Genomic DNA, 57,671 nt, shown 5'->3' with positions numbered 1-57,671 from the left:
AAAGCCTGTGCTTCAGCAAGATGGTTCCATCGATTTTCTTGAGAAAACAGGTAACGCTGAAGCGGTATTTACCCTTCCAGCGCCTGAAATGATGGATTCGAATATTAATGAGGGGAAAGGCGAAGGAACATATTCTAAACAATTGCGCTATCTCCTTGAAGAAAATACGAACGGGACTTATAACCTCGTTCTAGACATTGATAAAGAGTGGTTGGCTTCAAGTGATCGGAAATATCCGATTTACGTTGATCCTTCTGTTTCCATTGATGCTTTAGGCGATGCATATATCTCGAGTAAAGCACCAACGACAAACTTTAATGAAAAATGGGATCCCGTTCAAGGCGAATATGTGTTACAGACAGGATACTACGATAGTACATCCGGGACGAACTATGCGTTCATCAAATTTAGTGTAGCAAACGAGCTCAAAGGAGCTGTCATTGACTCAGCTTCTCTTCAAGCCTACGTTACGCATGCTTATTATGCGACACAGAAAAATGGACTGTGGGTCGATGAAGCCAACAGTAAATGGGCAATCAATGAAGTCAACTGGAACAATAAGCCATCCTCGACTAAAATTTCTTCGACTTTAGTCGGTCGAGATGAATGGGCGAAGCTTGATGTTAAGTCCACCCTTCAAGCTTGGGTATCCGAGGAACGACCAAACACGGGCTTCAAGCTGCACACGAACGGTAACGGGCAAACATACTGGAAGAAGATTACCGCTTCGGAAAGTGCGAACAAGCCGAAATTAGTCATCGCCTATCACTATGATCAAATGCCAACACCGACGATGTCTGCTCAGTTGGACAATGCGACTGCGAAAACAGGTTCTGTGAACGTCAACTGGAAATCTGTATTTGGTGCTTCTTCATACAAACTCCAAATGTTTGACGGGTACCGTTATGAGACGGTTTATACGGGGAGTGCACTGAATTGGACATCGAAAGATAAGAAGATGTTCCCGAAAGCACCTTTCTCTTCTTCTTCACGATACAAGCTGGATGGAACTGGAACAGAGTTACCGGTCGATCCTTCCGCATTTTATTCCGCAAACTTAGGTAGTTCAACGACTACAAAGACGTACAAATTCCGAGTTGTACCGGTTTATCCGACGGGCGACGGCCCAACGTCTACAATTATTTCAAAAGAGATTCCTGTCCCAGCTGGAGAACCAGATTTACCAACGGTAACTACAGGAACGTACAGTGAAGCAGACACAATCAATAAAGGTCGTGGCTGGTTAAACGTCAAATGGAACAAAGTAGCCAACGCGACAGGTTATAAAGTTCGGATTTGGAACGGTTCCGTGTATAAAAACTATACTGTAGGAAAAGATACGACTTCGATCAGTACGAAGGGCAAAAAAATCTGGCCGACAGATGATCAGATTAAAGCGGGAGTTACAGATCTGTATGACGTGAACTTTGATGATACTGTAAGCATCGCGAAAGGTGCTGAACTTCCAATTGATCCTAGTGCCACGTATGGTAATAGTTCAAAGCGCTATAGTGTTCGTGTCATCGCAACGTCAGCTGCGGGTGATTCTCCTTCATCAGACGTTAACTACGGATACATGAAACTATATGCGCCGAAAAATCTAAGCATCACAGCAAACGACGATAATCTTGTTCAAAATAAAACGAGTTTGACAATGAAATGGTCGCCATCAATCGGTGCAAATTACTACGAGGTGCAATTAAATAATGGGACGTCGGTTGAAAAATACAAAGTCAAAGGGACAACGTCCTTTACGACGCCTAAAGCAACATATGAGTTAGGTAAAACGTATACAGCTAATGTAGTAGCCTATTTCGATGATGACGACACAGCATATGAGTCTGAAGAGGGTAAGGTAACAGGACAGCGTGGTCTAAGTGATAAATCAACCACAAGCACACTACAACCTGCACTTCGAGATGAACTACTTGGTCTTGAAGAATACTTCACTTACGATGAAGATGATTTTGGAAACGCAAATTCCTATGTAAATATTACAAGCGGGAACCAGATTTTACAGTTTACAGATGAAACACTTTATACGCGTAACTTAGAATACTCGTTTAACCGTAGCTACAATTCGCGATCTACAAAAGTTTCAGCTTTAGGAAAAGGTTGGACTTTCATGGGGAACGAGTCATTGAAAGAATTAAGTAATGGCGATGTGAGTTATGAGGATGAAGATGGTACAGTTCATCTATTCAAAAAGAATTCAACGGGTGGTTACCTTTCTCCTAAAGGATTGTATGAAGATATAAAAAAAACTGACAACTCATTTGTAATGATAGATAAAGATAAATTTGTTCAAACATTTAAGTTTGATTCCACAAAAAATATCTATCGTATCACTTCGTATACAGATGCTTTTAAAAACCAAATTGACTTTAAACGAAATGAATTAGGTCAAATTATTGAAGTTTCAGAAGCAAATAGAGATGCGAGTCAAGAAAAAATAGTAATTTCTTATACTGGTGATTTTATCAGTAAAGTTCAATATGGTGATCATTGGACTACATTCTCTTATTCAGGAAACAACTTAGTTAAAACAATTGTTGGTAGTCAAAAAACAACACGTACGATTACAGAAATGTTTGAATTTGATACAAATGGAGTTATGAAAAAGTATATTGACGGTAAAGGAAATGAGACTGCTTTTAATATCGAAGGAAATAAACTAACGATTTTTGATAAGCAAAGTGCAAACGCAGAATTATCCGTTACAAAGACATATGATTTTAATTCTAACGAAAATGAATATACTGTATTAGATTCTAATGACAATGAAAAAATCTATAAACGGGATGCAGCTAATAATTCTTATGCAGTTTCGGAAGTATTGGAACCTGAAGATAATGGAACAAGTACGTTCAAGTACGATAATCAACTAAATATGGTAGAGTTTAAAGATTCAAACGGTGAATCTGAAATTAACGAGTTTGACTCAAATGGAAATCTATTATCCTCGCAGAGTAACGAAGGAGTCACAACTTATACCTATAACTCAAGTAATCAACTATTGAGTTCGATAAATTCTGTGGGAGAGAAGACTACAAATACGTATGAAGGTCCGCTGTTAATGAGCTCTCAAACAAAAGATGAAATTACTAGCTATCTTTACGATAGTTATGGTCGAGTTATCAAAACAACGTACCCAAATGACACATTTGAGAAATATGACTATTTCGATGATGAAAGACGATTAGTTCTTACAGATAAAAAAGGAAATGTAACTTCTGAGACGTATTCAATCTATGATCAAAAAATTAAAGAAGTTGATAGTGACAATCATTCTACAACTTACAGTTATGATCCGATTCATTTGACTACTATTTCTACAGTTACAGATGGAAATGGTAATACTACGAAATATGAATATGATGATAATAAAAATTTAAAGTCATTGACAGATGGATTAGGACGTAATAAATCTTACGTGTACAATGAAAATGATCAAGTGACGAAAGCATCTATGCCAACGATGACTTTTGAATACCAATACGATCAAAATGGTGAATTGAGCCAATCCAAATTACCGTCTGGTATCACTAGAAACTATACGTACGATAACAATAATTTGCTAAGTCAATATGAAAACGGGGACGAAAGTATTTCTTATCAATATGATGAGAATGAAAATCCTATTTCAATTGAAAGAAACGGAAGTCCTTTTAAACAGTTTGAGTATGCCGCTGAAACTAATTTATTAAGCAAGTATCAAACTGGCGTATTCAATGAAAAATACACCTATGATGCACAACAACGCTTGTTGAATCAAATGACTGGTTACAATGACGAGTTTGTTCTCAATAGAATTAATGAATATAAAGAGAATAGCGATGAGGTTGGTAACGTAAGCTATTTATTAGGAACCACGTTGATTCATAAATATCAACACGATTTAGATGTGGTAAATAATAAAAATACAATCACATTGAATGGTGATTTACTCAAACAAGTAGCTCAAAACAACGATTCAAACTTCTTAAGCAGTTTGAACTACATTGGTAAAAGTGGTACTCCTTATAATATCGGCTACACGTATACTAAAAATGGAAACATTTCAACTGAGAGTGTGAACGGTAGCACAACAGCATTTGAATATAATAACAATAACCAGTTAATTAAAGAAACGTTACCAGGTAGTTCTGTTAACACGTATGAATACGACAAAGTAGGTAATGTGACAACTTTAACACGTAACAGTAAAAAAATGACGTTTAGTTACAATGCTGCAAATCAAATCGCTACTAAAAATGGTATTCCATTTAAGTTTGATTTAGATGGAAACTTGATTCAAGATGACAAATACAAATACACTTATAATCAGCAACAGCGATTGACAAAGGTTGAGTCTCTCTCTGATAATAAACTCGTTGCATCTTACACATACGATGAAAATGGAATGAGATTAACTAAAATTGTTGGAGAAACATCTTATCAATATTTTTATAGTGATGAAGTATTAAGTATGGAAATTGTTAAAGATAAAAATGGTGTTAAACAGTATCGTTACTATGAATGGAATGCAGGAACCCCACTAGGAATGATTACTAAAACTAAAAACGCTGCTGGTGCGTTTGAAACAAAATCTTATCAATACATTACGAATCAGCGTGGAGATGTCTTAAGCATTCGTGACGAAAATGATAAGGTTGTAGGATCGTATGAGTATGATGCATACGGAAATGAGTTACGTACTGAAGGTACATTGGCTACGGAGAATCCTATTCGCTATGCAGGTTACTACTATGATGTAGAAACAAGCAACTATTATCTACAAGCGCGTTATTACTCTCCAGAAAATACTACTTTCTTAGCATTAGATACACACCCAGGTGAAGATGAAAAGCCATTAACTCAAAATGGATATAACTATGCGAATGGTAATCCAGTTATGAATATTGATCCTAATGGAGAATTGAGTATACGTACACGAGAAGTAAAACGTGCTGTTAACGCTGCTATTGCGCTAATTCCTGTTTTACGTCCCATAAGAATTGCTTTGTCAAATAAAAATACTAGAAAATTAAATAAAGAGCTTAAGAATGGTGTTCAAAAAGTGTTGAAAAGTACAACTGATGATGCGTTATCAAGTCTCCATATTAAAAAGAAGACTCGAAATCTTATTCGAGCAGCAATTATTAACAGTGTTCTTGCGGCAATCGATTTCTCAATTGGAGATATAGTGGTAATAATCTTAAAACGATTTTTGAAAACTCATAAAAAGAAAGGGAAAAAATATTATTTCTTCGGTAAAAAGGGAAAATATGAATACATTAAATTTTATTGAGGAGAACATTTATGAGTGATTTTTTTTACTATGCTAGCCTGCTCATAACTGCTATTTCGGTCATTATATTTTTACTGAATCCTACTGCTTATGATAAGATACTTCGAAAAGTATTAATAAGTATAGCTGTTCTTTTGATGATTGGAGTAGTCATTAACTTATTTGTTGAAAAAGACGTATCTATGTCATTGTTAGCAAAAACTATTTCACTTATTTTTATGAGTATTTTAGTCGTAGTGTATAATGGTATCGAGAAAAGTTTGACTAAGTCTATTACTTGGGGAATTTTATTTATGGCAATTGTCATAATCAATGGAATGCTTTAAATAATTTTCTGGAAGAAATGTTGGAACTGAAATCTTTAAAATAACTAAAAATGGTTGATGATCTATTGTAGATCGTCAACCATTTTGTATTTTATTTTAAGTGGTATACAACATGTGGATTTAGATGATTTTGAAATATTGGCTAAACTTCAAAACTAAAACATATTGATGGAGGAAATATATATTATGACTGGGTATAGCTATGAACAACCCGTTTTATTAGATACAATTGCACAAATCTTTGATTATTGATAGGTTACAACAATAATCCATAGTTAAAAAATAATAAAAATCAAAAAATGATATAGTACTTTACTTTAAAAATAACAACTTCATTATTATGATCTGTATCATAGATTCTGTAACAATATACGTTACTTAGTTTCTCGTAGTATACTTTTTTTCTTTTTTGTTTCGCTCACTGCCTGATTGATAAAAAGATCTTCAGAAGATGATGAAAAATGGAGTATCATCTGGATATTCATTAATTTCATGAGTAGATTTGGCAATATATAGATTTTTTAAATAATGTTTTCTAATTCGAGTCGATATATATTTTTCTGGAACAGGTAAAGAATCGAAGGTAGATCCATTATTAGATAAGCCAGGACTTAAATATTTAAGCGTCTCGAATTCATTCAAGTAAGAGTTATTCCTAATTTTAAGGCATCCCTTTTTTAATCAACGAATTCAATTCCGAACAGTTGATATTTCACCGTATGAAACTGTATTTGACTTTTTCGATTTATTGTACTTCATTTCAAAATAGTAATGCTTATTATTTTTTTGATTCGTAATTGAGTAGGAATAAATTTTGGAAGGCTTGCTATAATTGGGTTTTGACGCACCATCTTGATAACCGACTTTAGAGTAGTCTGTGTATGTGACACTCTCATGCGGGCCAACACCTTTTCCGGTCATGATGGAATCTAATTGGTTTTTAGTCATTCCCTTTTTTATTTTTTTGCTATCATACACTTTGTGCGTATTTTCGTTTGATAAAGTTGACCAAGTTTTTTCTACTAAATGTAAGTCTTTACTATTTTCTTTTGATTTAAATACGAGTACCATTCTTCCGCTTGTAAATTCACCAGGATCAGATGATTTTTTATCTTCCGGATATAAATAAAAAGAATAATTCAAGTAGCGAAGCTTTCCGTTTTTATAAAACTCGTTTGAACTCCACATACTCTCCCTACACAAAACATTAATTTTCACTTCATCTTCTGTGCTATCACAAATTTTATTTTCAGCCTCTTTCCCATAAATAATTGTTGCAGAATCATTTATTGTAGCATTAAGTTTTAGCTTATTAAAAACTTCATATTGTTTGTTATTTTGCGATTTTGCGATTCCCACATCAGTAGGGCAAATAGGTATTATAGTAGCTGTTGTTAAAATCAAAGATGATAGAAGTGTTTTCATATTTTTTTTCAAATTCATCCCTCCTTTATCAAAAGGTAATCTATAAAACGATAAATTGACCTATTTTACTTAAGAATCAAATAAGAATTTGGATATTGAAACTAGCAAGAAAATAAGGCGAAAGATTACACTTGAGTAATCCTCCGCCTTATCAATATCTTAAATATCTTTCATCAAGTTAATTGAGATAATGTATTTACTTTATTTCTTCTTCAAGATATCTGTCACAACTTCATTCAGCTTCTTTTTAAAGACCGGTCCGAAGCTCTCCGCATACGAGTTCGTTATATGGCTGACGTCACGATAGATGACGACATTCCCGATGACGGGACGGAACTCGCCGTTGACGCGGAAGTAGTCCGTCAAGTCGAGTTTGTAGAGCGACTTGTTCGTTTTCTCGAAGTTTTTCCAGTACGCTTCATCACGTTGGTTGACTTCGTCGTTCATCTTTTTCGTCGTCTCTTCAATACTCGTCGTCTCGAGCGATTCGAGGACGTTGAAGCTGTAACGCGGATTGTCTCGGAGCGCGAGACCGTCAATGCCGTATTCATCTTTAACGTACTGCATCTGATCGACCATCTGTTGATGAATCTTATCTTTCGTCGCATCCGCTGCCGTGACATGCGAGATGATCAGATCGACATCGGCATCTTTCAAATACTCGAGGACATTTTTATTCCAGATACCTTTTAGTACGTTATCATCGTAGCCGGTCGAGAAACGGGTTCCGGAACGGGTGATATTCAAGATCCGATACTTCTCACCTTTTGCTGCTTCCTGAATGGCTCCGAACCATTGCTCCGAGTGTGAGCTACCGACAAGAGCGATCGTCGCGATATAGTCTTTCGTTTCACCGTACTCCCCGACTTTGACATCACTTTTGCTCAGTCCCTGGTTAGTACCATCAGTGTGGACGAGCGGCAGGTCATCAAAGGCAGTAGCGTAGGACGGGAACGGATCGTTCTTTGGTATTTCTTTAGAAACTTTGACGGCCATTGCTCCCGGATAATCGTTTGCGCTAACGCCGTTTTTCAGTTCCTGCTCTTCAAAGTATTTAAGTCCAAAGAGTGAGCCAATCAACAGGACATTGATGCTCATCATGATGCCGAGCTTCTTGAAAGCCGACCGGTCGACTTTTGCACTGCGGATCGGTTTTTCGATGTACTCCGTCATCAGATACGATAACAAGATCGACGACAGGATAATGACCGTTCCCATGAGGAGACCCGGTGTTTGTTGGACATTGTAGCGGTAAAACTCAAGCAGAACCCAGTGCCACAGGTAAATCCCGAATGCGATTCCTCCGAGTTTGACCATCGGCTTTGATCCGAGGAAACGTTTGATACCGAACGTCGTATCGCGTGTTCCTGACAAGACGATGAACAGGGCACACGTCATTGGCCATAAAGCGATGTAGCCCGGGAACATTTGCGAGACGTTAAAGAGAATACCTGTCAGGACAAGACCAATAAGGCCGAGCCATCCCATTAAAGTGGCCATCCATTTCGGAACATGGATTGAAGATAGATTGATGCAGAGCAGACTACCTAAAGCAAACTCCCAGACCCGTGTCATCGTGATGAAGTAGGCCCACGGTTGATTGACTTCGGTTAAATAGATAGAGTAGCTTAACGACGTAACGAACAATACCCCTAAAATCGTATTGATCATCGGTTTGACATTTTTGATCGCATATTTTTTGACCATCCATAAGATGAACGAGAACAGGACAAACCAAATCATGTAGAACTGCCCTTGAATCGATAAAGCCCAAAAATGTTCAACCGGTGACTTCATCTGGCTCGCATCCAAGTAATCGGTACTTGAAATCGCGAGCTGCCAGTTTTGGTAGAAGAACATCGAGGCGACGACTTCACGAATCGTCTTCTCTAAGATCGATTGCGGCAATAAAAATGAACTGAGTACCAGCACGACGGCCAAAATGAACAAGACCGACGGCAATAATCGTTTAATCAATTTCGTGACGTACGGCAGGAAACGGAATTCACCGGTCCGGTTAATTGTCGAGATAATCGACGTCGTGATCAGGAAACCGGAGATGACGAAGAACACATCGACGCCGCCAGACACACGGTTGAACCAGATATGATACACTGCGACGAGTAAGGCGGCAACGACACGTAGCCCTTCGATTTCCGGCCGAAACTGACTTTTGGTATTGATAAGTTTTTGAGGACGACTTTCTTGCTGATTCATTTGACATTAGCTCCTATACTTTTCTCTTCTGTCTCTTTTCTTAAAAATACCCTATTCAATAAATCAACAATGGAAGTGATTCTTATCTTAAAGTTAAGAATTTTCTATTGCTAATCTTTGAAAGATAGCATAAGTTAAGAATTCATATTCTATAGTATACCAACTTCATTCATAAAGCTTTATTAAAAAGTTACAATGTTAGCTTCATTTAATTTTTAGACTTTATATCAGAATATTGAATGTTTTATGCTATCGCTCGGGTCTCTTATAGTGCTTTCTAGGGCTTATCTACATCTTTTTTCACTTCTACCTATACTAACGTAATTTAAAAAGCACTAGAATTCTTTTAGTATCAAAGAATTCTAGTGCTTTTTAGTATGTGAGCAACATCTGTTACTTAGTAGTCAGGTTGAGATTCGTACAGGTGCATGTATCGAACATATCCCTTGTCGTCATAAATTACTTCCAAAGCATGACTTTTCTTCAAAATATACAGACTGATTCGCTTTATTTTATGTTGTTCTAAGGTTTTAGATCCTTGTGTTAATTTAGAAGGCATTCCATCCTCGTATTTGAACACTTTTTTAGGTTTACCAAACACACTGACTATCTGCTTTTCTGTTACGTCCGTTCTCTTTTCCATGCTCAATGATAGTAAAATTTCATCAACAGTTTTCTTTTGACGATAAGTTCCATATAGCCACTTCTCTTTAAAAACCCCATTTGTATAAAGTTCGTTGTAATAATAAATTTTACCATTTGACCCTTTAACTTTTGAATATACATCATAGATTTTATAAGGTGCATTCAAAAAACTACCTCGTAGATTCAAAGTATTCTTTTGGCTAGTTAACCACTGTGTGTTAGATGGTCGAGGATCTTTTTTTACTGTGATGCTTAAAGTCGCTGTGAAATCTTCGAAAGTAGCTTTGATGGTAGCTTTTCCTGGTGACTTGGCGATTAACTTTCCTTTGGAGAAATAGACAACTTGCGAGTTATCAGTACGCCAAGTGATAGGAGAAGTAACTGTAGAGATAGAGCCATTTTTTGAAGTAACAATAATTGATGGTGTTAGTTCATTTCGTTCAGTCACTGAGCTGAGTTTTGAGTTGATTTTCATATTCACAGTACGCTTATTTAAATTTTTAGTATCGTATATCCGAACAGAATCACCTAAAATCAGAATTTTTGAGGAGTTTTCATTAAAAGCAATTGTTCCTCGTGCCATGTTAGAGAAAATTCTTTTTGAAGTTTCAGTGTCATATAGACTTCCGTCCTCGGTTCCTAAAAATAATCCACTCTCATCTAAATCAATCTTTTGATATGTTCTCAAAGGAGAAATTATGGCTTGTTCAAAGTTTTCCTTGTAACGATAAACACGGCTACCCACAGTATTATAAATTAACTCATTTGATAAAGTTAAATCATAAGAAATTATTTGTTCCGAAGGTAAAATTTCTGTTATTGTTTGTCCTTGATGATCAATAACTCGAATAGAAGAACTGTTTCCGATTGTAATATACTCACTAGAGACCTTTAATATGCCATTTGTATTTATTCCACGCATAAAAGACACACTGTCTGTTTTAACATCATAGAAAATTAAATTATCGTTTGTGGCAATGACTAGAGTCGAGGTGTTCGGCAAAAATTTTGCCTGGATACTGTATCCGAATTCAAAGCTCATACCGTTATAGTTAACGCGATATAACTCAGTTACTGCTTCCCCGAACTTATCGTGGATGGATATGGTCGAATCATCGGTGTCTTTTTGGACAGTCCATGCTTGGTCCGTACTAACATCCAACAATTGATCATAGGTATCATCAATCCTTAGCAAGGTTCCAGTATTCAAGTCATACAATTTTGTTCCGTCGTAATCCGAATAATAGAGTGTATTACCGCGAATCACATAACTGTCATAGATACTTTCATTGATCTGACTTACATTAGGAAGACTCACACTTGCTGAAACGGGTGAGCTAAAAAAGAAAAATAGTAGTACAAATCCAACTATACATTTTTTCAAGTTCTCCTCATCACCTTTCTATTTTTAGATTAGAAAAAATTATATATGCTGTTTAATTTTAGGTTAAAGAGTGTGCTTTTAGTTCTTGTTTTTATCGATTCTCGTAAATAAGATTTTAAATAAAGATAAAAATAAGTATTATTTCGTTTTAAAAATTAAAAATACTTAGGTAAATCAAGGGGAAGATATTGCTACTTTTTTACAAATGAAAGACAGCGAATTATTAATAGAATTGAAGAAACAGAATACGCCTTGCTACTAAACGCATCGACATTTTTCGACAAAAGAAATGTTTTTGTCATATTAAAAATTAGCTTGAATTTACAGAATAATCTGCTATATTCGAACTATCACCAGGAAGACATTGTCATATAGTGGTTCTCGAAGGAAAGGAGCATGTTTTATGTACCGATTCGGAGAGTGGTTACGACGTGAACGTCTAGAGCATGGTTGGAGTCAGGTGGAGTTGTCTGAAAAGACATATGGTGAGGTTTCGCAGGCGGCGATCAGCGCTTATGAACGAAATCGTTCGCTCCCTTCTATCTTAGATGTCCAGATCCTTGCGACAGCCTGTGATCAGACGTTGGGATCCATCCCTTGGGATGAATTCGACTTAAGGATTGAGAAGAAACGAAACTGGTCGAGCTTGAAGCAGGAACGCTTCGACTTAGCAGAACTCCCGCTTGCGGATTCCGTCCGCACATTTGACGGTAAGACGTATCAACTTCATGGCAGGATCGCCATCGAGTGCGATAGTCAAGAGACACAAGAGATCTCGCAAATCTATTACCGAATTCGGACCGTTGTCGGCAACAATCAAGTCATCGCGAAACGGAAGCATCCGACTGATGAATTGATTCATGTCTCACGTAAAAGACTAGTTTACCAGTAAACCATCTATATATAAGTATCTACTTAATGAAATAACATTATGCATGACAAGAGAAATTGATGACCGTAGCAGCATATCGCTAAGGACAGTCCCTCCAATCACATACTGGCGTGTCCCTCATCTGTGACCGAATGAGCGGGATATACGCAGAAATGGTTCGGCGAGAGTCGCCTAAAACTCGCCCACAGGTCACGTATTCGTTGAGGGTCAGCGAAAAACCCTAGACAGATGTCCGGTACCGGACATTAGAGTTTGTGGGAGAACGTGCTCTAAACCCACCGCCTTACTCGACTTCGACTGTCCTTAAGGATGTGTTGCTGCACATCAACCTCAAGGAAGGAGTGTACGCCATGCCGACACGTGAACAGAAGCAGAATAAGACTTTTGCCGAGAAGTTACTCCGAATCCAAGGAAAAGATTATGAGGAGTGGCTCGATGCCCAGCATCAGTTCGTCATTCAGGAGAACCAGGAACTGATCTTAGAAGCACTCGACTCAAAACTGAACTTCACATCACCTGCATCCGCGTCACGGGATTGAGAGGAGGAAAACAGATGGGATTGAATGAGACAGGACTCAGCTTACTCCAGTTCTTTCAAGGACTAGCCGTCATCGCGGCAGCCATTGCTTTCGTTGTTGCTGGTTTCTACTTCATCTTCGGTGGGGATCGCGGACGATCGAAGGCAGTCAATTGGCTCGTCGGCGGTGCCATCGGTCTAATCATCATCATGGGTGCCGTCACGCTAGCGGAGATGGTCAACGACAATATCAAATTCTAATCTAACAAGCAATCAAACAGATCGTCATTCCAAATAGGATGGCTTTTTTTATTGCCCTTTGTTAGGTTGTCTTGCTTTAAAGGAGGGAAATCTATGCTCTTTGTCCGCTTCACCGACGTACCGAAAGAAGCCTTACCGAACTATGAGCGTCTCCCGTACGAGGAGGCGCTTTTACTATCGACGCAAGTGCATCAAGATGCACAACAAGCGAAAGAACGGTTTGCGAGCGAGTTCCGAATCTTTGATGATGCCGACCAGCTCGTCTACAAAGGAACGTTCCAGTTTGGTGATCCGACCTATCCGAATCTTTATTTGCAGCTGAAAGAAAGGATCCCACGCATCCGAATCCGGAAGGAGGATGCGACGAAGAAGATCCTGTTGCTCGAAAACTTGGAACGTTTGACACCGGAATCCTATAAGACGATGACGACTGTAGCGACTCAGCAACATCCGGATACGACACACGTCTCCCGCTTACGTCGAGGACAACGTCGTCTCGTCTATGGCGTCAGTGGTGTGAGTCTTTTACTACTCGGTGCGCTATCCATCGTTCAACTGACACAGCCCGACTCACCAAACAATGTCCGTGCAGCATCGTCAGGGGATTGGCAACCACTTTATGAAGAAGCATTAAATGGCAAGACCGATCCACTCATGCAACGTCTGGAAAAACAAAAGTCATTGAGCAACGAACAACAACAGTTTCTCGTCACGCAGTATGTCGAAAAGCAAGATTACGATCAGGCCGTTGCTGTGACGAACGATCCGATTGACGTCGAGACGATCATCATGCAGTCGAAGCAATTCGCTACAGACCGTCAAGAGACATTGCAAGCCTTCCAAGCAGTCCACCCGACCGATGAAGGTGCCTTCGATCTCGCCATCCTAGAGAAAGACTATAAACGTGCGGTCTCCATCCCGGACGTCGAGATGACGACCGCGCGCAAGGAGGCGAAGACACGTGCCTACATCGCGTTGAAAGATGTAACGAAGGCACAAGAAAGCGTCAAGATGATCCAAGACGAACAATTGAAACAGCAAGTGGGAACACTTGTCGAACTGGATGAAGAGATTCAAGCACTTGAAGATCAAAAACGACAGTTATCGGAGAAAACGGACAAGAAAGAACTCGAGAAGCTCAATGAGTCGCTCGAAGCAAAGCAAAGACAAGCTTCTTCTCTTCTTTAATGAAAGTGTGGTGACTGAAATAATGATGAACTTCTCACTTCGTTCCCTCGCAACCTCCGCTTGGCTGTGGCGATGTCTTGCCTTTTTGATCGCTTTACCAATTGTATTGTTCTTAGTACTCAATGTCGCGTTTCAGTTCCTGCAGCAGACAATCCAAAATCTCTTTCAGGACGGGAAGTTGACGACTGGTTCCCCGCTTCAATACGATCCGAATTGGTGGACGACCCTGGCTTGGTCGACCTCCCTCGCTTTCGTTTTGTTCGGTGTCTGCTTCCTACTGGGAGTGTTTCTCTTATTGAAGTATTGGCTCAATTTCCGTGATCTCAAGGCAGCACAGAAAGGAAGTGCCCGCTTCACGACGTTCCAAGAGCTGAAACAGCAGTATCGGGACGTTCCAGACCGTAAAGAGACGTACACCGGAACCGGTGGCGTCCCGGTCGGACGTTATCACGATCGCCTCTATATCGATGACAGTGCTGTCAACAACCTCGTCATCGGGACGACCCGGTCCGGGAAAGGTGAGACGTTCGTCTTCTCGACAATCGATCTCTACAGCCGTGCCGAACGCCAAGCGAGCCTGATCATCAATGATCCAAAAGGCGAACTGTTCGCCGCCTCCAAAGAAACACTCGAGGCGCGCGGGTATCAGGTCGAGGTGCTAAACCTGATGAACCCGTCCCAATCGATGTCCTATAACCTGTTGCAACTGACGATCGATGCCTATCTGGATGAGAATTATTCGCTCGCCCAACAATATGCGCGATCGGTCGCCTACATGCTTTACCATGATCCGAAAGCGAAGGATCCATTTTGGAGCAATTCCTCGACGGACCTCTGTACCGCCTTGATTCTTGGACTTTGTGAACAGGGGAAACACGAACCGGAGAAAATCACGATGTATAACGTCGCCCTGATGCTGTCCGATCTCGGATCTCGGATAGTCACGGATGACATGGGACAGGAACAATCGGCGCTCGACGCCTTCTTCGCGTCGTTCCCAGAGAATCATCCGGCACGCATGCAGTATGCGACGCTTCATTTCTCCGGTGGCCAGACGCGCGCCAGTATCCTGGCGAACACGAATGCCAAGCTCGGGATCTTCACCCTTGATGCGACGGCACGATTGACGGCACAAAACTCACTCGACATGAAACTGATCGGCTTCAACCGTTGGATCCGCGGACGTGCGCTTCCCTTGTCACGACTCACATTCTACTTCCCGAGTGGGAAACAGCTTGCCTTAACGACGGACGACGACGGGAGTTTCGTGCTGCATCATGAAGAAACGCTCGATGTCGGATCTACCATCACAGTGGAAAGTGAAGGGCAAAAGTACACCGTGGCACTATCGGGTTGGAAGGACGAGGCGGATGGGATCTTCGACTGGACGACCGATGCCCCGATCGACATCCGGGAGATTCGCCAGCACCCGCGTCCGGTCGCCGTCTTCCTAATTGTCCCGGACTATGATCCGACACTGAACGTCATCGCCTCGCTCTATGTCAAACAAGTCTACACCTCACTAGCTCGCGTCGCCTCACAAGCGACAAGCGGACGGTGTGAACGACAGGTCATCTTTCTCCTCGACGAATTTGGGAACATGCCAGCCATCGAAGGAATGGCGAACATCATCACCGTCTGTCTCGGTCGGAATATTCGTTTCAACCTCGTCATCCAGTCTTACGCCCAACTCGAGAATCTGTACGGTGAGGATTGGAAGACAATCGACGGGAACTGCGGGAATACGCACTATCTGCTGACGGCAGACGAGTCGACGGCGGAATTGATCTCGAAGAAGCTCGGCGAACAGACAATCGTCACGAAGTCGCGTTCCGGACAGACGTTCTCGCTTTCGAAGTCGAAGACGGAAAGCGTCGATGGCCGCCGCTTGCTGACGGCAACAGAAGTGATGGGACTGAAGGAAGGCGAGATGCTGATCATCCGCGTCATCAAGCGACAGGATAAACAAAAGAGACGGATCCAGTCCTACCCGCTCTTCCTGACCGGACGGACAGCGATGAAATACCGCTATGAATACTTAGCGGATGACTTTAATACAGAACGTTCCATCAATGATCTCGTGATTCCATGCGCACATGCCCATCTCGACCTGAATACACTCCAAATCCCGTTCCAACTCGGTACCTCAGTTGCATTGAAGAACATTCAGACGGATGAGGAGACATCTGATGCAACAGAATGGCGTGTCTGTGATGTCCTGCAACCAAAAATCCTACGCTCAATCTTCGAGACGACGGAATACGATACCCTATCTATCACGGCGTTCGAACAAGGAATCACAGACAAAACGATTCCCGTAACTGACAACCAGCGTCACTTTTTGAAGACGATCATCAGCAAACGACTCGAGAAACTTCGTCATGGCGTCTAAGGAGGGCATCATATGACAGAACTGACACGCACCGAACGCGTCCAGCGCGAACTCCGGGTCATCGCGACCATCATCAAGGAGAACAAGAAGCGCCTCCGTCGTGGTGAAGTATTGAATATCCAAACCCAAGATGGCTTTTTAGTCGTATTTGAGGAAGAAGACCCAGACTCAGGCGACCGAAAAACTGTTACGCTTATAGACACATTCGATTTTCGGGTCCACGTCAGCAATGATGACCTGACAGGTCCGGAACAAGTGTCATCATAGGAAAAGGGGTGGAGGCATGCAAACGAAACGAGTACTCTCCGGACTATTGATTTCCTCTGCGTTACTTTTAGTCGGTTGTAGTGAAAAGAGTGAAACGCAGTCTTTCGAACAAGTATCTGTAAAAGAAATAGATCAGTTGAAAGACAGTAATAAAAATGAGTTTATACTTGTCGATAGCGACAGCAAAGCAGAATTTGAGTCTTATGTAGATAAAGTGAAAGAAGTCGCCGAAAAGGAGGAAGTACAAGTAAAATTGTTTAATCCTTTTCAACCTAACGGGAAAGACTTAGAAGATCGTGCAACAGATGAACATGGAGAATTAAAGGGTGGTCGTCTGTACAAACTACAGGATGGTAAAGTAGTGAGTTCTCTTGATCTCACTACGTTAAGTGGCAAAACGCTCGAAGATGAAGTAACCTCTTTCATTGATTAAAAGTAGATAGAGAAGGGAGAACCATCATGGCTAATGGAGACGTATCATCCAAACTTGAAGAATTTCAAGACCTATTGAGCATCAGTGATTTAGTAAGCGATGCACTTCGTTCTGTCGGTTGGCTTTTCGTTAGAGGTCTCTCCTTCATTATCGATGGTCTTGAACAAATTACGAACGATATTCTTCTCTTAAAAACATTCTTTAATAATCCTCAAGTGGTTGAATTCGTTCAGACGATTCAGCCATTTTTATATGTTATTTTAGCTGGTAGCTTTTTATTTACCGGTTACTTGATGATTTTCCAGAAAAAATTTGATCGAGAAGGCTTTTTAATCAATCTGTTCATCACGCTGTTAGTTTTAGGGTTACTATCTCCTACGATGATAAAAACAAGTGAATTTACGGACACTGCCATTACAAGCTTCAATCAAGGTGGCATGTATGAAAATCAGGATCATACTTTATCGCAATCAGTACTTCAAAAAAATGTACATGATTTAGTCGAGTACGATAAAACCGCTTTCGAAGATACGAAAATTAAAGGACCGAACTCCGTTCCAGCAAGTCAAATCAAGAATATAGACATCAATGATGTATTTGATAGCGATGAGTACCGATTGAGTAAAGAAGGTGAAGACATTTCACAAAATAAGCTAGCTTGGAATGGGAAAGAAATGACTGACATTGAATTAGATCAAAGTGGCGTTGAATGGAACAACCAATATTACTACCGGTATCACCCGAACTGGCTGACAATCCTCGTCACGCTCGGGGTGATGGGCTTCACCCTCTTCTCGATTGCCTACAAGCTGGCTCGACTCTCGTTCGAGTTGGCTTTTAATTATGTCTTGGCGATTTTAGTGGCACCCGCTGATCTACACAGCGGACAAAAGACGAAGAAGGTCATTCAAAGCATCTTGAACACCTTTCTCGTCATCATTCTGATCTTCGTTTCGATCAAACTCTATACGATTGGAACGGCATACCTGGCCGATACACTGGACGGACTCGCCTATTTGATTGCGTTGATTGCCTTCTCTGCCGCTTTAATTGATGGACCAAACATGGTCGAACGTCTCTTCGGGATTGATGCCGGTCTGAAGCGCGGTTGGGGTGTCGCACTCGGTGCGTATGCTGTCGGGAAAGGAACAGCGAAAGTGGGCGCTCGTGTCGCCGGTCAGACGATGAAGATGACATCACGCCCTGCCAATCCTTCTGTCTCGGAAGCAGCGAGTACGAAATTGCCACCGAACCCGCCACCGAATGGCGGTACACCCGCGAGTCGTCCAGATCGTGCGCCTGAGAGTGTTCAGAATCCATCACAAGCACAAGAGCGGACATCTCGTCCAGCAGGACCAGAGAACCAACAAAGCGAGTTGGTTGAGATGCCAATGCATGGTACGGTGCAAGAGGCTCAGGCTGCAGCATCACCCGAATCCGCTCCACATCGTCCAGACTCTGTCGCAAAAGCAAAACCTGTGCCATCGACTTCGCAATCGACAATACTTGCTACGCAATCGAAGATTACGGATTCGCCGTCGATTGAACGAGAAGCTGCTTCATCTGATGCATTCGATTCACCTGAAACGTCTATCTCCCCACAACCGGTCTCACCATCTATGGAGACTTCCAAAGTAAATCGCAAACTGGCTACTTCTTCAGTGGATTCGACAGCATTCGACAAAACGACTACTAGCGCGTCCGCTCATTCTGTAGAAACAACAGAGAATGTGTCTCCGAGCATCACCTTGTCTAGCTCTTCCAGTGACTCACCATCCATCAGTGAATCGCCGCAGGAGACGTCATCCGGAACGCAGCGTCAGCGAAAATCAATCTATCAGACACTTGAGACTACGACACAAAAAGAACTCAAGCATGTCGAACAAGCCCAGACGCGCGTGACGCAGGAATCGTCCCGGATGTACTCAACAGATGTTCCGCGTCTAGATCCGAAAAAGGAGTGAGAACATGCAACAGCGCCAATACCGGATTCCGAACGAAGTCACGACCGAACTGAAAATCAACAAGATGCTCTATCTCTATGATTTACTGTTCCTCGTCGCCTTAATCATCGTCCGCTTAATCGCCCTGCCGTTCATCCCGGACATCTTGCATCTCCCGTTCACGTGCTTCCTCGTTGGCTTCGGACTCTTTCTCGTCATCCGACCGACGACGAATCCGGAAAAGCGGATGGTCCACGTGCTCTATTACGCACTCATCAAGAAGAAAGACACCTATATCGCGTTGGCCGACCGGAATGAATCTTCGAAAGGAGCGTGATCAGATGAGTTTATCGGAAGATACACGATTGAAAACAAGTCCTACGAACGATATCACCTGGCTCGATGAGGTTCAGTTGACGACACCACCAGCACGCAAGGAGAAGCGTGTCCGCATCCCATCGTCTGTCGCCTCCATTTTGCCGATTATCGACTCAACAGCGCTCGATGTTTTCGAGATGCAGGACGGGACGTTTTGCGACATCATTCAACTGACTTCAAAGGATATTTACGGACTATCTGAGACGGAGAAGGACCATGACATCTTCTCCCTCGCCTATCTCTTACAGGCGTATGTCCATCCATTGAAGGTAATTCCGCTCAATACACCGCTTAATCTGGAAAAACAGAAACAACGGATCGAACGACAGCTGAGACAGAATCAGATTGCCGCCTATCGTCCGTTTCTTCAAAAGAAGAAACAAGAACTGATCTACCTTGAGGAGCATCGCACGAATCGCGATTATCTCCTCTTTTTTTATGCTCAGGACGAGGCAATGCTCCGCGAACGGAAGCATCAATTAACGAAACTCCTTCGGCGCAGCAACCCGATGGTCGAACTGACGATCGAGCAGAAAATCCATGTCCTGTTCCAACTGCACAACCCGAATACGAAACCGACCCAGGACGGAAAGGAGTGATGACGTCATGTGGCGTACACGTTTTCTACGAAAGCAGGATCCTGAGACAATTAAACAACAGGACGGCTACAATCCGACATTCATCCAAGCGATCCAGCCGCAAGGCGGACTCCGCTTCGAACCGAATTATGTCCGGACCGGTGACGGTTATCTCGCCTGCCTCCATGTCTATAAGTATCAGTCGACCGTCTATGATTTCTGGCTCGAGCCAATCCTTAACCTGCCCGGTGTCCTGACGACGCTCGACATCGGGACAGCGGACAAGCGAGAGATGATCCGGACGATCAATAAGTCGATGGCCGAGCAGAACACCCGCTTCGAGAACGCGAAGGACAACGTCGACCGGATCGATGCGCGCGAGACGTATAAAGAACTGAATGAACTCTATGAACAGATCACGCAAGGCGAGACGATGAAGTATCTGCATCTCCGACTCTATGTCAAAGCAAAGACACTCGAAACACTCGAACGACAGGTCCAGGACGTGATGGAGGAACTCGAGGCACGGAACTTCCGCGCGACGGTCTTCCTGAACGAACAGGAGTGGGAATGGCAGAGCCTGTTCCTGAGCTATGAGCAGCAGCAAAAACTCCCAAACCGTCGTCGGGGCAAAGAGATTCCCTCGCTCTCGATCGCGGGTGGTTATCCGTTCCACTTCACGTCGTTGCAGGATCCAACCGGGACGTACTACGGGACGACCGACACGAACGGGAGTGTCATCTTCGACTTGTTCCATAAGGATAAGCAACGGAAGTTCTATAATGCCTTGATGATCGGCAAGATGGGCTCGGGCAAGTCGACATTACTCAAGAAAACGGTCCTCGATCAAGCGATCAAAGGCAATCACGTCAGGATCTTGGACGTGACGGGTGAGTTCTCCGACCTCGTGCGGCAACTTGGTGGAAAAGAGATCGCACTCGACGGTTCCGCCGGACAGATCAATCCGCTCCATGTTTATAAGACGGTGACACATGCCGACGGCTCTGCGGACGAAGCGCTCTCGTTCATGCAACACCTGTCGAAGATTGCAGTCTTCTATCACTACATCAATCCGGCAGCCTCCCAGGAAGAAGCGAACGAGTTCGAGATTCTGCTCCGTCAGCTCTACCTTGAAAAAGGTCTCTGGAACGAGGACGGTGACGCCCCGATCACGACGCATCCAGCGAACACCTATCCCATCTTCTCCGATTTTTTGACGCTTGTTCGTTCAGAGTTATATGCCGATGCAGCACGGACATCGATCCGCGAGACCATCAGCACGAACCGTGTCCGTCGGCTCGAGAACATCGAACTCGCCATCACGAACCTTGTCCATAACTACGGCAACATCTTTGATGGGCATTCTTCAATCGAGCGGTTCGATGAGGAAGCGATCGTCTCGTTCCCCTTACGCAACCTGACGAACCTGAAGGACGAGATCTTCCAGGCACAGGTCTTCAACCTGATGAACATGCTCTGGGATGGGATGATCCTCAACGGTGCCGGACAACTGCGCAGCTACAACCAAGGTGAGCTACTGATTGAAGATGCTTTCAAGTATCTGATCGTCATCGATGAGGCCCACCACCTGATCAACACGCGTGACATCGCACAACCGGCGATCCTTTATCTACAACAATTTATGCGAGAAGCGCGGAAATACTTCGGTGGTATCTTCTTCGCCTCGCACTTGATCACGGACTTCGTCCCGACTGGCTCGAAGTCGGAGAACGCGGAGAACGTCAAGACGTTGTTCCAACTGACGCAGTATAAGTTCATCGGCGAGCAGGATGCCGAGAGCATCCCGACGATCCAGACCGTCTTCGACGGACAACTGACCGAGAGTGAGACGCGGTTGATCCCGTCGCTCGAGACCGGACGCATCGTCCTTAGTATCTCCGGTGTGAAGACACTGATCTTCGATGTTGATGTCTCACCCGAGGAGCTGACCTTGTTCGGAGGTGGTGCCTGATGTGGAGTACGGTCCGGCAGTCGGCACGTGTCGCCGTCCGGATGAAATGGCGACTCCTGACCTTAAAGTATCGTCTGATTGCCCTCGGTATCGCGCTCCTTCTCCTCCTGCTCATTATTATCGTCGCAGGCATTCTCGATACGTTGACCGGGATCGAGAATGAGCAGGCGACGGAGACACCGATCGCTTACTCGGACACCAACTTACAGGTTAGTGATGATGTCTTACAATACCGCGAGGCGATTGCGCGTGAATTAAAGAAGGAACAACTCGAGGGACAGACGAACGTTGTACTCGCCTTGATGATGCAGGAAAGCGGCGGACGTGGAAATGATCCGATGCAAGCCAGTGAATCGAAGTGCGGACGGATCGGCTGCATCACCTCTCCCGATGAGAGCATTCGCTACGGCGTGAAACACTTTGCGTCGGTCTTCCAACAAGCGAACCAAGACGTCAAGTTGACGCTCCAGAGTTACAACTTCGGGGGTGGCTTCATTGATTACGTCCAAGAAAACGGTGGACGATATACGAAACAACTCGCAATCTCCTTTTCACAGATGATGTACCAACGCGTCAAGAAGAGTGGCATCTATCAGTGCCATCGTCCGAGCGCGATTGAGCATCAAGCCTGTTACGGTGACATCGAATATGTCGATGCCGTCCTTCGTTATCTGACGCCGACGGTACTGGCGGAAGGCAAGACGGGACCCATCAAAGGGAAACTCCATGCCCCCCTCGACATCCCGCTTCAGATGACGTCGGGATTCGGATCACGAATCGTTTTCGGAAAGACGGACGTTCATACAGGCATCGATTTTAGTTGTCACGATACTGATACCGTCCACGCCGTCCGCTCCGGTACCGTCACCTATAGCGGCTTACGCGGACCTTACGGACAACTCATTCAGATCAAACAAGGGGAATGGATCACCGCTTACGCCCACCTTTCCGCACGCCAAGTCAAGGCGGGTCAGAAGATCGAAGCCGGACAAGCAATCGGGATGTGCGGTTCGACTGGACGTTCGACCGGGAATCATCTGCACATCGAATTCAAGACGAGTGATTGGTCCGGACACATTGATCCGGCACCACTCTTTTCTCTATAAGGAGGGATGCAACATGGCATTGACGAGTCGTCATCTTTTAGGACTCGTGCTGTTCTGTCTGTTACTGTCTGTCAGTGCCAACGTCTATCAATACCGTTCGTCGGCATCAGAGAGACCGCACATGACAACAGAGAAAAACAGAAAAGATTCGCAACCAGAGACGACCACGATGGACTCTCCTGTTCCCACTGACGTACAGGAGCAAGAGCACGATTCGACCATCTCTAAGAGCGCGGAACGCTTCATCACGTTTGCTTTCACATGGGAAGACGGGACCTACCCCACGCGCAAACGACAAGCCGCCCAGTATATGTCGGAGTCCATCAAACGGACGTTATTCGCGAGTAGCGGAAGTGATGGCAAGTTCACCGCCTCCGTCTCGGACATCGAAGTCTTTCCGAACCATGACGATCCGGAGCATTGTCTCGTCCGCTTCAAACGGACGTTGACGATCGATTCAAACGACTATGAAGAGACATCCGATGAGCTGGTCGAACTGACGTTTACGAACCAAGACAGTCGTTACATCGTCGATCAGATGAAGAGTCTAAAGACGTCAGGAGGTGTCTAAATGCATCCAGGAAAACGAAAGACGTTGACCCGTGACTGGTCGCGATTGTATCTCGGAACAGGCCTATTCTTCTTGATCGGCTTTCTGTTTTTTGGTTTCTCCTCCCTCTACTTAGCTGAGGAACAACCGATCAATGCGACACCGATTGGTGAAGAAAAGCGGTTGACCAATGGACAGACCGTCACGCTTCTCGACTGGTCTCATGACGCGAAACGGAATCAAATGCGCGTCCGCCTCCAGTTCGAGCAACCCCAAGACTACGCGTCGAAACTTGTCACGCGCGTCGCCTACAAGGAACGACCAACGGATGAACAACGCGTCCGCGTCGTCTATCACAAGGACGAGCACTACGTCTTCGAAATTAAAGATGTGCCGCGCGACTTTGATCAGCTAGCACTCCGCTTGTATGTCATGAAGCCTCAACAGTCACTCGAGAAGCTGAGTGCTACGAAGCGAGAAGATGCGTTAGTCGAATCACTCTATATGGATCAGCGACGTGTCTTAAGGACATCACTCTCTATTCAACAAGAAGACGACTATACGCAACATTTTCTCGCTGACGAACACACACAAAGTCAAAAACAGATTAAAAAAATGAGACGTGAACAGACAGAACAAGCTTCTCTCATCCAACAAATCGAACAGGACATCGAGACGAAACAAGCCACGTTACCTGACCTGACACTCGACGAACAAGTCGAACGTGAGGATGAAATCTTCAATCTGAAGCAGGACAAAGAAGAAGCACTTCTACGACAAACGGATCTAAAAAAACAACTCAGCCAAGAAGAGAAACGACAAGATCAGTTGCGCATTAAAGCACGTGATCTGAAATGGTAAGGCGGCACACACCGTGCCAAAATGCCGTTTTTGGTGGCACAGGGTGTGACCTTTTCGCGATTTTGATGATATCAGGGAAACACTAGGCTCCGCCTAGGCTAGAACGCTCCGTGATAGCAGTTTCCCCTTATGCTCTTTTTCACGATTTTGAACCTTTTGTGGTTTTTAAGCTTTTAAAAACCCAATGCACATTTAGCAATTCTATCAACATTCATCAACGCTTAACTCGAGTCAGTTACGTCACTTCTTTCAATCCTTTTCATTACATGTTGCTGCATCTTCGAGCAGATATTTTTCAGAAGTTCGACGATCAAGGAGACGCTCACGGCTTCTCCGAGTGCATAGATCTGTTCGATAAACGATTGCATGTTGATCCCTCCATTCCTCGTCTGAGTGGTATCACTTTTCTCACTTCTAATGACAGGAGGAATGGATCAATTGTTCGGAAATCTTTTCATTTTTTAGAACGCCGAGACTTACTTTCCTAAAGGAAGGAGGAAGACAGATGAATCTCTTGATTCGCGACATCGACCCCGTCCTCGTCAAACAACTCGACGAACAGGCGGAAAAACAGAGGTGTTCCCGACAAGGATTATTGAAAGGATTACTGACTACCTGGTGCGCGGACGGCGTCCAGTCGACACAGGTTGCGCGCCTCGAACGACAACTCGAAGCGAACACGTTACACCTCAAGCGGAGCGCAACAGAACTTGAACAATTGACCAAACTCTTCCGTGAGGTGATGCAGGATGACTAACGTTACTGGTGTCATCATCAAGTCGAAGTTCAAACTCCCTCAAGCAACACGACGAGTGCGTCGCTATACGACGTATCTCAATTACATTGACCGACCGGAGACGAAAGCACGGTTACATCAATTTGAGAATTACCATGACTATATGGAAGATGAACTGAAATCAAGTGGTCTCTTTACGGCGACGCAAGACCGATTAAACACGACCGAACGAGAGCAATTACGCGATGTCTTCCGACGAGCACAAGAGAACGGTAGCATCCTCTGGCAAGATGTCATCTCGTTCGACGAAGCGTGGTTACAGGAAGTCGGCGTCAAAGAAAATCGTTATATCGATGAACAACGTTTGATGCAGGCGACACGGAACGCGACCGCACTGATGATCGAAAAGGAACAGATGTTGCACGCGACATGGACTGCTGCGATTCATTACAACACGGATAATATCCACGTCCATGTCGCGACAGTCGAGACGATACATCCACGCGAACGCGGTAAACGGAAACCGAAAACAATCGAGAAGATGAAGGCGCAAGTCGTCCATACGCTTGCCGACCGGACACGTGAACAAGAGAAACTGAATACCTTCATCCGGGAAGAAGTGCTCGCACACAAACGAAATCGTTCGACGACGTCCGCTTCGAATCGAATCTTGCACCCGGAACTCGTTCGGCAGTACAAAACGATTCAGAAACAATTACCGGACGACAAGCGGCAGTGGTATTACAACATGAACGGCATGCACGAACTGCGTCCTTCACTCAATCAATTTACTGACACGTATCTTGCGACCTACTTCGAGAAAGAGCACAGCGAGTTTAAACAACAACTCGATACCGAGGTCGCATTCTACGAACGGAGTTATGGATCGGCATCCCAAGCATCGGCTTATCGCAAGACGAAGGAACAGGATCTCTACACGCGGATGGGAAACGCCATCCTGTGCGAAATGCGTGAGTCGTCCAAGCCACCTCAGAAGGTTGCGAAGACAGTTTCATCCTCACCCAAACAAAGAATCCAGTCTGCTTTTCGACGTGAACGGATCATGCAAGAGACGCTTTATCGGATCGGACGACACATGAATGATGAGTGGGACCACATCAAGAACCAGCGTGCTTTTGAACAACTCGAGCAGGAAGTCCAACACGAAAGGTAAGGTGAAACGGAATGGAAGAGACGAAGCAAGTCCGGATCCGGATGAGTGCCGTGACCGCTGAATTTTTAGAGGAGTATCGCGAGCGGGAACGACTGTCCGGAATTGGTCCGGCAATCGATCATATCATCCATGACTATCAAGAGATGATCAAGAAGCAATGGGATTTGAACTATATCAGTCGCTCCGTATCAAAACAGATCGAACAAGAGTTGACCACGTTCTGGGAAGGACAAATCACAAAGAGTCTCTCTCCGTTACGAAAGAGCGTCCAACAGACAGACCTTCAAACACAGATCTTGATTGAACTGGTGCAAGCCTTGATGCAGACGGAAAGCATAGAGGACATCATCCCGACGACAGAATACCGTCCTTCGTTTCTGGAGACAGCGGAGACGGCCGTCAAATCACGGATCGACCAACGAAAGCAACATAAGCATTCGAATGAGGAAAGGATGACCCACAAATGAGACGACTGGAAGCTTTCACACTCGCAATGTTTCTCGAACTGCATCCGACCCACGTCACAGTCTTGATTCATCAAGCGCGATACGACATCCCTGTCTCATATGACGAATATTCGTTACTTGAGATCCTGCAAGAAGAGCCTCTGTTGTTGCTCCCGGTATCACGTGATCGTCGTCATCTACTACTGGATCGACTTGCTACCGACCCGATGGTTTTAGAAGAGTTGAACGACTTTGAAGGTGCTGCTGATTCATCCGTTTCGTCTGAAGGAGCGTGAGACACATGGCATATAAGAAGAAAACACGTGAGGATTATCAGAAGGAAGTACAAGCCTTGACCGACAAGATGGAGACGCAGCTCGCTTCTCACTTTGTCAGTCAGGAGAGTATCAAAGAACATCTCGACTTCATGAGCCGGTTCCACCGCTATTCGACACGGAACATGCTATTGATCGAGGAACAGTTCCAAGGCGCGCGTGCCATCGGTTCTTATGCGTACTGGGAAAAACAAGGCGTACAAGTCCAAAAAGGAGAGAAGGGCATCAAGATTTTCGTCCCCTCCCCTGTCACCTTCATCAAACGAGAGACGGATTGGGTGGCATGGAAGGATGCGACGAAGACAGAACAAAAGCGCGCAAAGGAAGGTTCTCTTCCGACACGGAAAGCAATGTACTATAAAATTGGTCACGTCTTCGAGTACACGCAGACCGATGCCCGTGAGAAGGGACTCGAAGTCTCCGAGCTGTTTGCTTCGTATCATCGGAGCGGATCGATCCGTGAGGCAGAATCATTTCGCCGTGCGTTGAATGGTATTGCTGAGACACAAGACGTGACGTTACTTGATAAGCCGTTGAATGAGCTTGGTACAGCGAAGGGATGCTTCTATCCAGAGCTAAATGCGATTGCCCTGAATCCACGGAACTCGGACATCGAGAATGTCACCGTCATGATCCATGAACTCGCGCATGCGAATCTGCATAACACGGAACGAAACGAAAAGCGCGAAATCGAATTGAACCCGCACGAGAAGGAATTCCAGGCGGAGATGGTCGCCTACACGGTTGCGGCTCATTTCGATTTTCCGACAGACGAGTTTTCATTATCGTACCTCGCCAGCTGGACACAAGGAAGAGACTTGCGCGATAAAGAAGACTTGTTGCACGAAGTCCATCAGACATCCGGTCACTTCATCCGAGAGATTTATAGTTCGCTTGAGCACGAACAAGTACTTGAACGAGAAGCATCGCCTTTCAAGATGATCGAACATATCGAGAACGTTGCACAAATTACAGACCAAAGGATGCCATTAGCAGAACGACTCGAGCGGATCATTCAGCACACACCGGAGGATGTCGGAGCTTACCTGACGAGCATCGCCAAGCAGGACACGCAGCAAGATCTTTCAGCATTCAAGGAGCCAATGATGCTCGTCCATGGCGCGACAGACTTCTTCGAACCGTTTGCGAAAGCCAACGACCGCGACTTCGACGAACATGAGACGATTTCCTATACGTTGGTCATTCCTGAAGAAGAACCGATCAGTCAACACTTCCAGGGTCTTGAGGAAGCCAGTAGCCCGTTACATCATATCCTGAAGACGGAGGTCCTCAGCAAAGAGACAGAGCAAGTACTTGAGAAAGCATGGTATGACGAGATGGTATCGACCGAAGATCGAGATTTGGAAAAGGTAAAGCAAATCGTAAGTCGGCAACTTCATGTTCCATCGAAAGACTTTCATACAAGATGAGAGCGTATAAAGAAAAACTATTTTCTTATTGCTTATACAGCAACAGAAATGAGCAGATATGATGTGTCCTAATGTGTAATTGAATCGTATCAATTAAAGAGGGTGGGAACTTTATCCAGTAAAAGCTACCCTCCTCTTTCAACAGTGCGCTATACTTTAAAGTAGTTTGTATTTATTTAAAAGGAGTAACTAAATGGGCATAGAGAAAAGGGAACAAATCAAATATAAGATTTTTCACGAACAGGATATCAACCAATTGATGGATGTATTCTTTTCGACAGAAAAAGAATTGGGCCATGAGGAAACCGAAGTCATCTACACGATTCAATTTAAAGATGGAACAATCGATAGTGGTTCTGATCGATTGACTATCGACCGGAATCGGTCAATACAATCCATCGTCTTTAGTCTCACCAATAAAAGTTTACATACATCAATCGCTTTGAATCTTCACATTGATAAAAACAGCAGTACATACGCCGTCGGAGGTACTCATCAAGAGTGGGTAAAAGAAAAATCGACACAACTTCAAAAAATCATTGACGCTACCCCGAATCAAAATCAGTATCTCGCACACCCTGTTTGGAGAACGGGTCTATCCATTCTTTTAGTTCTCCTTATTTTTAGCTTCATGTATTTACTTATCGAGAACTATTTATCTAGTCGTGCTGGATATGCTTGGCTAATCGTAGCAGTCGTATGGGCTCATTTTTGGACAGGACGATTACTAGGTAACAATTTAGACATCTTGTATCCTGAAGTGGATTTTGATACCTCTATACATCGTGAGAGCAAGAAAAGAAAGCAACGAGCCTTCTTGAAATTGATCGTCATCTGCTTTCTTATTCCGTTGTTGGTAAAATTCATTGTGGAACGAATGATTTAATGCTCCTCAAGAAAATGTCTATAACAGGATATGCCAGTCAATGCGATATAATAAAAACTTCACTACATATCAACGAATGGAGGAACAACCATGAATAACAATCAAGCAGTTGCTTACGCCGTCATTGCCATGGAGCAACTCGGCTATACAATCGAGCAGATCGAAAAAGTTCAAGCCAGCATGCTATCTGAGATGGACTGGTCAGATGAAGAAACAGCAGAAAAGAAAGCAGCTACTATCTTAAAGGGATAAAATAAAACAGCAACATCGCCTTAAAAAAAGAAGCGATATTGCTGTTTTTGCTTACTTGAAATATTTCTGCTGTAAACTTCATTCAACGTGATTCTTTTTATTCATCTGCTTATTTGAGTTCAATCTTTTTTTCACCTAATTCTTTTCCCGCCATTCCTTGAGTCGCTTTCAATGTGACGACCGCTTGTGGATCATCGATGTCGTAAGCCATGATTCCCTTCGCGGTACCACCTGGTTTGATGTCATCGAGCTGATGTTCTAAATAAGAGGCATACTTCTCTTCTTGTGGCGTCATGCCTATCTCTAACTTATTGATCGTATCGGTTCCTTCTTGTGTCGCCTCGAAGCAAGCAATCCACGTAGTCATTCCATTCAGCGGCTCCTTGCTATCATTCGTTGTCTCGTATGTGAAGACGAGCTGTGGCTTCTCGCGGAAGTACTCTTTACTTGGCTCAAGCACTTCTGTCGAAAGAATCTTGACGGTCGCCATGTCAATTTTTAGCGTGTCGTCTTTGAAATAGACATCTTCTTTTTTCGTTTCCGCTACCTCGATCTTTTCAGTCGGATTCGCTGCTTTTTTAGGTGGATCTTCTATCGTTTCTTGTGTGCCACATCCAACGAGTGATAATCCTAACCCGACGATGACGACCGCTTGTCCTAACTTATTCATTTGCTTCAGCTCATTTCCTTTTTAGTCTTCCCACAGTTCTTCCATCAACTCATCGATTTCGTTGGAGAGTCGTTGCCGCTCTTGGTCATCCTTCTCGATATGACCGTACTCATCGATCCAGATGACATCTCCGGATTCAACCGTCATGGGAAAGCGAGAAATAAGGATGTCCCGCATTCTATCTTCGAACTCGACGACGACCCACTTTCCTTCAATGCGATCGATGATCCCTTTACGCTTACTCATTTCGACTTCTTGATCGTGTAGGACGATCCGTTCCCTTCAAAGACGATTGTCCCATTCTTATCCGTCCGTAGCATCGTCGCCTTCGCGCGCTTCAGGTTCGTCACGACTTCATTCGTCGGATGTCCGTAAGCATTCTTGCCAACACTAATAACGGCATACTTCGGTTTGACGTATTTGAGGAACGTCGCGCTCGTCGATGTCTTCGCCCCATGATGACCGACCTTTAGGACGTCCGCGCGCAACGTCTTCTTCTTCGCAATCATGTCTTGCTCCGATTTCAGTTCCGCGTCGCCTGTGAACAGGAACGTATTCTTCTTATACGCAACGTGCAACACGGCGCTCCAATTGTTCAAATCACTGTTCGCATAATCCTTCACCGGTCCGACGAACTGCGCCTTCACGCCTTTGACCGGAAGCGAGACACCGGCCTTCGCTGTCTTGATCGTCAGCTTCTCGCGTTTGACGGCCAGCAAGAAGTCCTTATAGGCTTGCGTCGTGTGCTTGACCTTCGGAGCATAGACACTCTTGACCTTGAATGAGTCGAGGACCTCATCGAGTCCACCGATATGATCCGCATCCGGATGCGTCGAGATCAGCATCTCGATGTCACCGACCTTCTGTTTCTTCAGATAAGCGACGAGTGCATCGCCTTTCCCCTTGTTCCCACCGTCCATGACGATATCTTCACCACTCGGCATCTTGATGTAGATCGCATCACCTTGTCCAACATCGATGTAGTGGACTTTGATCTTCGGTGTCGCGGCCTCTGCACTCTGTAACGGTCCTACCAAAAAGCCCACACTTACGAGCGCCAGGCTGACGCCCATCCATTTTCTCTTCATCTTGCATCGCTCCATTTCTGATTTGTAAGTTATCTTCAGTATACCGTGAATACCAGAAGAATAATGGGTATATTTCCCACCTATCATTTTTTCTTTATAGGTCGCACCTTTTAACGAAAAAACATATAAAAAAACAGACCTTTAACGGGTCTGTTCCAAATAATGTTGCTGAATAAAAGCGAGCAGTATATCGACATCAACGAACCAGGTCACATGCTCGATCGAACCATCTACTTCTCGCACCAATCGAACCTGCGCATCGATGATGGTCACTTTTTGCGAGTGCTCCACCATGTCCATCCATTTTCTCGACTCCTCGTCTACAGTTGTATTCATTTTCGTCACTCCTCTTTGGTTTGCTTGAACATAGCATACAGTCGTGAAGGACATCGTACGAATCCGTTTAATCGAGATAAGCACGACGATAGTTGAACTAACGAAAGAGTTAAGGACGAATCTAGGACTATTTTCACTTCATTCTTTAGAAAACGGCGAATCATTTAGAACAGGAATCCCATCACAACTGGTATTTGCAGATTAAAATAACTGGTCCCTGCAGATTAAATCAGTTTGAGACTCCTAAAATTATTTTCTGGTCTTATCACGCTACGTGCCTTCCGTCGCAAGGATAAGGAACGTAGAGATGCCTCACGCATGAGCCCGAAAGTTCTTCTCTTGTCTCTACTAACACATACAAACTAAATCGAAATGTACAGAGGATGATTCACTCAAAGATAAAAGATGTACATACGTACACCGACAGCAATTCCATTACTTCTTCTATGACCACTTCCTCAACAACCAGCACCTCTCACGAATCGACAGAAGACGATACGAAGCATCTCTGGCCCGCAGTGGACGAATCCCACTGCGAGCTTCTTTTCTCACTTGGATTTGGTACAAATCCATTCACTATCTGCTTGTACATCCTTCAAAGAAAAACGTATTCATTTTTCGTCCATTCTTTTTTGACAGCTGATAAAAGGTTGAAATCTCTATAAGAGCTTCAATTTGATTCATCCAAGTTTAATAAAGTGAAAAATGTATCTAGAATTTATTTAAAATTATAGGTAATAATGTTTCTTAATTAATTTTTTTGTCATATAAATGTAGAGTAATAAAATATTTTAGAAGGAGAATTTAATTGAAAAATTTATTAAAGCACAGTTTAGTTTTTAGTTTGACGTCTGTACTGTTAACCTCTAATTTGTATACTCCTAACAAAGTAGTGATTGCTGAAGAACTTTCTAAAAACAATGTAGTATTGGAAAATCAAGATAATAAAGATTTAGAAAATAGGTCTTCAGAGGAATTGAGCAACGAAAAGACGGTCGTAAGTAAAAGAAAAGACGGAAAATATTCCGTGAACTTTTTTGATGACATCGTTCAAACAAAATCAGGAGAGGATTGGGAGGAGGTTAATCCGAACTTTGAGGAAGTTAGTTCTGATAAATTTTCAACAAAATCGACCGATCTACTAATAAATTTTGATTCTGAAATAGATAGTAAAACTCCAATGCTCGTTGTTGGTAACCAAAAAAACGATATTGTTACTTTTACATTTAAAGGAATGGAATCGAACAAACGACTTATTCCAATTAATACATCAGAAGGAAAAATAACCGAAAACAAGTTAACGCATGAAGAAATTCTCAATGATATCGACTTAAGACATACTGCTCTCAATATGGAGATAAAAGAAGATATTATTTTAAATAAACCAACTTCTGAGATTAATTCATTTGTGTATGAAATTCAAACAAAATTAAAAGCTAATCTCAAGAAGGATGGCTCGATTTCCTTTACAAATTTGAAGGGGGACATGGTCTATGTAATGCCAGCCCCTATGATGAGCGATAGTAGTATTAATGACAAATCAGGTTTATCAGCAGAAAGTTACGATATTTCATACACACTAGAACCTACCCAAAATGGTTATGAACTACGTTTATCACCTTCTAAGGATTGGATTAACGACAAAGATCGTGTTTATCCAATCTATATTGATCCTTCCTTAGCAAAAGACGCCTCTCTTGATACTTTTATTTCAAGCGCGAGTCCGGAAACTAATTTCAATAAATATTGGAACTCTTCATTAGCTGAGTATGTGTTGCGAGTAGGAAAATATGATTCAGGAACGGGTACAAACTATTCATTTATTAAAATGCCATCTTTATCTGATTTAAAAGGAGCAAATGTTTCGGATGCAATACTGAAAAGTTTTGTTAAATGGAGCTTTTATCCTGAGACTAAAACAGGCATTTGGGTAGATAGTGTCAATAGTAATTGGTCTGAAACAGAATTAAATTGGAATTCAAAACCTTTATCGACAAACATTACCTCTACAACAGTTTCAAAAAATCAATGGGCAAACTTTAATGTAACTTCCGCATTAAAAACAATTGCAAATGGCTCTAGAACTGATTATGGCTTTAAACTTCATACAAATGGAAACGGTCAAACGTATTGGAAACAACTTACCGCGAGTGAAAATAGTAAAAATAAAACGAATTTAGAGATAACTTATAGCTATCCACAAATGGGATCTTTAAAAACAGATGTATTTCCTTCAGGGGCAGGCGCAACTACGGGATACATAGATTTATCTTGGCCCTCTGTTAAATACGCTACCAACTACCGTTTACAACTATATAACGGTAAAGGATGGCGGACAATCTATAATGGGACATCATTAAAATATAGTACGAAAGATAAAAAAATATGGCCAAAGCTTAGCCAGTACAGCACTCGTGATGATTTAACAGGTGGTATTGCATTTAGATCTGGGGATGGTATGGAACTACCTATGGATCCCTCTCCTATGTATACTCAAAGCTCTGGAGTAGAATCAACATCCAAAGCATATCAATTTAGAGTTGTTGCAGATTATAAATTGGGTAGTAGTCCAGTTTCAAAAGTAACTAAGCAAACATTAGAAGGGATTATTCCTGATCAGCCGGTAGCTCCAAAAATTATCGAAAACGTTAGTTTTTTAGAAGATGAACAAGGATATTTCAGAGTGGATTGGGAGCAAGTTGAAGGGGCTAATTCCTACGACCTAGAATTATTTAACGGGAATAACTATGAGCGCATTCCAGTCGGTAACGTAACATCATGGTCGAGCAAAGGCAAAAGAATCTTCCCGTCCGAAGATGAGCTTGAATTATTAATACCAGGTACAACAAAAGTGTTTCATAGCGACTTCTCTGGAACAGATTTTTTGACAAACGCTAAAGAACTATACAAAAAAAATGGATTAAGTACAACTTATCATAATACAACTAACTATTATGTTAAAGTAGTAGCCAAATCTTCAAAAGGTGAAAGTACGCCATCAGGTTTTACTAGAATCAATTTCCCTATGAAAAAAGTTGAATTTGGTCTAGAAAGTATTCGAGAAAGTGAAAACGAACAAAACATTTTCTTAAATTGGGACTCTATAGACAATGCAGCTGGGTACTTGATTTATATGTATAATGGAAAGACATATCAACTTGTTGATGATGTTTCTTCAAATCAACTAGAGTGGAGTACAAAAAATAAAAAAATATGGCCTAAAACCGATCAAGGTACACTCTTCAGAAGTAAACAAAAAGATGGCATGGATATCCCTCTAAATCCCGAATCATTTTATGAAAAAAACGGAGACCTACTTAATTTCAAATCTGATTTTAGTTTTAAAGTTTTAGCTTATAGAGGTGTTAACAACGCATATGTTCCTTTTGATAATTTATACTACATTGGTTTAGGGGACGGGTTTGCTGATTATTCCAGCGAAACTTCATTCTCTAATAACTATGTTGATACTCCTGAAGATTTTCAGGTAGATGAAAATGATTTAGGAAACGGTAAAGGTGCATTTAATCTCAGCTGGTCAAAAGTAAATAATGCATCTGGCTATACAATTTCTATTTTTAACGGTCAGGAATTCGAATTATTTGACGTTGGTAATGTAGAAACTTGGACTACCTCAGGGAAAAAGATTTTCCCCCTAGATACTGAAATAAATGCTAGTTCATTTAAGCTTCATAAAGACAACAATGGAACTGACTTTGATTATGATGCTAGTAAGTTGTATCAAAATGCTAAATATTTCTCAGATGAAGATAATATGTTCCAATTTAAAGTTACAGCTTATAAAGATGGAATAAGTTCGAAATCATCTGAAGTAGAGTATGGCACTATCGATAATAATGTGGAACAACCTACAGATTATTCTCCTAAAGAAGTAGTGGGTGAAGAAATCTATCCAGAAGAATGTCCAGATATGACTACGACTGCAAAATGTATGTTAGACATTTTCAATACTAATCTAGAAGAAAACCAAAAAGCTGTGGACGAAATCGAAACTCTAAAAAAATCAATGGATTCTAGCTATACGCCACAATCACAAGATTTCAAGAAAGAGTATAGAGATATATTAGAGGGCTTACAGACAAAAGTAGCTTCGGAAAATGTAATCGATCAAATAACTGAAATCGAAGCTGAATCTAAACTCTCTGGATTAACGGGTGAAGAACAATTACTTTCCGAAGAGGATGATGTAGTAGAATCATCAGATTTTGATGTACCTCTCAATTTAAAGATTGAAAACTTAGCAAAGGATTCCGTTGCCATAGCAGCCATTAAAAGCAGTTACAATAACCAACCTGAAGAAACTGATTTAAATGCATTAGATCAGTACACTCTGTTTTCAAGAGTAGATACCTATTATACGTATAACGATAGGTTTATTCCGGCTAAAGAATATCTAGAGATTTTAAAGAAAAGCGAATCTGCCGCGACAAAACAAGTCGTACTAAAAGGTTTAAAAATCACTGTGAAAATTTCATACAAGGCAGACTATGATAAAAAGAAAAAAAAGTATATTTTAAATTACAACTTTTCCATTGATGATGAATTTGGTGACGTTCCAAAATACTATAAGGTTGAAAGAGAATTTTTAAAACGTGATTCAATTTTCAAAACTTACACAAAATTACAAAAAAATAAAGTAAAGAAAAAGTATGTTACTCATCCTAAAAGTAAATATGCACCTGCCGCAAACATATTTGACGAAGTCACTATAAATTCAACACTTTTCAGAAATGTTAAATATACCATCACAGCTAAAGGTTACAAACCAATGGTTCAATCTACGCGTGTACACTTGTTGAATAAAAAAGGAAGCCTCTATCCACCTCTAGATGATCCTTATACAAAGAAAAAGTTACCTTATCCTCATCAAACAACATATGAGAAAGTAACGAAAAAGCAGGCTGCTGAAGGCAGAAGACAATGGAAGAACTACAGAACAAATTATAGAAAATACTATATGAATACCTATAAAGGATCACCTAATGGTAAAGGAAAAACCGATTGGGGTGGGATTGACTGTCATCATATACGACAGATTGATCACGGTGGAAGTGCTACGGACAATAAAAATATAATACCGCTAATAAGAAAGGAACATCATACAGTTACTACATGGTGGTCAGCATATTAATGAATGAGGAGGAGAACAAATGAAGCCTATCGAAAGAACGTTAATTTTACTCAAGCAAATGTTTAAAGATGAACCAAGGTTCATTATCGGGAGTTACGGAACAAATGGATGGGCAACTTGTACATTCAACAGTCCTTTAACTTCTAAAGAAGTTGATTCATACTTCGTGAAAGAATCTGTTACGTTACCAAAGGACTACAAACATTTTCTTACGTTACATAACGGATGTAATTTATTTAGAACAGAATCGGACTTGATCCTCGAATTATTTCCTCTTGAAGAAATGCTCAAACTATCGGCAGAACATCATTCAGAAGACGGTCTCCTTTCGGAAGGAAACTACTGGATTGTAGGTCAAATTGATGAGTACTGGATTTTAATTGATAAAAATCAATGTAAAGATCCAGAGTATTCTTTTAGAAAGCCTTATATTTCTGTTGTACATCCATCTGATGGGTTGGAGATGGTTGTTCCACTGAATTTAAATTTTGAATGTTTTTTAGAATGTGCTGTTATTGCTCAGGGCGATTACTTTTGGGAGTGGTCAGAGGATACTGTTATATACGGTGATGCTGTTACGTATGATGAAGTGGATGTAGACCTTTATCTTTAAAAGCATAAGCAATAAAATTTTCTAAAAAGCTAAACTGAATCCGATGATAACAATTTTTAAAAATGTTATCATCGGTTTTTTTATAAATTTATAGTATTTAGAATTATTTTTTTGTTCAATAAAAATGTCTTTTTAATGACCGTTATTTATACAAAATTGATTACTCTGTCACAAATATTTTTTTACTTATTTCGTTATACTTTCTAAAGTCTATAAATTTATCTTTTTATCAATAAGCTTTAAATAATCTAGTTTACGTAAAGAGGAAAAACAAGAAAAAGTGTATACATTTCGACATCGAAGTGTATACACTTTTTTTATTCAATTTTCATTAATCTTTCAAATTTGAAATTTTAACAAAATTTTCAATTTCAGTTTTTCTCATTGAATTCCATTCTGATACTACATCAAATATAGAAAAATTATTGAAGTTCATTTTGGTAACTAAATCATTAGTCTCTGACTCAATCAAGAACGAATGATTAGATTGGCGAACATTTGTTATAATATTATCTTTTTCTCCATTCCAATCAACCTTAAATAAAAGTGTCGTCAAGATAATACCCCATTTTGACTGATAAATTAGATATCCTACTCCAAATGAAGTTGATAAAATATTTTCTGAATAAAAAATGTTTATCTTAGTCTGTATATATTCATCTTCAATATTTATTATATAATCAGTAAAAAACTCAGGCACTTTTTCGTGAACTTCTGAACTAAATGTTTTGAAAATTGAAGATAATGAATTAGTCAAAAAGCTTGGATTACGTCTTTTATTTATTTCAAAAATATTGTTAAGTGGACTAATTTTTTTTTTGCTAGCATTTAAAATTATTATTTCATTCAATTTCTCCACTCTTTCAAAATCAAGTTCATTGATATTTTTAGAATCATCAATTTCATAATAAGGATTATTACTAATAAACAGTTTTGAATCTTCACTTAATTTTTTACTAAGGATTTTATTAATTTGTTCCTGTAATTCAATTCTTGATTCTCTTGTATATGATATTTTTCTTGATTGTAAGCTAGAAACTAATTCATCTTTTAATAAACCATTTACTTTCTCGCTGCTTATACCTATTTCTTTTTTTATTTCTAAACGTTTTTTTTCTCCTGTGTAATTTCCGGCTTCTTCTTGGTTCTTCATTTCTTGTATAACTGCAAATGGATATATTCCTACAATTCTATTCTCAACTACAGGGATTTGTTCGAAGTTACTATTTTTAGTTGTTTGTTTGAGTACATTATCTTGGATAATACTAGGTGTGAGTACCCCATCCTCATCGTACAATTTATCATTATTAATTACATTCAATAATTCATACGTGAGTAACCCATGCTTCATCTCTGCTGTCTCTCTTGCTGTTTGATCAGAACCACAAGCATAAACTAACATTGCACCGTCACTAGTATCAATGTACTTTCCGATTAAATAATCTTGAGGCAAAAATGGTTCTTGGCTTCTTGTTAAAACCTTCCCGCCAGAATTACAAGAATCAATTATATAAGTTTGAACTTTTGGATTTAAAGAAGAAATTTCATTATAAATTTCAAAAATAGGATATTCAGAATCATGAAAAAAAACATTTGATTGATCTTCTTTATAGTTGCCATGACCTGCAAAATAAAAAAGAATTGAATCCTCGTTTTCTTTAAATTTTTCTTTTATATTTCTTAAAGCTTCTTTGTACTTTCCCGTTATCTCTGTCAGAGGATTTTCATTTCCACTAATAATTGTAAAAACATTATCGGATTCAAATCTACATCTATCTATTAATGTTTGTTCAATTGACAAAGCATCATTCACACAAAAGTTTAAAGGTGCTTCCGTATAATCATTAATCCCTATTACGATTGCATAACGTTTTTCCAATAGCAAAATTACTCAACTCCATTTTTTATTTTATTACAGTTACTTGGAATTATTTAGTGTTAAAGAATTTTCCAAGGTGAAATGCGCTACCTTCCCACAATTCTTCCATCAGTCTTTCAATTTCTTTTAATAGCCTTTGTTATTCACGATCATCGTTCTCGATATAATCCGACTTATAGATTCAGATAACATCCCACACAGTCTAACTCGCAAAGGTGCACCCCATCCTTCAATTCGATTGATGATTGCTTTTTGCTTACTCATTTCGACTTCTTGATTGTATACGACGAGCCGTTCCCTTCAAAACTCGGCATCTTGATGTAAATCGCATCTCCCTGACCGACATCGATATAGTGGACCTTGATTTTCGGCGTCGCGGTCTCCGCACTCTGTAACGGTCCCACTAATAAACCAACACTCGCAAATGCCAGGCTAGCACTCATCCATTTTTGTTTCATCTTTCATCGCTCCATTCCCTATTCGTAAGTTATCTTTAGTATACAGTGAATAACAGGAGAAAGTTGGTTATATTTCCCACCAGGAATTTTTTCTTAATGTGTAAGCGTCCATGTACATCGATAAAAGAAAAACAGACCTCAACAGGTCTGCTTGGCAAAGTGTTTTTGCATGAAGTCTGTCAATCGATCTAAATCGATGAACCATGTCACGTGCTCGATTGAACCGTCAACTTCTCGTACGAATCGAAGCTGGGCATCAATTAATGTTACCTTATCCGGTATCTGCTTCCCATTCGTCTGATCCATGACCTCAAACATCTCCAATACGTTCATTTGATCCACTCCTCGCTGTTGTCTTGAACACAGCATAGAATGGATTGGTATTGATGACGAATCAAGCTATATAGGATAAGCACAATGTTGTTTAGAATAACTGCTTCGTTACTAAGCTACTCACTATCAATTTCCTCTTTAAAAAAACAGAAACCGTCTTTTCTAAAATCGTTTCCGCCAACATAATGAAAAAATAATTCATTCGTGTTATTTGTATCCACTTAATCAGTCAATACAAATCAAACATATTTTTTCTGTCTTCAGGAGAATGGAAAGGAAATTCTGCAGTTGGATGATTTATAGGTGCTGTATGTTCGTTATAAACCTCTAAACCAATACATTCAAAGTCTAAATCTACCATGATGCTGCCGAAGTCTAAATCATAGTAGGTTTTATAGCTTGTATGTTTTATATTGGGGAAAACATGTTTAAATTTTTCATTATAGTGAGGTCGAAAATATTTAATCCATGCCGCTTCTGTAATATTAATAACACTCTTATAAGACTCTTCGTTCATAGTGTCATAGACGTTTTTTTCGTGCAGTTCATTGTTTTCTCCTGTTATTTGCGAGGTAATCCATGGATTTGTTATCGACACCATTTTAGCTTCTGGTTCAATTAAAATAACTGCTATATCTCCGGATTTTCGACTAAAGGAATGCTCTTGTAAGATTTTTTGAAGAGTCTCATGACCACTTAACCTAGATATAGCACTTCGCTCTCCATCGTTTCCATAGGACTGTCCTACATACAATATCTCGGTTAGAAGCGGTATGCTCGAATCTTCACTGGGATAAAAATAAGTCGGTCGAAGATGCAGTGTGGTGTCTCTCTTTTTAATTACAATGGATCTTAGCGATTCATCAATTTCAATCGATTCATAGTTACTTTCTGCTTCGTTATCCCGATCAATTTTGTAGTCGATATAAGAAAACCCTCCCTCTTTTTTCTCTACTCTGATTGAAAATTTCATATATCCAGTTGTTACTTCTAGAGAATTTTGAACAAAAGAAATATAGGGAATTCGGCAGATCATATATAGATGGTACCTGTCTTTACCTTCTTTTTTTAAGTAAGAGAGGTCTTGTGGATAATAAAGCTGAAGCTGACGGCCCTTTACTAGCAATCCAAACTCGGTTAAATATTTTCTGTCCATATGACTCACTCCTTTACTCTCACATTACGAGAAACATATCTTAAATGTTGGTAAAATAAATCATTTTGATATTGACCAAGTAGTACTCACATGTTATTTTTTATATACACGAACTTGCCACGCCTCTTAACAATGCGGACCACGGTGAGTCTTTTTTTGTTTAAAACCATTAAGAATAGGATATATTACTATTACATGAACCTACCACGCCTCTTAACAATGCGGACCACGGTAGGTCTTTTTTTGTACTTAAATCTATTCTACAATGAAATTAAATACTATAATTACCAAATAAAGAAGTGAGATGGACGGGAGCTTACTAAACGTGCATGAATTGTTAAAATTATTAACTCATCTATTCGAAAAACGTGAGACTCCTTTTATTTTAAAAGCGTCTCCTCAAAACTCGTTAAAACCATATAAAACAATCGATCAACTTATAGAAGAACTTTGTTGTAAAACAGACTACGCGTTGACTTTTACAGATTCAGAGAAAGAAGAAGCAAAAGAATTCTTTAACTACAACAATTACTATAGTTTTTCAATCTTCCGCAAGATGTTACCTTGGGATTCTCAAGAATCATTTAGCTTTACGCAATGTCGTGACCTATATAACTTTGATCAATTTCTCCGTGAACAATTAAACCGATTTACAGGTGCAGTAGAGTTAATGATAAGAGCCACATTAGTGAAAAGCTTATGTGAATCGTATAAAGGATCTTATGACCCGGGCGTTTTTTATCTTGATAAGAATATTTACGCATCACGTAAACGGGCACGAGAGGTTTTGAATGCGTTTAATCGAAGAATTTCTAAAAGTAAGTCTTTATCGGTCATGCATCATAAAAATAAGAAACAAAATTGTTTCCCCTTTTGGTTGTTGGTTGAGGAATTAACGTTCGGAGAGCTATTTCACTTTCTAACAACTCTAAAAAATGAATATCGTGCCCACTGGATCGAGGAAAGTTTTGATAAGTCTTATAAATCGCAATTTTCGAGTTGGGTGCGTACTATTCAATTTTTAAGAAATAGTTGTGCGCACTATTCTCGAATTTATGGAAACTTCTTCACGACTTCTCGACCTCAATTATTAAAAGAGGACGCTCGGAAAGCTGGCATCAAAAAAAATGATAATGCTACTTTGTTCGCTAACATGCTTACATTAAAAAACGTATTACAATACGCTTCACAAAATACCGTAGATGCGTGGAATGAATTTTTGGACAATATTGAATTTCAATTAAAGCATCATCAAGACATCATTTTTTTAGGTAGAATGGGATTCCCTTCTAATTGGAAAGAGTGTCTTCGCCTTGAATAAATAAAACTAACGATTATATAGAGCACTTATTATTATCTAACGAGTCTATATTTGTCATAAAGGGGAGATGTACTATGCCATCGACTTCAAAAATCCAATACTTATACAACTCTTTAAAAGCGACAGGTTCCTTAGAACTAAGTGACATTCGTGAAGTAAATAAGTTGGTTGAACTCGGTGAATCAGAAGGTGTATTGATTCAATTTGATAGTTATACAGATCAGTATGGAGAAAAGTACGAAGCCTATATTACAGAAGAATTAAAGATAAGATCAACCGAAGTTCCAGCTTCAAAACTGACACTTCGAGTAGGTATGGTAGTAGAGAACCTTGAGGACCAGTCTCAATGGCTTGTTTCAGGAAAACGAACAAACGGAGAGTCTTTTGAATATGTGTTGTCTAACGGACAAGTACTTTCTCCTGAATGGTCACGTTCTTTTAAAATTATTTAATTTACTCATTTGAACTACCAACGCTCCGTCGCTCCGTGCCCTTCGTCGCAAGGAACAGGAACGTAGAGATGCCTCACGCTAGTGATTGGCAGCTCTCGTTATCGGTCCGTCAGGAGGGCAGCGGTGCGATGAGGATGTTGCTGCTTGCAGCATACAGCCTCACGCATGAGCTCGAAATTTCTTTTCTTGTCGCTACTAATACATACAAACTAAATTGAAACGTAGATAGACTGATCCACTCTATGAGAAAAGATGTAGGTATATACATTGACAGCAATTCCACTACTTCTTCTCTAACCAATTCCTCAACAACCAGCACCTCTCACGAATCGACACAAAACGATACGAAGCCTCTCTGGCCCGCAGTGGATTCGTCCACTGCGGGCTTCTTTCTTCACTTGGATTTGGTACAAATCCATTCCGTATTTGCTTGTACATCCTTCAAAGAAAAACGGATCTGTTTTTCGTCCATGCTTTACGCGCGGACAGGACGGGAGTGTGTCCCGCCTGTCTACACTGAATGATAAATTCAAATTAATCCTTGGGCTTTTAAGCTGACGTAATCGTCTCCTGCCCCGACAACGATATGGTCAAGTAATTTGATACCGATGATGCGTCCGACTTCCTGCAAGCGTTCCGTCACCTCAATGTCCTCGAGGGACGGTTTCGGGTCGCCGCTCGGATGCTGATGGCTGACAATGAGTGACGTCGCATTATTGAGGATAGCGGACTTGAAGATTTCACGGGGATGGATAATGCTCGAATTGATACTCCCGACGTGCGCCCGGTGGACGGCGATGACTCGGTTCTTCGTGTTCAGCAGGATGACGAGGAACACCTCACGGTCATCGTCCTGGATAAAGCGTCTGGCGACAAGAAACGCGTCCTCTGGTGACGTGATATGCGTCGTCTCGAGGGGGACGTCCGGTTCCCGAACCTCTTGGCGGATACGGGTGATTTCAACGAGTTTGGTCAGTTTCATGGAAAAGCTCCTTTCGCGAGTGAGATGCAGTCCGACACGGTGCCGTCCTGTTGACGGGAACGCAGCGAGCGTCGCGAGACGGGGCAAGGGTGACCGCAGGGAAAGATCAAAAAAAGCGAATAGCGCACCGGAACGAAGGCTTCCGGAGCCCACGAGCGAAAAGCTTGCTTTTGAGCCAAAACGCGGAGGAAGACGAGGAGCGGCAGCGGCTTTTTTTGATGGCCCTTGCGCCGACGAGGAGCGAGCTAGAGTACGGAAACAGGACGGCTTACGATCCCTTTTCATCAAACAGAGCGGTACCGCTCTGATCCATGCCTTTGAAATGATCATTCACCGCATCACCTATTCCAAGTAAGACGGCAGAAATGAAAAGTTAGCGCTATAATAAAAGACGCGACGATAAACTGAATGAAAAAGGAGAACGTCGAGCCGCGTAAGATTGCGAGCAAAGCGTTCCGAGCATTTGAAAAGTCTTTTCTTGTAGATGATTCGAAATTACGCAACACATAAAAAGAAGACAACTCCCAATTACACAAGAGTTTGTCTCCTTTTTCTACTCTATTTTTTTTGTCGTGTTTAAGACGTTTTTTTGATTTCTTAGATATTTGATTCTAGTTGTGCAATTACATGGTCTAAGTCGGAAACATCTTCTTTTTCTTTGAACAATGCAATCGCTTGATTGTATGTTATGAACTCTTCTCCTGTATAGTTCAGCAACACTTCAGTCAAAAGTTCAGCATACGAATCTAGTTCATCTTCATCATTTGAATTTTGAACACGTTGACGTAACTCGATGACCAATCCACCAAGATCTTCACATCGTGTCAACCACATACGATAGGCTACGAGTCGCTCATCTTCATCATCACCTTCGATGATTTCTCGAATTTCATCCATCGTCGGATAGTCGGCAAACACATCATCGCGTGACAATTCAACTTCATTTTCACCTTTTCGTCTAACGAGATTCTCAAGGAGTTGGTCGAAGCTCTCCGCTACGAGAAGTGTTGTCTCATCCGAAATATCCAAACACCAAATTTGTGGTTCATTAGGATTGTTGTCGAAATCGAAGTACCAGAAATAACTACCTTCGCCCTCACCGAACACAATCATCTTTCCTGTTAATCCCCATTCTTTCAACATAGACAAGCCATTTTCAAATTCCTCAGCTGTCAAAGTGTTGAATCGATATAAAGGTAGATGAAGACCATCTTCTTCGTCAGACCATGTATTTTCGAAATCAACGTTCACTGAATCAAATACAAGATCTCCGCCATTCTGTTCTTCTAGCTTTTCGATATATTTCTTAGGGAGACAACCGCCTAATTCTTTTTCGATTTGCTTCACTTCTTCTTTATTTAGCGACAAAGCAACCTCATCTTCTAACAATTCATCCCAAAAATCCATTAAAGCACCTCTTTCACTACATTTTTCTGCATTTATATACTCTTATAATATTATACGCTATACTTTTTTTGAATTTGGAACGTTTGAGACTACAAACATATTCGCAGCAAACGATTTACTCGTAACAGAAGATAATGATTGTAAAGAAATCGTCGATGTCGAATTAGCGCGGTCATTTGGTCCACATCATTGCGAAAAGTATCGTCCTTCAGAATGATATGTCAGAAGACGTCACGATTGACGAGCGCTATTATGCCGATGAAGTGAAAAATGATCCCTGTAGCATATGCAGGAATCATCTCTTGAAGAAACATAATATTTTCACATACGTTACATACATAGGTACAGTTTGTGCTACCAGCGTCACTTTTCTTTACTTACGATAACTCGACCTGTCAAGATCAAAAGGTGAAAACAGATCCCATTTCTGATAACTGGAATAACACGCTTTACGAACAAAATCACATTAAAATGTCGCATCGATTAACTGATACAATCCATTAATTTTCCGTTACAGATTAAGCTCAAGAAAACCTTACAAAAGGGCAAATAGATTTACTTCACATCATTCAAGAAGATTGCACTATTATTCGGTTAGTAAGCTAGTCCTTCAGCACTTATTATTCCTAGCATAAGTACAAGTCGAGAGATTCGTAAGTCAGGTATTCAATACACAAAAGTCAGAAGAAGTAAGTCTCGGCAAATTGTTTTATCTCGTCACCTAAAATAGCGAGACGCTTTTTGATTTCTTTCCGATGTCCGTATCGAATGATATCCTCAGACGTCAATGTTCTAATCAACAAGCAATGATGTTGGTAAGCCGTTTCGAGCAATTGAAGGTACTGCTCACCTCTGACTTCTCGAGAAACAGCTAAATCACCATCACTATATCCATCAAGAAATCCTGTAGCTATAGCCTTTAGAATATCCTCATATTTCTCAAACTGGTGTTTTTTATAGCGTGGGGTATTTGCTAACATTCTAAATAAAGTCTCGTATAAGTTCATGAAATTACCGGCCATTTCACGAGGTTCATAGACAATTGGATACGGATCAATCAGGCAGACGCTGTCCCCTCCCCACAAAATGTTTTCAGGCGAGACGTCTTGATTGACTAATCTTGCCGAAACGATTCGACGATTTCGATTCGTAGTCACTACTTGAAGTGCATGTTCTACCCTATTGTTTTGAAACATAGGATACGCGTTAACTAGTTTTTGATGATTATGGACGTGAGTTAGACTTGTTTCTTGAAAAAATGTCTGAAATTCCTCGCTTATAATTCCATGGAGTCCTTTATTTTCTGTCCATGCTAAACGACCAAATCCCTCAATTTCAGGAGTAAGACTTTCCATTTTTCGATAGATAGCTCCAATTTGTCTACCTACACGCACCGCTTCGACTAGCGACATTTCTCTTAAAGGCAATGATTTTCCACCAAATGACTCCAACGTATATGTAAGCTCAGGCGTAACATGAAATTTAAAAAGCGCTGGTGCACCACCTGGGACCATTTGATTCACGGATTCGTAATACCATTTTGTTGCCGAATATTCTGCCGTCAATGCGTCTTGATCGAATGGAACTGGCTTTCCGTAAGCAACTTTTTTCGGAATTCGAAGCACCAACTCTTCATCCTCCTTCGTCACTTTCCATGCCATGTGCCACGCTCCCTCTCCAATCATAATCGGCAAAGAGACACCCGCATGATTTATTGCTTCAAATAAGATTTCTTCTATTGGTGTTTCTTTTCTTATCATTAAATGACCTCCATCGTTTTTAAGGTACCGATTACCATTTTACTATAATCAAGCTTGTTATTTACCTAATCAATTCTACTTACACAATCACTTAAGTATGAGTGATTTAAAAAATTAATTGTCATTATCTGAACGTGTACACCAATAAGTCAAACTGATGACCTCGTATATAATGAAATCATCATAATACATATTCAGACTGATGCATCTTTGTGAGCTAAGGCTACTTCACTAAGTTGTATCGTATGAAAACAAGGGATTTCCCAACATTTAGGGTATTCATTGCAAAGCGATTTTGACAAGCAAAGCTTTCGAACACTGAGTCTCGACAGACTTGCCGTCTCCAAGAGTGTGAGATTGAATTCCTGTGTAGCAATATATCAAACGCTTTAATAGACATCTCAAAATGTTGGCATAATAGTGTGATTAATGAGTCTCTTCAGATTGACGCAATATAAAACTTGGTCATAATGTCGGTACAAAGATTAACGCTCTTAAAAAGATGATCGGATAGCTCAGTAAGACCGGCAAATACACCATGCATGAATGAAAGGAAATCGAACAGTAACAACGTAATTGGTCTAGAAATTACAAGTGACCAGATGAAAACAAAGACAGATTGAGGTCGGGATGTCACGCAGATTTCGATGCTCATCGAACTGAGTAGCAGTAGCCATACAAACAAATAATTCATATTCGTTGTGAATAGAAAAACCAACGTGAAGAAAGCCAGCAATAAGAGACTGCCATTGACAACATCCCATATCGTCAGTGCTTTCATTCGTTACATATGTCGTATGTAGGTTGGGCGAACTTCACAACATGTACATCATCTTACCTAAGGAAGGAAACGAGGAATGAAAATAGAAACAAATGTTCTCTTCGATAAAAGGAGTATTTCCATGTGTTATCAAGACCGAGGTAATAAGAAATGGATCCCATTCCTGATGCCTGAACACAAAGGGTTGCTGAAACGCTATTACTAGGAGGTGCATCATTTTAAATTCGAGGATACAGCGGGACCGATTGATGGAACGATCGAGAACGCATTGAACGACGCAGCGGAGACATCATAACGGTGACGGCGATGAACGGAGTGAAAAATATGCGCATTATATTAAAGACTTCGCACACACTTTGATTTATCTTGGTGCGTATCTCGGTGACATCATCTCAATGCCACAAATCGCGGAACACTATGCGATCTCCCCAAATCATTTGATGAAGGTCGACCAACAACTGACAAAGCTTGGTTACCTTGAACTCCTCAGGGTACGGAATGGAGGACTTCGATTTACGCGTGCTACGAAAGAGATCAACATCAGAAAGGTCGTCCGTGAGATAGAACCGCACGATATCGTCGAGTGTTTCAATCAGAACGTTCAATGTGTCATCGTCCCTGCCTGTTGTAGTCTAAAAGGGATTCTTGGAAATGCCCTTCGTTCCTTCCACCAGGAACCAGTGAAACATTCCATCGAGGATTTGAAAGTACTCAACTTTGTACAGCGTGATTTGTTGCAACGACTCCAGGATATAAAACAATAAGTACGATAAAAAGGATCAACGTACAGCTACTTTAGAAGTAACCATACGTTGATCCTCCTCACAAAAATCAGTCCAAACGTTGTTCAGCTATCTTATAGATCTCATCTTTATCCCTTTTACCAATCGCTACAATCTGAATGATTTGGAGTTTACCTTCTACTTCTCTAAAAACAACACGTAACCCCATCTTTCTGTTTTTTAACTTATTGCAATGAGACAAGTTTCCACTGAGTGGTTGCCCTGCCGCCATTCCTACAGAAATGATACGATTCAATGCTTTGTCTACGAATACCTTTTGGCTACCGTCGAGATTATCGTAGTCTTTTTTGGAATACTGCGTCCACTCAAGTTGGTACAATTATCACTCCCACCCATCCATTTCATCAATAGCCGTTGTGTGGGTTACTTGTTCTCCACGGACTTCTGAATCAGTATATGTGCGGACATTTTTATTGGATAGTCGCATCTCGACCGTCAAATCGTCTAATCGGCTGTACAATTCTTCAATTTCTTTGTTTAGTGACTCGTACTGCTGTTGAGTAAGCATGACACCCGCAACTTTTTCACGGTTAAATACATAAACGCCAGCTGCTTCACGATCTGCTCTTTGGAACGCTTCCATCGGCGATCGTTTCACATCAGATATTGAAGTGGTTGGAATATCAAGTATTCGCATTCCCATCATCATGCCCTCCTTTTGTTCTATTTTCTCTATCATACACCTTTTAAAAGTCTTTTAAAAGTTATTAAGCCTTTTAAACACTAAAAAAATCTAACCTATTTATTTTTATAGATTCTACCCAGTTCTCCGTACCTTCCGTCGTAAGGAACAGGAACATAGAGACGCCTCACGCAGGCGAGTCGAAGGTCTCGTTATCGGTCCGCGGTGCGATGAGGATGTTGCTGCTTACAGTCTACAGACTCACGCATAAGCTCGAAAGCTCTTCAATCATCTTCGCTAACGTAGACAGATGAAGTCAAAACGTACATATAATGATCCAATCAAAGATATAAAAGGTATAAACGTATACACACAGCAATTCCACTACTTTTTCTCTGACCACCTCCTCAACAACCAGCATCTTTCACGAATCGACATAAGACGATACGAGGCCTCTCTGGCTTGCAGTGAATTCCGTCCACTGCGGGCTTCTTTCCTCACTTGGATTTGGTAAAAATCTATTCCGTATCTGTTTGTACATTTTCCAAAGACAAACGGATCCGCTTTTCGTCCATTTCTCCTTGTATTTCTCGATTATCGGACGAAGAACAAGATGATTTTTCTCGCTGTTATCCTCGTAGCACTGATCCGGAGCGTGTTCCTGATATACGCTGAAATGGTCTACACGCAATAAAAAAGCAAGCTACCTGACATGACCAGAATAGCTTGCTTTTCTTATTTAACCGGCTTCCGGAAGACCCAGTAGGATTGCCCGAGATAGTTGAGAACCGTATAGAGAATCATCCCGATAAGAATCGCACCCGTCTCCTGAAGATGTGGCAGGAATTGATGCATGCCCCACAGGCTGAGTCGGTAGGCAATGAGATAACTCAGTGATACAACAATCAAGAATCGCATCCAATATATCCAGCCCCCGGCTTCCTGACGAAACGTGAATCGACGATTGAGCATATAGCTAACCCAGATCCCACAGGCATTCCCAATCGCCGTCGCCGTCCAGTATCCCGTATGAATCATATGGAAACACACTAAGGTGATTGTCAGACCAACTATCGTGTTCAACACACCGACGAGCAAAAAACGAAACAGGGTCATCATTCGCATTTATCCTCGACGATGTAGCGCGGGCGCCGCTTCACTTCCTGATATATTTTCCCGATGTATTCGCCGATCAATCCAATGCCAAACAGTTGAAGTCCTCCGATGAACCAAATTGACATCATCAGAGATGTCCAGCCATCCATCGTCTCACCTTCGTATCGACGATATAAAGCATATCCAACAAAACCAAACGAGACGATTAACATGAACAACGATAGCAGAAATAAGAGCTTAATCGGACGGACACTGAAGGAAGTCACGCCATCCCAAGCAAGTGCCAGCATCTTCCGTAACGGATACTTGGATTCACCGGCTGGACGCGGTTGACGTGTATAGGTTACTTCGGTCGTTTGGAAACCGAGTGCTGGAACCATACCGCGGAGAAACAGATTACGCTCCGGATGCGCGCAGAGCGTCTCGACAGCTCGTCTACTCATCAAGCGATAGTCAGCATGATTGAGAATGGTTTCGACCCCGAGCCAATCGATAAAGCGATAAAAACCTTGGGCAGTCGAACGTTTGAACCAACTGTCACTCTGGCGATCCACCCGTACTCCGTATACGATGTCGTTCCCTTTTGCATATTCTACCAAGAACCGCTCGATCACCTCGACGTCATCTTGAAGATCCGCATCCATCGAAACGACACAATCCGCATGTGGGTGTCCTTCCGCAAGTCCTGCAAACAGGGCATTTTGATGCCCGACATTATGCGCCAACTTCAATCCTCGAAATTGCTCATCCATTGCGTGTACGTGCTCGATTTGGGACCAAGTATCGTCCCGACTGCCGTCATCTACGAATAGTACGAAAGATTCCTCTGAAATCAGTCGCATTTCCTTCCAATTTTTAAGGAAACGACGCATCGCGTCGATTGTCAGTGGTAATACTTCTTTCTCGTTATAACAAGGAATGATGATTCCTACTGTCGGAATTGTCGTCACAGTCATAAACTTACCTCCTCGAACTTAGAGACTGATGCCTATTTTTTCGCTGGTATGTCGATTCGATACAGCCGAATCTTCCATGCTGAGTGCCGTTCCTGGAACGTCTTCTCATGTCTTAGTCCGATTGATTTCGCGTTTTTTATTGGTACCGCAGACAAAACGTATGTTGTGCCGATCTGCTGTAACTGTGAGACGTCGATGGATAAGTGACGAATGGGTACTTGATGATGCTTCGTAAACTCATATGTTTTCCCGAGCTCTGACGAGAACAAGTAAACACGATTGCCCCATGTATCAAAGTAGCGCTTTAGCTGCTTACTTTCATCCAGTTCTCCTGAAATTACTTTTCGGAAAGATGCTTTATAGCTCAATGGATAAAAGTTGACGTAACCGTCGACGGTACGCATGCCGTTGTATTGAGCAATGGCAGGATGCATCCCAATCGAGGCAACTTGATAGTCCGTCGTCGGTTGGTCGATATATCGTTTGATGTCATCAAACTGTGTTGTCGCATAAAATGCTTCATATGATGGATGATGACGATAAACGAACTCCGGATTCCAAATCAAAAGTACGATGGTTTGTGTAATCAGCAACCCGATTACCCATTTCCGTTTCGATGCCGTCCATAACCAGTCGAGCATCAAGAAGAACAAGGCGTACCACACCATCGGCTGCAAGAAATGAAATCGCGAGAAGTTAAAGGTTCGCATAAGGGACACCTGTTGCTTCAGTGGATTCCATCCATCATAGAACCAAAATGCATACCAGAGGGATAAGCCAAGCAAAAACCAAATCAAAGAGCGAATCGATTTTGATGCTTCCTCTCTTTTCCGGAAAACGATGACTCCGACGACGAATACTGTCAGAAGAATGATTGGCGATTGTACTGCCCGGTCATGCGTATGACCGAGCACCAAATGTTTAAAGAACAACCGGATACTCGACCAAAAACCGTTGGTTCCAGTCTCAAAATCATTTCGACTCGTCAACTCGTCTTCCCATAACATCGAATAGACCAATCGATATTCAATCAGTAAGTACAGGATAACTTGTGTACAATAGGCAAGCCAAAAGCGACCATGGAAATGACGACCGCGGATCTCTTTGATGACATGATAGATGGCGAGCGTCGCCAAGAAGAAGACGATCCCTAATACGAAACTTGAATAGAATGGGACGAGTAACAGGACGAGGATATTCGCCTTTTTCCGTCTTCCCTTCCAGATGTTCCAATATGCCCATAATAAGAGTGGCATCCCTAGCGTGCTCAGCATGCCGGATGGCCAAAACGGTGTCCAAGAAAACAGAACGGCGACCCAGAGTGCATAAGAATGAGGTATGACAGCCTTCCCATGATCGCGCAACAATAAATACATGCCTAGAAAAGCAAAGATACGGGTCAACAATTGACTGACGACATATGCCGTATAAGGGGAGAACCATTGGTAGAGCCAGACGATGCCAGTGAAACTGCTAACGAAGGCGTTCCTTGAGACGACTCCGTTCACTAAATCCGGAACATTCATTTGAAGACCTGTAAAAAGCGTATTCGTATCTACTAACGTCTTATACCAGACGATGTTTGAATCTAGATTGTCATGAATTCGGACATGTGCCTGCTCTCCTAAAAGAATCATGGGCAACACATAAATACAAGCTGCTACGATTCCAAACAGAAGACGTGTTCTTTCCCTCACACTCTCCCCCCCTTTATGAATCTTCTATCTCCAATCCTTTAAAAGACACGTTTTTCGTCTTACCTTTTCTTTTGAGGGCTTAATTGATTCCGAGGACAGTTGAATTAGTTTATATCCAAAAGTTAGATAGAATTGAAACGTGTAAAATGTAGGAATCCTCATCAATGAATAACACCCATTTTATCTACAGAAACGACTTTTCTTTCTTCGCCTTTGATGTTACATACTCAAATGGAGTAGAAGACCGACGAAGAACATCCTGGTAACAACTACGTAAGAGCTAGTACCATCATAATATGAACCTGGTAAGAAATGGACATTTCACACATATATCACACAGTATACCGAAACTTCCCTTTCATAAAAGCGTTTCAAAACTGATTGATAGGAACTCCAAGTAGAGAAAGGAAGCGGTATAAGGAACAACATTATTGATAGCTTTATCGAAAAAGGAGCCCTCCTGAAAATCTCATCCTTAACGATTTCACTTGCTGTTACTGATGGTGGGATGAACAGATATGGAGACCGCCCTGCAGCATCATATAAGATAAAGTACACAGCATAACAGGAAGATTTCACTTTTCTAAAAACAGATGCGAGTAAGAACACGGATCAAAGCACAGTAAAAGAATTTGATGCTACGGCAGTCACATAAACGAGGAATTCAAATCCAACAGCCAAATCAAAAACGAAGACTGCAAATGGTTCTGGTGAATACTTTTTTCGATTAGTAATGAACGTACTAAATATCTCTTACTGATTAGAGGCCCTATATCTATGTCATTTCATGAATTATTCTTCATCATCTTGATGTGGATTATAATTCGCTCATATACGCTACTTAACCAATTCAAAGCGTCGAGGCCAGGTGGATAATTGTAGACGACTAACTTGTACTCGTTATTGTTCGAAGGTTCATACTAATTACCGAGATTAAAATAACTTAATAGTTAGTCACTTGAACTGGTAATGAGGGATGGATAAATGAGATACATGTAAAAAAATCTAGATAGTGACCTTATAACTACCTTATTTTCTACTTTTTAAAATTTAGTTAGTACAATTTTTTGAAGGTAGACGAATGGGATCTATAAAAAATAAACTCTCATTTTTTATAGATCCCATTTCAACTCAATATTTTTCGTATTCTTTTCTTTGCCATTCAGAACAATTTTTTATCCAGTCATCTTCATTTATTCTTAAATAAAGTAAAGCTTTTTGTGCTAATTCCTTATATTATTCTTCTCTATTAAAATCTTTAAAAGCAAAAGTTATAGCGTCACCATTCTCTGTAATATCTGATCCAACAACAAATCTCTCACTAGTTTTCAAATCAAATGTTGTAATTTTTTTGGGTAAGATTAAATCTCCCTCACTATTCAAATAACCCTCTAAGGGTATAACACCGGTCTCAATGTAAAACGCCACACTGTACTTAGTAATATAGAATGTCAAAATCTCATGATAAGATTTTTTTCTCTTCTAAAGTGCGGATAACTGCCTTTAAATCCATGTTTCCTCAATTCTGGCACAATAACTTCTTTTATTGCAGTTTTCATCTTTTTTCTATCACCTAAAGATTTAAATGTCATGTCATTTCCTCCATTTATTAGAAATGAGTGTGTACCTTAATACCATTTTTTTAAAGAAATTCTCTTAATGGTTTACTTGGCCCGCCTTTTCCTTTCGCATTTAAGAAAAAGTGCCACTCAGCTCTCTTCATATCTCCTTTTCTTACTAAAAAGATATCTTTTTTTATTTGTCTCGTTATAGTTTTCGTCAAATAGGTCCTTGCCGTCTTTAGATTCATACTTTCCGTCATCAACAATTGAATCTAGTATCACACCTAAAACCTCGAAAGCCTACAGGTGCAATTAACATTTTTTTGATTGACTGTCATCAGTCGAGTTATAACCATCTGTAATGCCCTTGGATGATATGAGTTGAAAGACACCCAACGGAGATCCTACTGTTAGATTATATGGAAGAATTGACTTTCTCAGGCAATCACCTGGACCTGCAATACTGTCTAAACTATCTATCGATGTGAGTATCATCTTACCGCTTTTTATACTGACTTTTGTTCATCATGATTGTTTGTGTATTCTTTTTCATATGTGGAGCTTTCATTAACAACATTCATATGTCTCTAGATACGACATAACCTATAGATATCTCTCTACTATCCACTAAAAGAGATACTAAAACTCTCCTCTTCAATAGATGGACGTATAGTTTGTATACAGTTAGACGTCGAAATCATATCATCGCAGTTCCTGATTAGTACAGGTATAAAAATATCACTTGGTGCCAAAAAACGTCTGAAGAAACCGATGGTAGGCTTTTCACTTACATCATGTATCGTCCTTATAATCTATCTGTGACCGTACAGATAGTTCACCTATATCCATTTGTTGTTTAATTAGATCTTCCGCTAAAGAACCACTAGTCCATCAAATCTAGCTCGAGTCCCCGGCCGACACTCTCTCATTTAGAATCGTCCTGCAATACTCTCATAGCCATTTGCATCAAAAGATCTATATATATATATATATATTAAAAGTGAAGAAAATATCATTCACAAAAAATGTAGTATTATTGTTAGTAAGATTTTTTTATAAAGTTATTTGTAAGAAGGGAGTCATTTACTATGAGTGACGTAACGCGTTACTATGAAGGACCAGAAGAAACAAAAGTTGGATATATTTTTGAAAAGAAAACAGAAGTAAATGCAGGATCGAGACACATGGTTATCTCTATACAGAGCTATTCAAATTATAGAGGGGAAGTTAAAAAAATAGCTTTCTTAGCGAACGCTGGACAAATAAATTCAAATATCTGCGAGAACCGAGATTACAAATTGGTTGGAAAGCTTGTTTTTGAAGAACTAAATTTATAAATCCAGAAAATAAAAGGTGTTTACATTTCGACGTCGAAATGTAAACACCTTTTATTTAGTAGCTTGAAGGATGTCTGATTACTTTAAAAGTTAAAAGTGAAGAGAATGTGTATACTTGAAAATCCTTTTATACTCTCTAGATCTAAACTACTTAAAATCGAAAATTCTTCTTCTTTTTAACAAGCTATTCTGTATAAAATTGAACGAATAAATAATTAATGTATCATATACTGTTCCTTTGATTTTTAGAAGTACGCAGTCAAAATAAAGTAAATCATAACACACACAACTAATATAACTGAAAATCTGCTCATTTCTCCATTAAAGATTCGATCAAAAATACTTTCTCTTCTCGGATCTTTATCCACTTTGTTACGCATTATTTTCACTTCCTCGTTGTATGTCGATGCTTCACATTTTCATTTCTTCTCTCTATAGTTAGTTCTTTTAGTTTTCTGATCAAATACCATAGCTAACAAAAAAAGTATGACTGGTATAACTAACATACCAAATGTATGAATCCAAGTCTGCATTTAGACTCACTTCCTTCACTAATTTTCGTATTTCAACGCTAATCGGGATGAATGACATTCCATTTATTTCTAATAATGAATGACCTTTGAATCTTTTTCAATGCGCATCAAAGAGTTTTTTTCTTTTCGTTATAAACGCAATACAATAAACACACTATCTAGCTAAAACATTTCGTGAATATACTCAAGAAAATAAACTGAGAAGATTTTGGAATTAACTACTAGAAAAAATTAAATCATGATAAAATTTACATTATATCCGCTTATACTAAAATTTGATAACGCCTTATCACTTTTTATGTATTTAATTGCATCACATTAAACGGATATGGAACTTCACAAGTACAAAAGGCTTATACCTCTATTTATTCAAAGTATGTCTTACTGAGGAACACGATCAGTGAGATATACTTTTTGTAATGTCTATTCCTTCATATGAAAAAAACTGGTTGCTCCTAATTTAGGTCGTAACTGACGGACTAATCTAAGAGTCCAACTCATCATCTTTTTAATAGGATAACTAAATAATTATGAACGTCCCTTTTATTCCTACTAAAATTAAAAAAATAAAAATATAGCATGTATCTCACTGAACTGAGCCCTAGAGTTTGGACAGTTTAATAAAAGCACCCTTAACGTTTTAAGCTGCTATGAGATGGCTTCGGTATTGTACCGGAGTCATCTTTTGTAGTTTCCATTGTCTTCGTTCGCTATTGTAATAATCAATATAAGCATCGACCATGGCACAGACCTCATCGAGGTCAGATGCTAAT

General features: G+C 40.9%; 52 protein-coding genes (1 of these 52 running past the window's edge). 29 read left to right on the top strand and 23 right to left on the bottom strand.

Annotation, left to right across the window (positions count from 1 at the left end; all coding sequences use genetic code 11):
- Both KNP87_RS13365 and KNP87_RS13360 read left to right on the top strand, forming a co-directional pair.
- Positions 1 to 5,290: the 3' portion of a DNRLRE domain-containing protein gene (locus KNP87_RS13365; RefSeq protein WP_214721991.1), read on the top strand. It extends 620 nt beyond the left edge of the window; 5,290 of the gene's 5,910 nt are visible here — the last part of the coding sequence; its start codon lies off the left edge, out of view; the stop codon is at positions 5,288 to 5,290.
- An 11-nt stretch (positions 5,291 to 5,301) separates the two neighbouring features.
- Positions 5,302 to 5,616, top strand: coding sequence for a hypothetical protein (locus tag KNP87_RS13360; protein WP_214721990.1), 315 nt, complete (start codon positions 5,302 to 5,304; stop codon positions 5,614 to 5,616).
- Between the two features lie 690 nt (positions 5,617 to 6,306).
- Here KNP87_RS13360 and KNP87_RS13355 read toward each other — a convergent pair.
- From KNP87_RS13355 to KNP87_RS13345, 3 genes are all read right to left on the bottom strand, one after another.
- Positions 6,307 to 7,053, bottom strand: coding sequence for a hypothetical protein (locus KNP87_RS13355; RefSeq protein WP_214721989.1), 747 nt, complete (start codon positions 7,051 to 7,053; stop codon positions 6,307 to 6,309).
- A 189-nt stretch (positions 7,054 to 7,242) separates the two neighbouring features.
- Positions 7,243 to 9,258, bottom strand: a complete 2,016-nt coding sequence (locus tag KNP87_RS13350; protein WP_214721988.1) for an acyltransferase family protein — start codon at positions 9,256 to 9,258, stop codon at positions 7,243 to 7,245.
- A gap of 397 nt (positions 9,259 to 9,655) precedes the next feature.
- Positions 9,656 to 11,287 carry a hypothetical protein gene (locus KNP87_RS13345; protein ID WP_214721987.1) on the bottom strand — a complete coding sequence of 544 codons (1,632 nt, stop codon included), beginning with the start codon at positions 11,285 to 11,287 and terminating at the stop codon, positions 9,656 to 9,658.
- A 403-nt stretch (positions 11,288 to 11,690) separates the two neighbouring features.
- Here KNP87_RS13345 and KNP87_RS13340 point away from each other — a divergent pair, with 403 nt between their 5' ends.
- From KNP87_RS13340 to KNP87_RS13275, 14 genes are all read left to right on the top strand, one after another.
- Positions 11,691 to 12,179, top strand: a complete 489-nt coding sequence (locus KNP87_RS13340; protein WP_214721986.1) for a helix-turn-helix domain-containing protein — start codon at positions 11,691 to 11,693, stop codon at positions 12,177 to 12,179.
- A gap of 350 nt (positions 12,180 to 12,529) precedes the next feature.
- Positions 12,530 to 12,718 carry a hypothetical protein gene (locus KNP87_RS13335; protein WP_214721985.1) on the top strand — a complete coding sequence of 63 codons (189 nt, stop codon included), beginning with the start codon at positions 12,530 to 12,532 and terminating at the stop codon, positions 12,716 to 12,718.
- Positions 12,719 to 12,732: 14 nt separating this feature from the next.
- Positions 12,733 to 12,957 (top strand): TrbC/VirB2 family protein, encoded by a 225-nt coding sequence (locus KNP87_RS13330; protein ID WP_214721984.1) that lies wholly within the window; start codon positions 12,733 to 12,735, stop codon positions 12,955 to 12,957.
- Positions 12,958 to 13,050: 93 nt separating this feature from the next.
- Positions 13,051 to 14,145 carry a hypothetical protein gene (locus KNP87_RS13325; RefSeq protein WP_214721983.1) on the top strand — a complete coding sequence of 365 codons (1,095 nt, stop codon included), beginning with the start codon at positions 13,051 to 13,053 and terminating at the stop codon, positions 14,143 to 14,145.
- A 25-nt stretch (positions 14,146 to 14,170) separates the two neighbouring features.
- Positions 14,171 to 16,537, top strand: a complete 2,367-nt coding sequence (locus KNP87_RS13320; RefSeq protein WP_214721982.1) for a VirD4-like conjugal transfer protein, CD1115 family — start codon at positions 14,171 to 14,173, stop codon at positions 16,535 to 16,537.
- A 12-nt stretch (positions 16,538 to 16,549) separates the two neighbouring features.
- Positions 16,550 to 16,804, top strand: coding sequence for a hypothetical protein (locus KNP87_RS13315; RefSeq protein ID WP_088838321.1), 255 nt, complete (start codon positions 16,550 to 16,552; stop codon positions 16,802 to 16,804).
- Positions 16,805 to 16,820: 16 nt separating this feature from the next.
- Positions 16,821 to 17,237 carry a hypothetical protein gene (locus tag KNP87_RS13310; protein WP_214721981.1) on the top strand — a complete coding sequence of 139 codons (417 nt, stop codon included), beginning with the start codon at positions 16,821 to 16,823 and terminating at the stop codon, positions 17,235 to 17,237.
- Between the two features lie 26 nt (positions 17,238 to 17,263).
- Positions 17,264 to 19,201 (top strand): pLS20_p028 family conjugation system transmembrane protein, encoded by a 1,938-nt coding sequence (locus KNP87_RS13305; protein WP_214721980.1) that lies wholly within the window; start codon positions 17,264 to 17,266, stop codon positions 19,199 to 19,201.
- 4 nt (positions 19,202 to 19,205) lie between these two features.
- Complete coding sequence (locus KNP87_RS13300) at positions 19,206 to 19,517, top strand: DUF5592 family protein (protein WP_214721979.1); 312 nt, start codon at positions 19,206 to 19,208, stop codon at positions 19,515 to 19,517.
- Positions 19,518 to 19,521: 4 nt separating this feature from the next.
- Positions 19,522 to 20,157: a hypothetical protein gene (locus KNP87_RS13295; protein ID WP_214721978.1), complete on the top strand. Its 636-nt coding sequence runs from the start codon at positions 19,522 to 19,524 to the stop codon at positions 20,155 to 20,157.
- Positions 20,158 to 20,164: 7 nt separating this feature from the next.
- Positions 20,165 to 22,108 (top strand): VirB4 family type IV secretion system protein, encoded by a 1,944-nt coding sequence (locus KNP87_RS13290; RefSeq protein WP_214721977.1) that lies wholly within the window; start codon positions 20,165 to 20,167, stop codon positions 22,106 to 22,108.
- Positions 22,108 to 23,214, top strand: coding sequence for a lysozyme family protein (locus tag KNP87_RS13285; protein ID WP_251135622.1), 1,107 nt, complete (start codon positions 22,108 to 22,110; stop codon positions 23,212 to 23,214). The genes KNP87_RS13290 and KNP87_RS13285 overlap by 1 nt, the downstream gene beginning before the upstream one ends.
- 13 nt (positions 23,215 to 23,227) lie before the next feature.
- A complete protein-coding gene (locus tag KNP87_RS13280) occupies positions 23,228 to 23,785 on the top strand; it encodes a hypothetical protein (RefSeq protein ID WP_214721976.1) in 558 nt (185 codons plus the stop codon).
- Positions 23,786 to 24,625, top strand: coding sequence for a hypothetical protein (locus KNP87_RS13275; protein WP_214721975.1), 840 nt, complete (start codon positions 23,786 to 23,788; stop codon positions 24,623 to 24,625). It abuts the gene before it with no gap.
- Between the two features lie 221 nt (positions 24,626 to 24,846).
- On the opposite strand, the gene KNP87_RS13270 is transcribed toward KNP87_RS13275, so the two are convergent.
- A complete protein-coding gene (locus KNP87_RS13270; protein WP_214721974.1) occupies positions 24,847 to 24,993 on the bottom strand; it encodes a hypothetical protein in 147 nt (48 codons plus the stop codon).
- Between the two features lie 137 nt (positions 24,994 to 25,130).
- Here KNP87_RS13270 and KNP87_RS13265 point away from each other — a divergent pair, with 137 nt between their 5' ends.
- The 7 genes from KNP87_RS13265 (at position 25,131) to KNP87_RS13235 (ending at position 29,884) form a co-directional block, all read left to right on the top strand.
- A complete protein-coding gene (locus tag KNP87_RS13265) occupies positions 25,131 to 25,382 on the top strand; it encodes a hypothetical protein (RefSeq protein WP_214721973.1) in 252 nt (83 codons plus the stop codon).
- Complete coding sequence (gene mobP2 / locus KNP87_RS13260; protein WP_214721972.1) at positions 25,375 to 26,535, top strand: MobP2 family relaxase; 1,161 nt, start codon at positions 25,375 to 25,377, stop codon at positions 26,533 to 26,535. The genes KNP87_RS13265 and mobP2 overlap by 8 nt, the downstream gene beginning before the upstream one ends.
- 11 nt (positions 26,536 to 26,546) lie before the next feature.
- On the top strand, positions 26,547 to 27,002 hold the full coding sequence (locus KNP87_RS13255; protein ID WP_214721971.1) for a hypothetical protein: 456 nt from the start codon (positions 26,547 to 26,549) through the stop codon (positions 27,000 to 27,002).
- Positions 26,999 to 27,277, top strand: a complete 279-nt coding sequence (locus KNP87_RS13250; RefSeq protein ID WP_214721970.1) for a hypothetical protein — start codon at positions 26,999 to 27,001, stop codon at positions 27,275 to 27,277. Before KNP87_RS13255 ends, KNP87_RS13250 begins: the two co-directional genes overlap by 4 nt.
- A gap of 5 nt (positions 27,278 to 27,282) precedes the next feature.
- Positions 27,283 to 28,746, top strand: a complete 1,464-nt coding sequence (locus KNP87_RS13245; RefSeq protein ID WP_214721969.1) for an ArdC-like ssDNA-binding domain-containing protein — start codon at positions 27,283 to 27,285, stop codon at positions 28,744 to 28,746.
- A gap of 193 nt (positions 28,747 to 28,939) precedes the next feature.
- Positions 28,940 to 29,632: a hypothetical protein gene (locus KNP87_RS13240; protein WP_214721968.1), complete on the top strand. Its 693-nt coding sequence runs from the start codon at positions 28,940 to 28,942 to the stop codon at positions 29,630 to 29,632.
- Between the two features lie 90 nt (positions 29,633 to 29,722).
- The gene (locus KNP87_RS13235; protein ID WP_158537545.1) at positions 29,723 to 29,884 is read left to right on the top strand and encodes a hypothetical protein; all 162 of its coding nucleotides are present in this window, start codon (positions 29,723 to 29,725) and stop codon (positions 29,882 to 29,884) included.
- A 109-nt stretch (positions 29,885 to 29,993) separates the two neighbouring features.
- Here the strand turns inward: KNP87_RS13235 and KNP87_RS13230 are convergent, their stop codons facing one another.
- From KNP87_RS13230 to KNP87_RS13215, 4 genes are all read right to left on the bottom strand, one after another.
- On the bottom strand, positions 29,994 to 30,554 hold the full coding sequence (locus KNP87_RS13230) for a DUF5067 domain-containing protein (RefSeq protein WP_214721967.1): 561 nt from the start codon (positions 30,552 to 30,554) through the stop codon (positions 29,994 to 29,996).
- Between the two features lie 21 nt (positions 30,555 to 30,575).
- On the bottom strand, positions 30,576 to 30,800 hold the full coding sequence (locus KNP87_RS13225; RefSeq protein WP_214721966.1) for a DUF3006 domain-containing protein: 225 nt from the start codon (positions 30,798 to 30,800) through the stop codon (positions 30,576 to 30,578).
- The gene (locus KNP87_RS13220; RefSeq protein ID WP_214721965.1) at positions 30,797 to 31,642 is read right to left on the bottom strand and encodes a ComEC/Rec2 family competence protein; all 846 of its coding nucleotides are present in this window, start codon (positions 31,640 to 31,642) and stop codon (positions 30,797 to 30,799) included. Before KNP87_RS13220 ends, KNP87_RS13225 begins: the two co-directional genes overlap by 4 nt.
- Positions 31,643 to 31,783: 141 nt before the next feature.
- Positions 31,784 to 31,978, bottom strand: coding sequence for a hypothetical protein (locus tag KNP87_RS13215; protein WP_214721964.1), 195 nt, complete (start codon positions 31,976 to 31,978; stop codon positions 31,784 to 31,786).
- A gap of 808 nt (positions 31,979 to 32,786) precedes the next feature.
- Between KNP87_RS13215 and KNP87_RS13210 the strand changes: the two genes are divergently transcribed.
- Together KNP87_RS13210 and KNP87_RS13205 are read left to right on the top strand one after the other, a co-directional pair.
- Entirely contained in the window at positions 32,787 to 37,130 is a 4,344-nt protein-coding gene (locus KNP87_RS13210; protein WP_214721963.1) for a DNRLRE domain-containing protein, read from the top strand.
- A 19-nt stretch (positions 37,131 to 37,149) separates the two neighbouring features.
- Positions 37,150 to 37,743 (top strand): SMI1/KNR4 family protein, encoded by a 594-nt coding sequence (locus KNP87_RS13205; protein ID WP_214721962.1) that lies wholly within the window; start codon positions 37,150 to 37,152, stop codon positions 37,741 to 37,743.
- A gap of 331 nt (positions 37,744 to 38,074) precedes the next feature.
- Here the strand turns inward: KNP87_RS13205 and KNP87_RS13200 are convergent, their stop codons facing one another.
- From KNP87_RS13200 to KNP87_RS13185, 4 genes are all read right to left on the bottom strand, one after another.
- Complete coding sequence (locus tag KNP87_RS13200; RefSeq protein ID WP_214721961.1) at positions 38,075 to 39,628, bottom strand: caspase family protein; 1,554 nt, start codon at positions 39,626 to 39,628, stop codon at positions 38,075 to 38,077.
- A 254-nt stretch (positions 39,629 to 39,882) separates the two neighbouring features.
- The gene (locus KNP87_RS13195) at positions 39,883 to 40,080 is read right to left on the bottom strand and encodes a hypothetical protein (RefSeq protein WP_251135621.1); all 198 of its coding nucleotides are present in this window, start codon (positions 40,078 to 40,080) and stop codon (positions 39,883 to 39,885) included.
- Between the two features lie 138 nt (positions 40,081 to 40,218).
- Positions 40,219 to 40,413: a hypothetical protein gene (locus KNP87_RS13190; RefSeq protein ID WP_214721960.1), complete on the bottom strand. Its 195-nt coding sequence runs from the start codon at positions 40,411 to 40,413 to the stop codon at positions 40,219 to 40,221.
- A 229-nt stretch (positions 40,414 to 40,642) separates the two neighbouring features.
- Positions 40,643 to 41,569 (bottom strand): hypothetical protein, encoded by a 927-nt coding sequence (locus KNP87_RS13185; RefSeq protein ID WP_214721959.1) that lies wholly within the window; start codon positions 41,567 to 41,569, stop codon positions 40,643 to 40,645.
- A 325-nt stretch (positions 41,570 to 41,894) separates the two neighbouring features.
- On the opposite strand from KNP87_RS13185, the gene KNP87_RS13180 reads away from it, so the two are divergent.
- On the top strand, positions 41,895 to 42,890 hold the full coding sequence (locus tag KNP87_RS13180; RefSeq protein ID WP_214721958.1) for an Abi family protein: 996 nt from the start codon (positions 41,895 to 41,897) through the stop codon (positions 42,888 to 42,890).
- A 74-nt stretch (positions 42,891 to 42,964) separates the two neighbouring features.
- Complete coding sequence (locus KNP87_RS13175; RefSeq protein ID WP_214721957.1) at positions 42,965 to 43,342, top strand: hypothetical protein; 378 nt, start codon at positions 42,965 to 42,967, stop codon at positions 43,340 to 43,342.
- A gap of 529 nt (positions 43,343 to 43,871) precedes the next feature.
- On the opposite strand, the gene KNP87_RS13170 is transcribed toward KNP87_RS13175, so the two are convergent.
- From KNP87_RS13170 to KNP87_RS13160, 3 genes are all read right to left on the bottom strand, one after another.
- Positions 43,872 to 44,324, bottom strand: a complete 453-nt coding sequence (locus tag KNP87_RS13170; RefSeq protein ID WP_214721956.1) for a JAB domain-containing protein — start codon at positions 44,322 to 44,324, stop codon at positions 43,872 to 43,874.
- Between the two features lie 597 nt (positions 44,325 to 44,921).
- On the bottom strand, positions 44,922 to 45,731 hold the full coding sequence (locus tag KNP87_RS13165) for an SMI1/KNR4 family protein (RefSeq protein WP_214721955.1): 810 nt from the start codon (positions 45,729 to 45,731) through the stop codon (positions 44,922 to 44,924).
- Between the two features lie 680 nt (positions 45,732 to 46,411).
- Positions 46,412 to 47,491 carry a hypothetical protein gene (locus KNP87_RS13160; RefSeq protein WP_214721954.1) on the bottom strand — a complete coding sequence of 360 codons (1,080 nt, stop codon included), beginning with the start codon at positions 47,489 to 47,491 and terminating at the stop codon, positions 46,412 to 46,414.
- Between the two features lie 1,137 nt (positions 47,492 to 48,628).
- Here KNP87_RS13160 and KNP87_RS13155 point away from each other — a divergent pair.
- Positions 48,629 to 49,036, top strand: a complete 408-nt coding sequence (locus KNP87_RS13155; protein ID WP_251135620.1) for an Rrf2 family transcriptional regulator — start codon at positions 48,629 to 48,631, stop codon at positions 49,034 to 49,036.
- A gap of 67 nt (positions 49,037 to 49,103) precedes the next feature.
- Here the strand turns inward: KNP87_RS13155 and KNP87_RS13150 are convergent, their stop codons facing one another.
- From KNP87_RS13150 to KNP87_RS13120, 7 genes are all read right to left on the bottom strand, one after another.
- Positions 49,104 to 49,394, bottom strand: coding sequence for a type II toxin-antitoxin system RelE family toxin (locus KNP87_RS13150; protein ID WP_214721953.1), 291 nt, complete (start codon positions 49,392 to 49,394; stop codon positions 49,104 to 49,106).
- Positions 49,395 to 49,397: 3 nt separating this feature from the next.
- On the bottom strand, positions 49,398 to 49,718 hold the full coding sequence (locus KNP87_RS13145; protein ID WP_214721952.1) for a hypothetical protein: 321 nt from the start codon (positions 49,716 to 49,718) through the stop codon (positions 49,398 to 49,400).
- 714 nt (positions 49,719 to 50,432) lie between these two features.
- Positions 50,433 to 50,816 carry a GtrA family protein gene (locus KNP87_RS13140; RefSeq protein ID WP_214721951.1) on the bottom strand — a complete coding sequence of 128 codons (384 nt, stop codon included), beginning with the start codon at positions 50,814 to 50,816 and terminating at the stop codon, positions 50,433 to 50,435.
- Positions 50,813 to 51,769 (bottom strand): glycosyltransferase family 2 protein, encoded by a 957-nt coding sequence (locus KNP87_RS13135; protein WP_214721950.1) that lies wholly within the window; start codon positions 51,767 to 51,769, stop codon positions 50,813 to 50,815. The genes KNP87_RS13140 and KNP87_RS13135 overlap by 4 nt, the downstream gene beginning before the upstream one ends.
- Before the next feature lie 32 nt (positions 51,770 to 51,801).
- The gene (locus KNP87_RS13130; RefSeq protein WP_214721949.1) at positions 51,802 to 53,466 is read right to left on the bottom strand and encodes a DUF6044 family protein; all 1,665 of its coding nucleotides are present in this window, start codon (positions 53,464 to 53,466) and stop codon (positions 51,802 to 51,804) included.
- A 1,236-nt stretch (positions 53,467 to 54,702) separates the two neighbouring features.
- A complete protein-coding gene (locus KNP87_RS13125) occupies positions 54,703 to 54,894 on the bottom strand; it encodes a hypothetical protein (RefSeq protein WP_214721948.1) in 192 nt (63 codons plus the stop codon).
- A gap of 23 nt (positions 54,895 to 54,917) precedes the next feature.
- Positions 54,918 to 55,058: a DUF4304 domain-containing protein gene (locus KNP87_RS13120; RefSeq protein ID WP_214721947.1), complete on the bottom strand. Its 141-nt coding sequence runs from the start codon at positions 55,056 to 55,058 to the stop codon at positions 54,918 to 54,920.
- Between the two features lie 1,058 nt (positions 55,059 to 56,116).
- Here KNP87_RS13120 and KNP87_RS13115 point away from each other — a divergent pair.
- Positions 56,117 to 56,365, top strand: coding sequence for a hypothetical protein (locus KNP87_RS13115; RefSeq protein ID WP_214721946.1), 249 nt, complete (start codon positions 56,117 to 56,119; stop codon positions 56,363 to 56,365).
- 1,173 nt (positions 56,366 to 57,538) lie between these two features.
- Here the strand turns inward: KNP87_RS13115 and KNP87_RS13110 are convergent.
- A partial coding sequence (locus tag KNP87_RS13110) for an IS3 family transposase (RefSeq protein ID WP_214722038.1) occupies positions 57,539 to 57,671 on the bottom strand: 133 nt, incomplete at its 5' end.

Origin of the sequence: Exiguobacterium sp. s192 (genome assembly GCF_018618795.1) — a bacterium.
GTDB lineage: Bacteria > Bacillota > Bacilli > Exiguobacteriales > Exiguobacteriaceae > Exiguobacterium_A > Exiguobacterium_A undae.
Note: the sequence above shows the minus strand (reverse complement) of the source record. Positions and strands in the feature narration are given on the sequence as shown.

Coding starts and splice junctions, on each gene's coding strand:
- KNP87_RS13360 (WP_214721990.1), top strand. CDS start 5,302: ATGAGTGATTTTTTTTACTATGCTAGCCTGCTCATAACTGCTATTTCG.
- KNP87_RS13350 (WP_214721988.1), bottom strand. CDS start 9,258: ATGAATCAGCAAGAAAGTCGTCCTCAAAAACTTATCAATACCAAAAGT.
- KNP87_RS13340 (WP_214721986.1), top strand. CDS start 11,691: ATGTACCGATTCGGAGAGTGGTTACGACGTGAACGTCTAGAGCATGGT.
- KNP87_RS13335 (WP_214721985.1), top strand. CDS start 12,530: ATGCCGACACGTGAACAGAAGCAGAATAAGACTTTTGCCGAGAAGTTA.
- KNP87_RS13330 (WP_214721984.1), top strand. CDS start 12,733: ATGGGATTGAATGAGACAGGACTCAGCTTACTCCAGTTCTTTCAAGGA.
- KNP87_RS13325 (WP_214721983.1), top strand. CDS start 13,051: ATGCTCTTTGTCCGCTTCACCGACGTACCGAAAGAAGCCTTACCGAAC.
- KNP87_RS13320 (WP_214721982.1), top strand. CDS start 14,171: ATGAACTTCTCACTTCGTTCCCTCGCAACCTCCGCTTGGCTGTGGCGA.
- KNP87_RS13315 (WP_088838321.1), top strand. CDS start 16,550: ATGACAGAACTGACACGCACCGAACGCGTCCAGCGCGAACTCCGGGTC.
- KNP87_RS13310 (WP_214721981.1), top strand. CDS start 16,821: ATGCAAACGAAACGAGTACTCTCCGGACTATTGATTTCCTCTGCGTTA.
- KNP87_RS13305 (WP_214721980.1), top strand. CDS start 17,264: ATGGCTAATGGAGACGTATCATCCAAACTTGAAGAATTTCAAGACCTA.
- KNP87_RS13300 (WP_214721979.1), top strand. CDS start 19,206: ATGCAACAGCGCCAATACCGGATTCCGAACGAAGTCACGACCGAACTG.
- KNP87_RS13295 (WP_214721978.1), top strand. CDS start 19,522: ATGAGTTTATCGGAAGATACACGATTGAAAACAAGTCCTACGAACGAT.
- KNP87_RS13290 (WP_214721977.1), top strand. CDS start 20,165: ATGTGGCGTACACGTTTTCTACGAAAGCAGGATCCTGAGACAATTAAA.
- KNP87_RS13285 (WP_251135622.1), top strand. CDS start 22,108: ATGTGGAGTACGGTCCGGCAGTCGGCACGTGTCGCCGTCCGGATGAAA.
- KNP87_RS13280 (WP_214721976.1), top strand. CDS start 23,228: ATGGCATTGACGAGTCGTCATCTTTTAGGACTCGTGCTGTTCTGTCTG.
- KNP87_RS13275 (WP_214721975.1), top strand. CDS start 23,786: ATGCATCCAGGAAAACGAAAGACGTTGACCCGTGACTGGTCGCGATTG.
- KNP87_RS13270 (WP_214721974.1), bottom strand. CDS start 24,993: ATGCAATCGTTTATCGAACAGATCTATGCACTCGGAGAAGCCGTGAGC.
- KNP87_RS13265 (WP_214721973.1), top strand. CDS start 25,131: ATGAATCTCTTGATTCGCGACATCGACCCCGTCCTCGTCAAACAACTC.
- mobP2 (WP_214721972.1), top strand. CDS start 25,375: ATGACTAACGTTACTGGTGTCATCATCAAGTCGAAGTTCAAACTCCCT.
- KNP87_RS13255 (WP_214721971.1), top strand. CDS start 26,547: ATGGAAGAGACGAAGCAAGTCCGGATCCGGATGAGTGCCGTGACCGCT.
- KNP87_RS13250 (WP_214721970.1), top strand. CDS start 26,999: ATGAGACGACTGGAAGCTTTCACACTCGCAATGTTTCTCGAACTGCAT.
- KNP87_RS13245 (WP_214721969.1), top strand. CDS start 27,283: ATGGCATATAAGAAGAAAACACGTGAGGATTATCAGAAGGAAGTACAA.
- KNP87_RS13240 (WP_214721968.1), top strand. CDS start 28,940: ATGGGCATAGAGAAAAGGGAACAAATCAAATATAAGATTTTTCACGAA.
- KNP87_RS13235 (WP_158537545.1), top strand. CDS start 29,723: ATGAATAACAATCAAGCAGTTGCTTACGCCGTCATTGCCATGGAGCAA.
- KNP87_RS13230 (WP_214721967.1), bottom strand. CDS start 30,554: ATGAATAAGTTAGGACAAGCGGTCGTCATCGTCGGGTTAGGATTATCA.
- KNP87_RS13225 (WP_214721966.1), bottom strand. CDS start 30,800: ATGAGTAAGCGTAAAGGGATCATCGATCGCATTGAAGGAAAGTGGGTC.
- KNP87_RS13220 (WP_214721965.1), bottom strand. CDS start 31,642: ATGAAGAGAAAATGGATGGGCGTCAGCCTGGCGCTCGTAAGTGTGGGC.
- KNP87_RS13215 (WP_214721964.1), bottom strand. CDS start 31,978: ATGAATACAACTGTAGACGAGGAGTCGAGAAAATGGATGGACATGGTG.
- KNP87_RS13205 (WP_214721962.1), top strand. CDS start 37,150: ATGAAGCCTATCGAAAGAACGTTAATTTTACTCAAGCAAATGTTTAAA.
- KNP87_RS13195 (WP_251135621.1), bottom strand. CDS start 40,080: ATGAAACAAAAATGGATGAGTGCTAGCCTGGCATTTGCGAGTGTTGGT.
- KNP87_RS13190 (WP_214721960.1), bottom strand. CDS start 40,413: ATGAACGTATTGGAGATGTTTGAGGTCATGGATCAGACGAATGGGAAG.
- KNP87_RS13185 (WP_214721959.1), bottom strand. CDS start 41,569: ATGGACAGAAAATATTTAACCGAGTTTGGATTGCTAGTAAAGGGCCGT.
- KNP87_RS13175 (WP_214721957.1), top strand. CDS start 42,965: ATGCCATCGACTTCAAAAATCCAATACTTATACAACTCTTTAAAAGCG.
- KNP87_RS13170 (WP_214721956.1), bottom strand. CDS start 44,324: ATGAAACTGACCAAACTCGTTGAAATCACCCGTATCCGCCAAGAGGTT.
- KNP87_RS13165 (WP_214721955.1), bottom strand. CDS start 45,731: ATGGATTTTTGGGATGAATTGTTAGAAGATGAGGTTGCTTTGTCGCTA.
- KNP87_RS13160 (WP_214721954.1), bottom strand. CDS start 47,491: ATGATAAGAAAAGAAACACCAATAGAAGAAATCTTATTTGAAGCAATA.
- KNP87_RS13145 (WP_214721952.1), bottom strand. CDS start 49,718: ATGGGAATGCGAATACTTGATATTCCAACCACTTCAATATCTGATGTG.
- KNP87_RS13140 (WP_214721951.1), bottom strand. CDS start 50,816: ATGATGACCCTGTTTCGTTTTTTGCTCGTCGGTGTGTTGAACACGATA.
- KNP87_RS13135 (WP_214721950.1), bottom strand. CDS start 51,769: ATGACTGTGACGACAATTCCGACAGTAGGAATCATCATTCCTTGTTAT.
- KNP87_RS13120 (WP_214721947.1), bottom strand. CDS start 55,058: ATGACATTTAAATCTTTAGGTGATAGAAAAAAGATGAAAACTGCAATA.
- KNP87_RS13115 (WP_214721946.1), top strand. CDS start 56,117: ATGAGTGACGTAACGCGTTACTATGAAGGACCAGAAGAAACAAAAGTT.